The sequence below is a fragment of the Pseudomonas brassicacearum genome, from assembly GCF_003732265.1.
Taxonomy (GTDB): Bacteria; Pseudomonadota; Gammaproteobacteria; order Pseudomonadales; family Pseudomonadaceae; genus Aquipseudomonas; species Aquipseudomonas brassicacearum_D.
Genome location: NZ_MOBK01000003.1, coordinates 1 through 57,671 on the forward strand (window position 1 = coordinate 1; position 57,671 = coordinate 57,671).

The following is a 57,671-nucleotide window of genomic DNA, read 5'->3' on the forward strand; positions in this document are numbered from 1 at the left end:
TCAAAGTGAATACAGCCCAAATTCTATGTTTGGGGGTTCCCCCCAAACATAGAATCTCCCACAAGGTTTGTGTTTCAGTCGATAAACAGGTCGGGCATCAGCTTGTCGTTGGTGCCGGGCTCGAAGCGATAGTGATCGAATTCGGTCACGCCATGCTCCCGCAGAATCTCCTCATCAATCAGCAATCGCCCGGTGATGCTGCGACCGCTGCTGTCCAGAATGACGTGGGCGGCATCGGCCATGATGTCGGGTGTGCGCGCATGCTTGAACGATTCCCGTGAGCCAAGCTGAAACTCAATGGCGGCGGTGGCGATCATGGTTTGAGGCCACAGCGAATTGACGCTGATGCCGTAATTCTTGAATTCCTCGCTCATGCCAATCGTCAGCATGCTCATGCCGTATTTGGTCACGGTGTAGGGGCTGTATTGGGCAAACCATTGGGTCGCCAGATTGAGCGGCGGCGACAGGTTGAGAATGTGCCCGCCGGTTTTTTTCAGATAGGGCAGGGCAGCCTGGCTGCACAGCAACACGGCGCGGGTGTTGATCTGGTGCATCAGGTCGAAGCGCTTGAGTTCGATGTGTTGCACCCCGGTCAGCTTGATGGCGCCGGCGTTGTTGATCAGCGCATCGATGGCGCCGAAATGTTCGTTGGCCTGGGCCAACGCATTACGTACCGCGTCTTCGTCACGCACATCCACCTGCAAGGCCAGCGCCTTGCCGCCTGCCGCCTCAACTTCCTGCGCCACGCTGAAAATCGTACCCGGCAACTTCGGGTGCGGCTCGGCGCTTTTGGCCGCAATCACAATGTTGGCCCCCTCACGCGCTGCGCGCAGCGCGATCTCACGGCCGATCCCGCGGCTGGCGCCAGTGATGAACAGGGTTTTGCCTTTCAAGGACATGCGTGCGCTCCTGATTATTGTTATGAGAGCGGACTAAACCGCTCGCACACAATGTAGACCAGGTAGGCGGGAAGGAACTGCTTGCGAGGAGCTTTTGTGGCGAGGGGGCTTGCCCCCGTTCGGCGGCGGAGCCGTCGTAAACCAGCCAATGCGGTCTGCCTGATAGACCGCATTCTCAGTATTTGGGGCCGCTTCGCCGCCCAACGGGGCGATGCGGCGTTCCGACAAGCCCCCTCGCCACAGGGGATCGGATTGCTGCTTAGCGGGACATGACTTCGCGGATGTCGGCGGCGAGTTCGCGTACGCGTTCTTCTTCGGTGTCCCACGAGCACATGAAGCGTGCGCCGCCGTTGCCGATGAAGGTGTAGAAGCGCCAGCCCTTGGCGGTCAGTGCGGCGATGGCTGGTTCCGAGAGTTGCAGGAACACGCCGTTGGCCTGCACCGGGAACATCAGTTCCACGCCCGGAATGTCGCTCACCAGTTCGGCCAGCAACTGCGCGCAGCGGTTGGCGTGGCGGGCGTATTTGAGCCAAGCATCGTTTTCCAGAATCCCGACCCATGGCGCCGACAGAAAGCGCATCTTCGAGGCCAGTTGACCGGCCTGTTTGCAGCGGTAGTCGAAGTCTTCAGCCAGCTTGTGGTTGAAGAACAGAATCGCCTCGCCGACCGCCATGCCGTTTTTCGTACCGCCGAAGCACAACACGTCTACACCGGCCTTCCAGGTCAGGTCTGCCGGGGAGCAACCGAGGAACGCGCACGCATTGGAGAACCGCGCGCCGTCCATGTGCAGGTTCAGGCCCAGCTCTTTGCAGGTGGCGCTGATGGCGCGGATTTCTTCCGGGGTGTAGACGCTGCCGACTTCGGTGGCCTGGGTCAGGGTTACGACGCGCGGTTTCGGGTAGTGGATGTCCTGGCGCTTGAGGGCGACTTCGCGGATCGATTCCGGGGTCAGCTTGCCGTTTTCAGTGCGGGCGATCAGCAGTTTGGAACCGTTGGAGAAGAATTCAGGTGCGCCGCATTCGTCGGTTTCGACGTGGGCGGTTTCCGAGCAGATCACGCTGTGGTAACTCTGGCACAGCGACGACAGGGCCAGCGAGTTGGCGGCGGTGCCGTTGAAGGCAAAGAACACTTCGCAGTCGGTTTCGAACAATTTGCGGAAATCGTCGGACGCGCGAGCGGTCCATTCATCGTCGCCATAAGCGCGCTGGTGGCCGTGGTTGGCCTGTTCCATGGCGGCCCAGGCTTCAGGGCAGATACCGGAATAGTTGTCGCTGGCGAATTGTTGGCTCTTGTCGGTCATGGCCCTGCTTTCCGTGGTCGAGACGCCTATGGTGAAGCGACTCGTGGTCAATGATGGTGCGCACTTTACCGAAGATCATCCGGGGAGCACACGCGATGCGTCTGACAGAAAAATACAAAGACGACGGGCAATTATGCACATGACTCAACGGGATGGGGCACTGGATCTGCTCAAGTGGCTGGCGCTGCTGAGCATGGTGCTCGATCACCTGCGATATGTCGGTTATTCCGTCGATCTGCTGTATGTGCCAGGACGGCTGGCGTTTCCGTGGTTCTGTCTGGCGATGGCAGTGAATGTTTCCCGTACATGGGAAGTGACACATCAGTGGCGGTATCTGGGTTGGTTGCTGCTGTTCAGTGCCATCAGCGAGATCCCTTACAGGCTGTACATTCCTGATCCCGACACGTTGAACGTGTTGCCTACGTTGGCGCTTGGGCTGTTGGTGGCGCGGGGCTGGCAGCACCCGACGCTGCAATCGCGACTGCTGGCGGTCGCCGCTCTGACGCTGGCAGCCGTGTTCCCGGAGCGACTGATGTTTGGTTTTTTCGGGGTGTTGTTGCCGCTGGCGATGTTGCTGGTGATCCGGCGTCCCTGGTATTTCGCGCTGCTGCCGGGGCTGGTGTGCCTGGCGGCCAATGAATGGCGGGTGCTGATTCAAGCCGCGAAGCTGGGCAACAGTGCTGCTGTTCCGGGCATTGCCGCTTGTCTGATTGCGCCATTGCTGGGAATGCTGCTTTTGCGACATGCCCAAGGCATTCATCCACCAGCGATGCGGCGCTGGGCGTATGCCCTGTATCCGCTGCATTTTTTCCTGCTGTTACTTGTCCGCCAGATCGCAACCTAACCCCTGTGGGAGCGGGCTTGCTCGCGAAGAGGGTGTGTCAGGCGACATCAATGTTGCCTGATACACCCTCTTCGCGAGCAAGCCCGCTCCCACAGGGATCCCGAGTGGCTCGGGGGTCGTGTCCGGTCAGGCATTTCGGCTCATGTCGTAAACGCACCTTTGCGTGGCGTCCGTAGGCATTTGGCCTGTCTGCGCCGGTCATACCATCGCATCCAAAGGGCACTGTCGAAACACCGGTGCCTTACCGAGACGAATGGCGCATAGATGCCGCTGGGAGAGACGCGATGTTCAGCAAGCAAGACCAGATCCAGGGTTACGACGATGCACTGCTGGCGGCGATGAATGCCGAAGAGCAACGTCAGGAAGATCACATCGAGCTGATCGCGTCAGAGAACTACACCAGCAAACGCGTCATGGAAGCGCAAGGCAGTGGCCTGACCAACAAATACGCCGAAGGCTATCCGGGCAAGCGCTACTACGGTGGCTGCGAGCACGTCGACAAGGTCGAAGCCCTGGCCATCGAGCGCGCCAAGCAACTGTTCGGTGCCGACTACGCCAACGTCCAGCCGCACTCCGGCTCTTCGGCCAATAGCGCTGTGTACCTGGCCCTGATCCAGCCGGGCGACACCATCCTCGGCATGAGCCTGGCCCACGGTGGTCACCTGACCCACGGCGCCAAAGTGTCGTCCTCGGGCAAGCTGTACAACGCCGTGCAGTACGGCATCGACACCAAAACCGGGTTGATCGATTACGACGAAGTCGAGCGTCTGGCCGTCGAGTGCAAGCCGAAGATGATCGTTGCAGGCTTCTCGGCTTACTCCAAGACCCTCGACTTCCCACGCTTCCGTCAGATCGCCGACAAAGTCGGTGCCCTGCTGTTCGTCGACATGGCGCACGTCGCCGGTCTGGTCGCTGCCGGTCTGTACCCGAACCCGCTGCCGTACGCTGACGTGGTGACCACCACCACGCACAAGACCCTGCGCGGTCCACGTGGCGGCCTGATCCTGGCCAAGTCCAACGAAGAAATCGAGAAGAAGCTCAACGCGGCCGTTTTCCCGGGTGCCCAGGGCGGCCCGCTGATGCACGTGATCGCGGGTAAAGCGGTGTGCTTCAAGGAAGCGCTGGAGCCGGGCTTCAAGGCTTATCAACAACAAGTGATCGACAACGCCCAGGCCATGGCCGGCGTGTTTATCAAACGCGGCTACGATGTAGTGTCCGGCGGTACCGATAACCATCTGTTCCTGGTCAGCCTGATCCGTCAGGGCCTGACCGGCAAAGACGCGGATGCAGCCCTCGGTCGCGCCCACATCACCGTGAACAAGAACGCTGTCCCGAACGATCCACAGTCGCCGTTCGTGACCTCCGGCCTGCGCATCGGCACCCCGGCGGTGACCACGCGCGGCTTCAAGGTGACCCAGTGCGTCACGCTGGCCGGCTGGATCTGCGACATCCTCGACAACCTCGGCGATGCCGATGTCGAAGCCAATGTCGCGCAGCAAGTATCGGCCCTGTGCGCGGACTTCCCGGTTTATCGCTGAGCGCGGTTTTGGAGTAAATGACTATGCAACGCTACTCGGGCTTCGGCCTCTTCAAACACTCCCTCAGCCATCACGAAAACTGGCAGAAAATGTGGCGCACGCCGACCCCTAAAAAGGTCTATGACGTGGTCATCGTCGGCGGTGGCGGGCATGGTCTGGCGACCGCCTACTACCTCGCCAAGGAACACGGCATCACCAACGTGGCCGTGGTCGAAAAGGGCTGGCTGGGCGGCGGTAACACCGCGCGCAACACCACCATCGTTCGCTCCAACTACCTGTGGGACGAATCGGCGCACCTGTACGAACACGCGATGAAACTGTGGGAAGGCCTGTCCCAGGACCTGAACTACAACGTGATGTTCTCCCAGCGTGGCGTTTACAACCTGTGCCACACCCTGCAGGACATTCGTGATTCCGAGCGTCGGGTCAGCGCCAACCGCCTCAACGGCGTGGACGGCGAACTGCTCGATGCCAAACAAGTGGCCGACGAGATTCCGTACCTCGACTGCTCGAAAAACACCCGCTACCCGGTGATGGGCGCAACCGTTCAGCGTCGCGGCGGCGTGGCTCGTCACGATGCCGTGGCCTGGGGCTTTGCCCGTGCCGCTGACGCCTTGGGCGTGGACCTGATCCAGCAGACCGAAGTGATCGGTTTCCGCAAGGAAAACGGCGTGTGCATCGGCGTCGAAACCAACAAGGGCTTCATCGGCGCCAAGCGCGTCGGTGTCGTGACCGCCGGTAACTCCGGGCACATGGCCAAGCTCGCCGGTTTCCGCCTGCCGATCGAATCCCATCCGCTGCAAGCGCTGGTGTCCGAGCCGATCAAGCCGATTATCGACAGCGTGATCATGTCCAACGCCGTACACGGTTACATCAGCCAGTCCGACAAGGGCGACCTGGTGATCGGCGCCGGTATCGACGGCTACAACGGCTACGGCCAGCGTGGTTCGTACCCGGTGATCGAGCACACCATCCAGGCCATCGTCGAGATGTTCCCGGTGCTGTCCCGCGTACGCATGAACCGGCAGTGGGGCGGCATCGTCGACACCACGCCGGATGCATGCCCGATCATCTCGAAAACCCCGGTACCAAACATGTTCTTCAACTGCGGTTGGGGCACCGGCGGCTTCAAGGCGACACCTGGCTCGGGCAACGTGTTTGCCGCGAGTCTGGCCAAGGGTGAAATGCACCCATTGGCTGCACCTTTCTCCATCGACCGTTTCCACAACGGTGCGTTGATCGATGAACACGGCGCTGCTGCGGTTGCCCACTAACAGGAGAAATCCCCATGTTGCATATCTTCTGTCCTCACTGCGGCGAACTGCGCTCCGAAGAGGAATTCCACGCATCCGGCCAGGCGCACATCCCGCGTCCACTGGACCCGACTACCTGCACCGACGAGGAGTGGGGCGACTACATGTTCTTCCGCGATAACCCTCGCGGTCTGCACCACGAGTTGTGGGACCACGTTGCCGGTTGCCGTCAGTACTTCAACGTCACCCGCGACACCGTGACCTACGAGATTCTCGAGACCTACAAGATCGGCACCAAGCCGCAGTTCACCGACAAGACTGAAAGTCCGAAAGCGGCCGCGCAGGCTCTGGGAGCTAAGGTATGAGCCAGATCAATCGCCTGTCCAACGGTGGACGGATCGACCGCAACAAAGTGCTGAACTTCACCTTCAACGGCCAGAGCTACAAAGGCTTTGAAGGCGACTCGCTGGCCGCAGCACTGCTGGCCAACGGTGTCGACATCATCGGTCGCAGCTTCAAGTATTCCCGTCCGCGCGGCATCTTCGCTGCGGGCGCTGAAGAGCCGAACGCCGTGCTGCAGATCGGCGCGACCGAAGCCACGCAGATCCCGAACGTACGCGCCACGCAACAAGCGCTGTACCAAGGCCTGGTCGCCACCAGCACCAACGGCTGGCCAAGCGTGAACAACGACATGATGGGGATTCTCGGCAAGGTCGGCGGCAAGCTGATGCCACCGGGCTTCTACTACAAAACCTTCATGTACCCGCAATCGTTCTGGATGACCTACGAGAAGTACATTCGCAAGGCCGCAGGTTTAGGCCGCTCGCCGACCGAGAACGATCCGGACACCTACGACTACATGAACCAGCACTGCGACGTGCTGATCGTCGGCGGTGGCCCTGCTGGCCTGGCCGCTGCACTCGCCGCCGCGCGCAGCGGTGCCCGTGTGATCCTCGCCGATGAACAGGAAGAGTTCGGCGGCAGCCTGCTCGACTCCCGCGAAAGCCTCGACGGCAAGCCTGCTGCCGAATGGATCGCCAGCGTCATCGCCGAATTGAAAGACACCCCGGACGTGCTGCTGTTGCCGCGCGCCACGGTCAACGGTTACCACGACCATAACTTCCTTACCATTCACGAGCGCCTGACCGATCACCTCGGCGACCGTGCTCCGATTGGCCAGGTGCGTCAGCGCATCCACCGCGTTCGCGCCAAACGTGTCGTGCTGGCGACCGGCGCTCACGAGCGTCCACTGGTCTACGGCAACAACGACGTGCCGGGCAACATGCTCGCCGGTGCAGTCTCGACTTACGTGCGCCGCTACGGCGTGGCACCGGGCAAAAAACTGGTGCTGTCGACCAACAACGATCACGCCTACCGCGTTGCTCTGGATTGGCTCGACGCCAGCCTGCAAGTGGTGGCCATCGCCGACGCCCGCAGTAATCCGCGTGGTGCACTGGTTGAAGAAGCTCGCGCCAAAGGCATCCGAATCCTCACTGGCAGCGCCGTGATCGAGGCCCGTGGCAGCAAGCACGTGACCGCCGCTCGCGTTGCCGCGATCGATGTCAAAGCACACGCCGTGACCAGTCCTGGCGAGTGGCTCGAATGCGACCTGGTGGCCAGTTCCGGCGGCTACAGCCCGGTGGTTCACCTGGCGTCGCACCTGGGCGGCAAGCCGATCTGGCGTGAAGACATCCTCGGTTTCGTACCGGGCGAAGCACCGCAAAAACGCGTGTGCGTCGGTGGCATCAACGGCGTCTACGGCCTCGGCGATTCCCTGGCCGACGGTTTTGAAGGGGGCGCTCGCGCCGCTGCCGAAGCCGGGTTCCAAATGGTCGAAGGCGTACTGCCTAAAGCCTTGAGCCGTCTGGAAGAGCCAACCCTGGCGCTGTTCCAGGTGCCGCACGAAAAAGCTACCGCCCGGGCGCCGAAGCAATTCGTCGACCTGCAAAACGACGTTACCGCCGCCGCCATCGAACTGGCGACCCGCGAAGGCTTCGAGTCGGTCGAGCACGTCAAGCGCTACACCGCGCTGGGTTTCGGTACCGACCAGGGCAAGCTCGGCAACGTCAACGGCCTGGCCATTGCCGCCCGTTCGCTGAACGTGACCATCCCGCAGATGGGCACCACCATGTTCCGCCCGAACTACACGCCGGTGACCTTCGGCGCCGTGGCCGGTCGTCACTGTGGGCACATCTTCGAACCGGTCCGTCACACCGCATTGCATCACTGGCACGTGAAGAACGGCGCCGAGTTTGAAGATGTCGGTCAGTGGAAACGTCCATGGTACTTCCCGAAAAGCGGTGAAGACATTCATGCCGCGGTGAAACGCGAATGCAAAGCCGTGCGCGACAGCGTCGGCCTGCTGGACGCGTCGACCCTGGGCAAGATCGATATCCAGGGCCCGGACACCCGCGAGTTCCTCAACCGCATCTACACCAACGCCTGGACCAAGCTCGATGTGGGCAAGGCGCGTTACGGCCTGATGTGCAAAGAAGACGGCATGGTGTTCGACGACGGCGTGACGGCATGCCTGGCCGACAACCATTTCGTGATGACCACCACCACCGGCGGCGCTGCACGCGTGCTGCAATGGCTGGAAATCTACCACCAGACCGAATGGCCGGAGCTGAAGGTGTACTTCACCTCCGTGACGGATCACTGGGCAACCATGACCCTGTCCGGGCCGAACAGCCGCAAGCTGCTCAGCGAAGTGACCGACGCCGATCTGAGCAACGAAGCCTTCCCGTTCATGACCTGGAAAGAAGCGCTGGTCGGCGGTGTGCCAGCGCGGATTTTCCGGATTTCGTTTACCGGTGAGCTGTCGTACGAAGTCAACGTGCAGGCCGACTACGCCATGGGCGTGCTCGAGAAAATCGCCGAGGCCGGCAAGAAGTACAACCTGACTCCGTATGGCACAGAAACGATGCACATTCTGCGGGCCGAGAAGGGTTTCATCATCGTCGGTCAGGACACTGACGGCTCGATGACTCCGGATGACTTGAACATGGGCTGGTGTGTGGGGCGCACCAAACCGTTCTCGTGGATCGGTCAGCGTGGCATGAACCGCGAAGACTGCGTGCGTGATCAACGCAAACAACTGGTGGGCCTGAAGCCGATCGACCCGACCAAATGGCTGCCGGAAGGTGCGCAACTGGTGTTCAACACCAAGCAGGCGATCCCGATGACCATGGTCGGCCACGTGACCTCCAGCTACCTGCACAACTCCCTGGGCTACTCGTTTGCGATGGGCGTGGTGAAAGGCGGGTTGAAGCGCATCGGTGAGCGAGTGTTCGCACCGCTGGCGGATGGCAGCGTGATCGAGGCGGAAATTGTTTCTTCGGTGTTCTTCGATCCGAAAGGTGATCGCCAGAACATTTAATGACCTCGGGTCCTGTGGGCGGGCGGCTATTCGCGAGCAGGCTCGCTCCCACAGGGGAACGCGGTTGAATGTGGGAGCTAGCCTGCTGGCGATGACGGCAGTGCAGCCACCACAGGAACCAACAGAATTCAGGAAAGGTGCTTTATGACCGCAGCCAATGTTTACCAACAACGCCCAACCACCGGGGCCAAGGCCGAGTCGTCGCTGCATCACGCCGACCTCGCCAGCCTGGCGGGCAAGGGCCGCAAAAATGCCGGCGTAATCGTGCGTGAGAAGAAACTCCTCGGCCACCTGACCATTCGTGGCGATGGCCACGATGCTGCGTTTGCCGCCGGCGTTCACAAGGCACTCGGCATCGAATTGCCGGGTGCGCTGACCGTCGTCATCAAAGGCGAAACCAGCCTGCAATGGATGGGGCCGGATGAGTGGCTGCTGATCGTGCCGACCGGTGAAGAATTCGCTGCCGAGCAAAAATTGCGTGAAGCGCTGGGTGACCTGCACATCGCAATCACCAACGTCAGCGGCGGCCAGCAGATCCTCGAACTGAGCGGCCCGAACGTGCGCCAGGTGCTGATGAAATCCACCAGCTACGACGTGCACCCCAACAGCTTCCCGGTGGGCAAGGCGGTGGGCACGGTGTTCGCCAAGTCGCAACTGGTGATCCGCCATACCGCCGAAGACACCTGGGAACTGCTGATCCGCCGTAGCTTCTCGGATTACTGGTGGTTGTGGTTGCAGGATGCGGCGGCTGAATACGGCCTGAGCGTTCAGGCGTAATTGTGGCGAGGGAGCTTTTGTGGCGAGGGGGCTTGTCGGAACGCCGCACCGCCCCGTTGGGTCGCGCAGCGGCCCTAATTCCTGATTGCTCGGTCTGACTGACACACCGCGTTTGCTGGATTTACGACTGCTTCGCAGCCGAACGGGGGCAAGCCCCCTCGCCACAGAGTTCTCTGTGACCACGGAATTTGTTACAGGAGTCACCGCACTATGAGCCGCGCCCCAGACACATGGATTCTGACCGCCGACTGCCCAAGCGTCCTCGGCACCGTGGACGCGGTGACCCGCTTTCTGTTCGAGCAGGGCTGCTACGTCACCGAGCACCATTCCTTCGATGACCGGCTCTCCGGCCGCTTCTTCATTCGTGTGGAATTCCGTCAGCCTGACGGTTTCGACGAGCAGGTTTTCCGCGCCGGTCTCGAAGAGCGCGGTGCCCATTTCGGCATGGTCTTCGAACTGACCGCGCCGAACTACCGGCCAAAAGTGGTGATCATGGTCTCCAAGGCCGATCACTGCCTCAACGACTTGCTTTACCGCCAGCGCATCGGCCAATTGTCGATGGACGTGGCCGCCGTGGTCTCCAACCACCCGGACCTCAAGCCGCTGGCCGACTGGCACCAGATTCCCTACTACCACTTCCCGCTGGACCCCAACGACAAGCCGTCGCAGGAGCGTCAGGTGTGGCAGGTGATCGAAGAGTCCGGCGCCGAACTGGTGATTCTTGCGCGCTACATGCAAGTCCTGTCGCCGGAGCTGTGCCGCAAACTCGACGGCAAGGCGATCAACATTCATCACTCCCTGCTGCCCGGTTTCAAGGGCGCCAAGCCGTATCACCAGGCCTACAACAAGGGCGTGAAACTGGTCGGCGCCACGGCGCATTACATCAACAACGACCTGGACGAGGGACCGATCATTGCCCAGGGCGTGGAGGCAGTGGACCACAGTCATTACCCGGAAGACCTGATCGCCAAGGGGCGGGATATTGAAGGGCTGACCCTGGCCCGGGCGGTTGGTTATCACATTGAAAGGCGAGTGTTTTTGAACGCGAACAGAACCGTCGTTCTTTAGATCGCTTTCGCGAGCAAGCCCGCTCCCACATTTGATCGTGGGCGTAAACAGAATTTGTGAACGGCACAAATCCAATGTGGGAGCGGGCTTGCTCGCGAAGAGGCCCTGACAGACAACACAAGACACACAGGCAATAACCCGAGCAATCAACGCGCCGCCGCTCCATGGCGACGCGACCGCTACATAAAAACAACAGCGAGGTGAAAGCATGTCTGGCAATCGTGGTGTGGTGTATCTCGGCAATGGCAAAGTCGAAATACAGAAAATCGACTATCCGAAAATGCAGGACCCGCGCGGCAGGAAGATCAACCACGCTGTCATCCTGCGTGTGGTTTCCACCAACATCTGTGGTTCCGACCAGCACATGGTGCGCGGCCGTACCACTGCTCAGACCGGTCTGGTGCTCGGCCACGAGATCACCGGCGAAGTCATCGAGAAGGGCAGCGACGTCGAAAACCTGCAAATCGGCGATCTGGTGTCCGTACCGTTCAACGTTGCTTGCGGGCGCTGCCGTTCCTGCAAAGAGATGCACACCGGTGTCTGCCTCAGCGTCAACCCGGCGCGTCCCGGCGGTGCTTACGGTTACGTCGACATGGGCGACTGGACCGGCGGCCAGGCCGAATACGCGATGGTGCCGTACGCTGACTTCAACCTGCTGAAACTGCCGGATCGCGATCGTGCGATGGAAAAAATCCGCGACCTGACCTGCCTCTCCGACATCCTGCCCACCGGTTACCACGGCGCAGTGACGGCTGGCGTTGGCCCAGGCAGCACCGTGTACATCGCGGGTGCCGGTCCGGTCGGTCTGGCGGCAGCCGCTTCTGCTCGCCTGCTGGGCGCGGCGGTGGTGATCATCGGTGACGTAAACACCGTTCGCCTGGCACACGCCAAGGCGCAAGGCTTCGAAATCGCCGACCTGTCCCTGGACACGCCGCTGCACGAACAAATCGCTGCACTGCTGGGCGAACCGGAAGTGGATTGCGCCGTCGACGCCGTAGGCTTCGAAGCGCGCGGTCACGGCCATGACGGCGTGAAACACGAGGCTCCGGCCACCGTGCTCAACTCGCTGATGGGCGTGGTTCGTGTCGCCGGTAAAATCGGTATCCCTGGCCTTTACGTGACTGAAGACCCGGGCGCGGTGGATGCCGCCGCGAAAATGGGCAGCCTGAGCATCCGCTTTGGTCTGGGCTGGGCCAAATCCCACAGCTTCCACACCGGCCAGACGCCAGTGATGAAGTACAACCGCCAGTTGATGCAGGCGATCATGTGGGACCGCATTCACATTGCCGACATCGTGGGTGTGGAAGTCATCAGCCTGGATGACGCGCCACGTGGTTACGGCGAGTTTGATGCGGGCGTGCCGAAGAAGTTTGTGATCGATCCGCACAAACTGTTCAGCGCGGCGTAAGCCTTCACGCAAAACAAAACGGCGACCTTCGGGTCGCCATTTTTTTTTGGACCTCACACACAACCCTGTGGCGAGGGGGCTTGCCCCCGTTGGGCAGCGAAGCGGCCCCAAATTTTGCCAACGCGATCTGACAGATACACCGCATTTGCAGATCTTGCGACTGCTTCGCAGCCGAACGGGACGGTGCGGCGATCCGACAAGCCCCCTCGCCACAAAAGCTCATCAGTGCTTTCAGAGGGCGGCGAGCGCGCCTTGATACAGGACCGGCCCGGTGGGTTGTCCGGTTGGCGAGCCACCTTTTGGCTCAAGACTCACCGCCAGCGCAATCGGTTTGCCGATCAACGCTTTCTGCGCATCGCTCAACTCCACGCGGCCCTTGCCGTCAGCCGGAATCACACCGAGGGAAATCGGTTTGCCACCCGCCGGAATCGCCCACAGCTCCAGACTGCGCCCTGGATCGACCGCTGCAAGCGTCAGCGGCTCGACCTTCAGATAATTCTCATGCGCTTCAACCTTGAGCGCAGGTTGTGCGTCGGCCGTCAGCAACGTGGCGCTGTATCGCGCACTATCGCGGTTATAAATCACACCCAGCGTCACGGCGATTACCAGCGAACACATCGCCGCGGTAATCCGCAACCAGTTCCAGAACGGACGCTTCTCAGGTACATGCAGCACTTGCGGTTCGATGCGTGCGGTAATCCCGTGCCATACGCGCTCCGGCACCGGTTGCTCTGGCGAGGCTTCGGTCAGGCTGGCGAGGCTTTCCTGCCACTGCGCCAGTTCTGCACGCAACGCGGCGTCTTCCCGCAACAACTGCTCAAAACGTCGACGCACGGCAGCGGGCATCAAACCGATGGCGTAGTCGGCGGCGAGGGCGCGGCGCAGGGACTGGGTTTGGTAGTTCATGATTCAAGGCACCTGCGCAGGCGTTCCATGCCCCTGCGGATCCAGGATTTCACCGAGCCCAGTGGCGCGGCCAGATGCTCGGCCAGTTCAGAGCAGGACAAGCCCTGAAAATACGCGACAGTGATCGATTGACGCTGCATGCCTTCAAGGCTTTCCAGGCAGCGGTTCAAGGCGTTGGCCTCGCGGGCGCTGGTCAATTGTTCGTGAGCCGAGGGGCTTTCATCTACCAGTGCCTGTTCTTCGAGATCAGTCAGTGGCCGGTCGCGGTGTTTACGTAACTGGTCGATGGCCTGGTTTCGCGTGATGTTGATCATCCATGTCAGCGGTGCCGACAGGTGAGCCTCATACCGCGAGGCGTTGTTCCAGATGCGCACAAAGCTTTCCTGCAGCACTTCTTCGGCCAGGTCCGGGCGCCCCATGAAGCGCAGGGCCACGCCATGCAGGCGTGGGCCGACGCTGCGGTAAAGCGTCTCGAAAGCGCGGCGGTCGCCCAGTGAGCATTGGGCCAACAGCTGCCTGAGCTGATCGGTGTCGGCAATGGAAATAGCGGTTCTCCAGACAGGCGGGGGAGCGAAGGAGGGCTGCGTGCGGTGCGGGTTGCAGGCAGAGGTTAGTTCACGGCGCGCAGCAGTTCCACTCACGGTCGGATACCTCGGAAGAGTCCGCCGGCCCCGATGCGCAGGGCCAGCGGCACGGCTCAACTTTTCGGCATCAGCACTTTGTCGATGACCTGAATCACGCCGTTGGACTGGTACACGTCGTAAGTGGTGATGTCGGCGACGTCACCTTTTTCATCCTTGATGGTGATGTTGTGCGGGCCATTCATCATCGCCCACAGCTTGCCGCCGGCGACGGTGGTGAGCTCGGTCTTGCCACCACCGGCCTTGATCTTCTCGGCCAGGGTCATCATGTCGAGTTTGCCGGCGACTACGTGGTAGGTCAGGAGTTTACTCAGCGCCGCCTTGTTCTCGGGTTTGAGCAACGTATCGACCGTCCCGGCGGGCAGGGCGGTGAAGGCCGAGTTGACGGGAGCGAATACGGTGAACGGACCTTTGCCTTTGAGGGTGTCGACCAGGCCGGCGGCTTTTACGGCGGCGACGAGGGTGGTGTGGTCGGAGGAGTTCACCGCGTTCTCGACGATATTTTTGCTGGGCAACATGCTTTGCCCGCCGACCATGACCGTGTCGTGGCTCATGTCCGCCGCCTGGACGGTGTTCAGGATGAAACCGCCGCCAAGGGCCAGGGTCAGCAGGCTGGCAATCAACGGTGTTTTGATCGAAGTGCGTTTCATGGTGATGTCCTTGTGGGGGAGAATCGGCCAGGAATGTCTGTCCGTGCTTGATATACGCGGCACGCAGCAGACTGGATGCAGCACGGTAGAATTCTCTTTGACTGTCCACCAAGGCCCCGCCAGGACTGGGAACAATCCTCGGGGATACCAGTCCAACGGACAGTTTTTCGCCGCCCATTGAGGTGCGGTGTTCATGGCACAAGAGGATGTCTGGATGAAGATTTCACGCGGTTTTGCACTGGCTTCGCTGATGAGTCTGGCGGCCAGCCCGGTCTTTGCCCAGTTCAGCCTGAACGATGCGGCCAATGCCATCTCCGGCATGAAGGGCGAAAACGCCGCCGAAGCGGCCGCGCCAACCCCGCAGACGGCCGATCTGCTGGGTGCGCTGACGCAATTGAACGTGACACCAGAACAAGCCGTTGGCGGCGCCGGGGCGATGCTCGGGTTGGCCAAGAATCAATTGAGTTCGACCGATTACTCAGAGTTGGCCAAAAGCGTACCGGGAATCGACATCTTGTCGGGCGGTGGTGAGCTGGGTGCCCTCGCAGGCTTGCTCGGTTCGTCCGGCAAGGCCGCCGGTCTGGATAACGCCTTGGGTAACGTGAAGAACACTAATGACTTGAACGACGCTTTCAGCGCATTGGGGATGGACGGCGGAATGATTGGCCAGTTCGCCCCGGTACTCTTGCAATATTTCGGTCAGCAAGGCGTTGGCGGTTCGTTGCTGAACAGCCTTGGCAGCATCTGGGGCGCCGGCAGTTGATTCAACGGCGTTCGGCGCGCAATGCGTCGATGCGCTGGTCCTTTTCGATCCAGAGCTGGTTGACCCAGTTCTGGATCGTTTCGCGAAACACCGGATCGTTTTCGTAATCGCCTTGCCACAGCGCCGGGTCTAGTTCGCGGGTCTTGATGTCGATGATGACCCTCGGCACGTTACCGCTGATCAAATCCCAGAACCCCGGAATCGCCTGCTGCGGATACACCACCGTCACATCGAGCACGGCGTCCAGCTGTTCGCCCATCGCCGCCAGCACAAACGCCACGCCGCCGGCCTTGGGCCGAAGCAGGTGAGTGAAGGGTGATTGCTGCTGGGTGCTTTTCGCGGCGGTGTAGCGTGTGCCTTCCAGGTAGTTGACCACCGTCACCGGCTGGCGCTTGAACAACTCGCACGCCGCTTTGGTGATCTCCAGATCCTTGCCGGCCAGCTCCGGATGTTTGGCCAGGTAGGCCTTGGTGTAGCGCTTCATGAACGGATAATCCAGCGCCCACCATGCCAGACCGAGGAACGGCACCCAGATCAGCTCTTTCTTGAGGAAGAACTTGAAGAACGGTGTGCGCCGGTTCAGGGTCTGGATCAATGCCGGGATATCGACCCAGGATTGATGGTTGCTGATCACCAGATAGGACGTGTCGACCCGCAGGCCTTCGCCGCCGCGGATGTCCCAGCGGGTCGGGATGCATAGACGGAAGATCAGCTTGTCGATCTCGGCCCAGGTCTCGGCGATCCACATCACTGCCCATGAGGCGTAGTCGCGATAGCGACCGGGCAGGACCAGTTTGAGCAGGGCAAACACCATCAGCGGCCCGATCAGGACCAGGGTGTTGAGCAACAGCAGGAGGGTGACGAAACAGCCGGTGAGCAGGCGGCGCATAAGTAACTCTTGGGATCATTTGGGCGCGTCATGATAAGCAGCTTCGGGCGGGAGGCCAAATCGGGGGTGACGAATGTTTCACCTTTGGGGCGTTAACCTAGCCGCCTGCTGATATCTACTGTGGCGAGGGGGCTTGCCCCCGTTGGGCGGCGAAGCGGCCCCAAAAGGATGTGTCGCGATCTATCAGGTAGATTGAATGAACCGGTTTACGACTGCTTTGCCGTCGGACGGGGGCAAGCCCCCTCGCCACAGGTATCTATGACAGTCCAACTATCTTTGTTGTTTGCGGTCTAGAGTTCGGCCACTGCGCCCCAATTCCCAAAGGATGCCCATTACGTGAAATCGATCCTCGCACTGCTTTCCCTGGTGGCCCTGCCAGTCCTGGCCGCCGAGCCGACCCTGTACGGGCGTTACGAATACATCGCGCTGCCGGAAATCGGCGGCGAAGTGCTCAAGGCCAAGATGGACACCGGCGCCCTGACCGCGTCGCTGTCGGCCAAGGACATCGAAACCTTCACCCGCGACGGCGAAGACTGGGTACGTTTCCGCCTTGCCACCAAGGACGCCAGCAACAAGGTCTACGAACACAAGGTCGCGCGGATCAGCAAGATCAAGACCCGCTCCGAAGAAGAGGACGATGACAAGGAAGCGGTCGAGCCCACCAAGCGTCCGGTGGTCGATCTGGAACTGTGCCTGGGCAACGTCAAGCGCACCGTCGAGGTCAACCTGACCGACCGCAGCAGCTTCAACTACCCTTTGTTGATCGGCGCCAAGGCCTTGCGTGAATTCGGCGCGGCGGTGAACCCGGCACGCCGTTTTACTGCCGACAAACCCGACTGCTGAATTCAAGTGGTCTCATTGACGTGACGTGAGCCTTGGGGCACCGTTCGCCCACTTCATAACCGGGCCAGGACGCCATGCCTCATATCTTGATTGTCGAAGACGAAGCGGCGATTGCCGACACCCTGGTTTTCGCGTTGCAGGGTGAAGGCTTCACCACGACCTGGCTGAGCCTGGGCGCGGCAGCGCTGGATCATCAGCGCGCCACGCCGGCCGATTTGATCATTCTCGACATTGGCTTGCCGGACATCAGCGGCTTCGAGACCTGTAAGCAATTGCGCCGTTTCAGCGAAGTGCCGGTGATCTTCCTCAGTGCCCGCGATGCCGAAATCGATCGTGTGGTGGGACTGGAAATCGGTGCCGACGATTACGTGGTCAAGCCGTTCAGTCCGCGGGAAGTGGCCGCTCGGGTCCGGGCCATTCTCAAACGCATGGCACCAAGGACCGTGGCTGAATCCGCATCGGCGTTGTTTCGGATCGACAACGAACGAGTGCAAATCAGCTATCGCGGTCAATCGCTGAGCCTGACCCGTCACGAATTCCGCCTGCTGCAATGCCTGCTGGAACAACCCGAGCGGGTGTTCAGCCGCGAGCAATTGCTTGATGCGCTGGGCATCGCCGCCGATGCCGGTTACGAGCGCAGCATCGACAGCCACATCAAGAGTGTGCGCGCCAAATTGCGTCTGGTGCGGGCGGATGCCGAGCCGATCCAGACCCATCGCGGCCTCGGCTACAGCTACAGCCCGGGGCACAGCTGATGCCGCTGGGGATCCGGATTTTCTTGGTCTATGTGTTGTTCATCGGTCTGACCGGTTACTTCGTGCTCAACACCGTGATGGAAGAAATCCGCCCCGGTGTGCGCCAGTCCACCGAAGAAACCCTGGTCGACACGGCCAACCTGATGGCCGAAATCCTGCGCGACGACTTCAAGGCCGGCACCCTCAACCAGAATCGCTGGCCCGAGTTGCTCAAGGCTTACGGCGAGCGGCAACCGAAGGCGAGCATCTGGGGCTTGCCGAAGAATCAGGTCAATCACCGCATCTACGTCACCGACGCCAAAGGCATCGTGGTGCTGGACTCCAGCGGCGCGGCGGTGGGGCAGGATTACTCGCGCTGGAACGACGTCTACCTGACCCTGCGCGGCGAATACGGTGCGCGCTCCACGCGCAGCGATCCAAACGATGCCAACTCTTCGGTGATGCACGTCGGCGCGCCGATCCGCGACAACGGCCAGATCATCGGCGTGGTCACCGTGGCCAAGCCCAACAGCTCGTTGCAGCCTTACGTCGATCGCACCGAACGACGATTGCTGGCCTATGGCGCCGGGCTGATCGGCCTCGGTCTGTTGTTCGGTGCGCTGTTGTCGTGGTGGTTGAGCGCGGCGCTGCGACGGTTGACCGCTTATGCGCAAGCGGTGAGTGACGGGCGACGGGTCGAGGTGCCGCATTACCGTGGCGGCGAACTGGAGCAACTGGCGACAGCGGTGGAGCAGATGCGCACGCAGCTCGAAGGCAAGGCTTACGTCGAGCGTTATGTGCACACGCTGACCCATGAGTTGAAGAGCCCGTTGGCGGCGATTCGCGGGGCGGCGGAGTTGCTGCAGGGCGAGATGCCGTTGGCGCAGCAGCAGCGGTTCGTCAGCAATATCGACAGCGAAAGCGTGCGCATGCAGCAGTTGATCGAGCGGCTGCTGAACCTGGCGCAGGTGGAACAACGCCAAGGTCTGGAGGAGCGGGTGGCGGTGCCGTTGGCCGGGTTGGTGGATGAATTGTTGAAGGCTCAGGCTGCGCGGATCGAGGGCAAGCAATTGCGCGTTGAGCAACGGATTTCAGCGGACCTGACGCTAACCGGTGAGCCGTTTCTGTTGCGTCAGGCACTGGGGAATTTGTTGGAGAATGCGCTGGATTTCACCCCGGTTCAGGGTGTGCTGCGTTTCAGCGCCGAGCGTATTGGGGAGCAGATTGAGTTCAGGCTGTTTAACCAGGCGGAGGCGATTCCTGACTATGCGTTGCCGCGTCTCAGCGAGCGGTTTTACTCGCTCCCGCGTCCCGATAGCGGGCGGAAAAGTACCGGGTTGGGGCTTAATTTTGTCGAAGAAGTGGTCGAGTTGCATGGCGGGACATTCAGCATTGGCAATTTTGAGGGCGGTGTTGAAGTGAGATTGCGCCTGGCTTAGGGCCTAGTCGCGGCATTCGCGAGCAAGCCCGCTCCCACATTTGATCAGCGCCGCCTGCAAATTTTGAATTCACTGGAGATCTAATGTGGGAGCGGGCTTGCTCGCGAAGGTGCCGGTCCAGTCTCCACACAATCTCCATAATCCCCCCATAAATCCCCCACACAGCGCTTCCAGACTCTCCCCATCCAAACAGGGAGAGTCCCATGAACCGCAGCCTGACCTTGAAACTCGGGGCAATAGCCCTTTTGATTCTGCTATTGCTCATTCCATTGCTGATGATCAACGGCATCATCCAGGACCGCCAGCAACTGCGTGACGGTGTACTCGAAGACATCGCCCGCAGTTCCAGTTACAGCCAGCAACTGAGCGGCCCGCTGATGGTGGTGCCGTATCGAAAAGTGGTGCGCACCTGGAAGCTCAACGAGAAAACCAACCAGCGCTACCAGGACATCGGTGAAGAGCGCGGTCGTTTGTACTTCCTGCCAGAGCGTTTCGAGCTCGATGGCCAGATCCAGACCGAACTGCGCTCACGAGGCATTTACGAGGCGCGCCTGTTCCACGCTGAAAACCACATCAGCGGGCATTTCTCGGTGCCTGCGCAATGGGGCATCAAGGAAGATTTCGCGGATTACCAGTTCGACCAGCCGTTTCTGGCGGTGGGCATCAGTGACATTCGCGGCATCGAAAATGCGTTGAAACTGGACCTGAACGGCCAGACGCTGGACTTCGTTCCGGGCAGTCAGGTGGGTTGGCTGGGGGAGGGCGTACACGTGACACTGCCGGCGCTGGACACCAAACAAGTCACGGAACTGGCCTTCGGTTTTGACCTGCGTTTGCAGGGCACCGGGCAGTTGCAGATTCTGCCGGTGGGCAAGACCAGCAAAGTCTCGCTGAGCGCGAACTGGCCGCATCCGAGCTTCATCGGCAACTACCTGCCGGCCCAGCGTGAAGTCACCGATCAAGGTTTTACGGCCAACTGGCAGACCTCGTTCTTCTCCACCAACCTGCAGGAAGCGCTGAGCAGTTGTGTATCCGGCGGTGGTTGCGAGGCGTACAACGGACGCAGCTTTGGCGTGAGCTTTATCGATCCGGTGGATCAGTATCTGAAGAGTGATCGGGCGATCAAATATGCGTTGCTGTTCATCGTCCTGACCTTCGCAGGGTTCTTCCTGTTCGAAGTGCTGAAAAGCCTGGCGGTGCACCCGGTGCAATACGCGTTGGTCGGCGTGGCCTTGGCGTTCTTTTATCTGTTGCTGCTGTCGCTGTCCGAACACATCGGCTTTGCCCTGGCGTATCTGTTGTCGTCGGCGGGCTGTGTGCTGTTGATCGGTTTCTATGTCTGCCATGTGCTGCGCAGCGTGCGGCATGGCTTGAGTTTTTCGGCGGGGTTGGCGGCGTTGTACGGCTTGCTCTATGGCTTGCTGAGTGCCGAGGATTACGCGCTGTTGATGGGCTCGTTGTTGCTGTTCGGTTTGCTTGGGGTGTTCATGGTGTTGACCCGTAAGCTGGACTGGTATGGGATCGGGCAGAAGAGTGCGAAGCCGATGGTGTTTGATCTGGGGGCGGTGGAATGAGCCGGTCGTTGGGGTTGCGGGAGGATCAGCGGGAAGGGGAGGTATTGGCGACGCTGGTTTTTGAGCTGTTTCCATTAGATCGGGTGTGGTCCATTCGCGAGCAGGCTCGCTCCCACAGGGGATCTTCGGTGGACTCAAATGCTGTGTACACCAACGATCAAACTGTGGGAGCGAGCCTGCTCGCGAAGGGGCCGGTACAGCCGACGCCAATCTAAACCTTAGGCATCGTCGCCAACATCGAAGGCCGCTGACTCACCTCGAAATACCATGCCGCCAACTGCGGATTCGCCTCGCGCCATTCCAGATCCGGATGGCGCAAGTCGATGTAGCCCAGGGCACAGGCAACGCTGATCGCTGCGACATCGAAATGGCTGGTCAGCTCGGCAATCGCGTCTTTTTCCAGCAACGCCAAGCCGCGACGAATCTTGTCGCGCTGCGCATCCAGGTACTCGTCCCAATGCTTCTGCGGGTCGCGCAGGACCAACTCGTAACGAACCAACACCGACGCGTCCATGATCCCGTCGGCCACGGAGGCCAGGGTCAGGCGCCGCCAGCGAGCCGAGCCTTCGCGCGGAATCAGCGGGTTGCCGACGTGCTGGTGATCGAGGTAATCGAGGATCACCCGGCTGTCATGGATGACGGTGCCGTCGGCCAGGCGCAGGGCGGGGATTTTGCCCAGCGGGTTGTCTTCGTTGAGTGACAGGTCCGGGTTCACCGGTGTGAGTACACAGTCCTGCAGCGCCACGCGGCCGGTCTGACCGGTCTCGTGCAGCAGCACCATGACTTTACGAACGAAGGGCGATAACGAGTTGTGGTACAGGGTCATGCTGGGGGCGGACATGGCGACGTCTCGGTCGGTGGCAGTGTCGGGCAGCATAGCGCGTTGACCCGATAGCTCAAGCTCGCTCCTACACAGTTCAGTGGCGTTGCAGCAGGCCACGCAGGGCGAAGAACGCGGGCACGCCCAGGCCGAGCCAGCTCAGGGCGTCCCACACGCCGTCACCCAGCAGTGCGGCGAACAATCCGGCAGCGCTGAGCAAGGCGATAAACACGGGCGTGCCGAAGACCTTCCAGAAGTTCGATTGCCTGCGCTTCATGCTTGAGCCTCGGCAGGTTCGAGCACGGGTTTTGCCGCTTTGCGCCGCACCACCCACAGGTAAATCCCGCTGCCGAGCACGATGATGGTCAGCACATCGAGGGTCGCCCACAGGATCTTCATCGGCATACCGCCGTAATCGCCAAAGTGCAGGGGCTGCGACATGCCCATGGCGTCCATGTACCACGGCCGTTCAGCCACGGCGGTGACTTGCAGGGTGCTGGCGTCGATCAGCACCGGTGTCAGCAAGTGCGACGTCAGGTGGGTGCTGCCTTTCATGAACACCGCGTAATGGTGTTCGCTGGAAAAACGCGTGCCGGGAAAGGCGATGAAGTCAGGCGTCATGTCTGGCGCCACTTCTTCGGCGATGTCGAGCAAACGGCTCGCCGGTGCGAGGTGCGTCAGCGGCGGCGCGTCGCGGTACGGCGCGACCATCGCGGTCAGGCTGTCATTGCGCCAGGCAGCAATCAGCAGGTCGGCGCAGGCGCTGATCACGCCGGTCACACCGACAACCAGCGCCCAGGTCAGCGTGATCACGCCGATCAGGTTGTGCAGATCCAGCCAGCGCAGGCGGGCGGATTTGTCCTGGCGCACGGTGGCGAATTTCAAGCGACGCATGAAGGGCAAGTACAGCACGGTCCCGGAAATGATCGCAGCCACAAACATCAGCCCCATGAACGCCAGCAGCAACTTGCCCGGCAGACCGGCAAACATGTCCACGTGCAGGCGCAGCATGATCATCATGAAGCCGCCATTGGCCGAGGGCATTTCCACGGCTTCGCCAGTGCGGGCGTCGAGCATGAAAGTGTGGGAGGAGTTCGGCTCGGTGGCGGCGGTGGCCGCCATGATCGTAACGGCGCCGTTGGGCTCGTCGTCTTCAAAACCGAAATATTGCATGACCTCACCGGGGCGGTGCTTTTCAGCCGCCCGCACCAACTGCTGCAAATCCAGCCTCGGCGTGTCCGCCGGCATCGACTTCAACTCGGCGGCATCGCCCAGCAGATGGTCGATCTCGTGGTGGAAGATCAACGGCAATCCGGTCAGTGCCAGCATCAGCAGGAAGACCGTGCAGATCAGGCTGGTCCAAGTGTGGACGAAGGACCAGCGGCGAATTGTTTTACTTTTCATTTCCAGGCCTTCAGAAATACCAAAGCCGCCCTGAAGAGGACGGCCTGGTGTTGGGGCATGTCAGGTCAGACGATTACCACTTGTAGGTTGCACTGGCGACGACGCTGCGCTGGTCGCCGTAGTAGCAGTAGAAACTGTCGCACGTGGAGATGTAGTCCTTGTTGAACAAGTTAGTGGCGTTCAGGGCCAGGGACGCACCTTTCAGGGTGTTGTCCAGGCGGCCGAGGTCGTAATGAACGGCGGCGTCGAACAGGGTGTAGGCATCGGCCTTGCCCAGTTCGGTGTTGGCCTGGTCGCCGTAGGTGTTGCCGGTGTAGCGAACGCCGGCGCCTACGCCGAAACCGTCCAGCACGCCGTTGTGCCAGGTGTAGTCCGTCCACAGCGAGGCCTGTTGGTTAGGCATCAGTTGCAGGCGATTGCCCTTGAAGTCGCCATCCTGCACTTCGGATTTGGCCAGGGTGTACGCGGCGATGAGCTTGAGGTTTTCGGTCACGTCGGAAACCGCTTCCAGTTCCAGGCCTTTGACTTTGACTTCACCGGTCTGGCTGGTGATCGGCGTGGCGCCGACGGTGGTGGTGACCGAGACGTTTTTCTGGGTCAGGTCGTAGATCGCAGCGGTCAGCAGGGTGTCGCTGCCGGGCGGCTGGTACTTGATGCCCAGTTCCCACTGCTTGCCTTCGGTGGGTTTGAACGATTCGGTGGACGAAGCCGCCGCACCGGTGGTCGGCTGGAAGGATTCGGCGTACGACAGGTACGGCACGAAGCCCGAGTCGAACACGTAGCTGATCGCTGCGTTGCCGCTGAAATTCTTGTCGCGCTCGGTGTTGGTGGCATCGCCCTTGTTGAAGAACTTGGTGCCGGTGTGCACCCAGTCTTCACGGCCGCCGAGGGTCAGGCGCCATTGGTCGAGGGCTATTTGATCCTGCACATACAGGCCGGTCTGGTAGGTCTTCTGGTCGTAATCGTAGAACGCGGTGGAACGCGCCGGACGCTCGATCGGCAAGCCATGGATCGGGTTGTTGACGTTGATCGGCGGCGCGCTGCCGAAGATCGAGGTGTAGTTGGTGTTGCTGCGCTGGTGGTCCAGACCCAGCAGCACGGTGTGATTCACTTCACCGGTCGCGAAGTCGGCCTGGAAGTTGTTGTCCACGGCGAACTGGCTGATGTCTTCGTCAACGCTGGTGGTGGTGCGGTCAACGTTGCCCGCATCATCCACCTGGAAGAACGGATACGAACCGACGGTGATAGCCTGGAACGACAGGTCCGACTTGGTGTAACGCAGGTTCTGCCGGAATTGCCAGACGTCGTTCAGGCGATGTTCAAACGCATAGCCCAGCGCGTAGTAGGTGCGATCGTAGTATTCCCAGTCCGGGTCACCGAGGTTCTTGTGGTGGGAAATATCGCCGAACGGCATGTCGATTTTGGTGCCTTGCACCGGCAGGAACTGGCTGGTGATGCCGGTATCGTCACGGGTGAACTGGGTGAGCAAGGTGAACCGGGTGTCTTCGTCGATGTTCCAGGTCAGGCTCGGCGCGATGTTGTAGCGCTTGTTCTCGACGTGGTCGATCTGCGTGTCGCTGTCGCGCACCACGCCGCTCAAGCCGTAGAGAAACTCGCCTTCGTCATCGATCTTGCCGGTGCTGGCGAAGTTGATCTGGCGCTGGTTGTCGCTGCCGTATTGCACCTCGATCTCGCTACTATCCACAGCACTTGGGCGGCGGCTGACCATGTCGAGCAGGCCGCCGGGCGGGGTCTGGCCGTATACCGAGGATGCCGGGCCGCGCAGCACGGCGAGGCGATCGAGGTTCCAGGTTTCCTGTTTCGGGTTGGCGTACACGCCTTTGGGCAGTGGCAGGCCGTCGAGGAACTGGGTCGGTTCGAAACCACGCACGCGCAACCAGTCGGCGCGGGTGTCGCTGCCGTAGCTGCTGGCGGTGGTGCCGGGCATGTAGCGTACGGCGTCATCGAGGTTCTGGACGTTGCGGTCGTCCATTTGCTCGCGGGTAACGACGGAAATAGAGCGCGGTGCTTCGACCAGCGCGGTGTCGGTCTTGGTGCCGGCGGCGGTGCGTTTGGCGAGGTAGCCATCGACCGGGCCCCAGGCGCTTTCGGTGTTTTCCACACCGATGACGGCAGTTTCCGGCAGGGCCAGTGTGCCCTCGGGAATGGCCACCAGGCTGTAGGTGCCAGCGCTGCTCTGTTCCAGTTGCAGACCGGTGCCGCGCAAGGCTTCACGCAGGGCGGCGGCCGCGTCGAACTGACCCTTCACCGGTGCCGAGGTCTTGCCTGCGGCCAGGGATGGATTCAGCGACAGCGCCAGACCGGCCTGGCTGGCAATCTGATTCAGGGTGCTGGCCAATGGCGCAGCCGGCAGGTTGTAGGCGTGAACGCTGGAGGCCTGTTCAGCGGCGATCAGCTGAGTGCTGGCCAGAGGGGCGCAAAGGGCAATGGCGATTGCCAGCAGACTGGGGCGCAACAAGGTGTTCAGCGAACGGGACATACGGCGGCTCCTGAATGGAAACATTTCTCAATTGCTTAGGTGCCGGACGAGAATTGAAAAGTGATAGGGCTGGATGAAAATAATTTCGATTCAGTAATTGGATGCTGATTTGAAGACAGTATTGTGGCGAGGGGGCTTGTCGGATCGCCGCACCGTCCCGTTCGGCTGCGGAGCAGTCGTAGACTCAGCGAATGCGGTTTGCCAAGAAAGCTCGGGGCCGCTTCGCGACCCAACGGGGGCAAGCCCCCTCGCCACAGGGTTTTGTATTGGACTCAAGGTTTGGCATCAGCCTTCGCCACTGTCACCCACCACGGCGCGTGCTGTTCGATCTGCACCGGCAGGGTCGGCAGCAGGGCACTCAAGGCTTTGTCGGTGTCATGCAGCGGGAAGCTGCCGGTGATCCGCAGGTTGGCAATCTCGGGTGCAACACCCAAGTGCCCGCGCCGATACCGGCCGAGTTCATGCACCAGGTCTTCCAGGCGGGCGTTATCGACCACCAGCATGCCGCGCGTCCACGCATCGGCGCCGGCATTCACGGCAACAATCGGCCCCAGGCCGTTGCTGCGCATCAGCACTTGCTGGCCTTCTTGCAGAATCTGTTCTTCAGGACTCGCCTGCGGATGCGCGGCGACGGCGGACTTCAACACGCTCAGGCGCGTGCCTTCTTCCTCGCGCTTGACCAGGAACAACGTGCCGAGTGCGCGCATGCTGCCTTCGCGGGTTTCGACGATAAACGGGCGGGCATCGCCGTGACCGGTCTCGACGAGGATTTCGCCTTCCTGAACGATGATCCGCCGCTGCTTCTCATCAAAACGGATGTCCACGGCGCTGTGGGTGTTGAGGTTGAGCCGCGTGCCGTCCGCCAGGCGCAGGGTGCGCTGCTCACCGGTGGCAGTGCGCTGGTCGGCCAGCCAGTAGTCGACCGGCAGATAACGCTCACCGGCAAACAACGCCAGCCCGATCACCGCGATAACACTGGCCGCGCCGCTGCCCAGTTTGCGCACACGACGGCGAATACTTTCACGCGATTGCAGCAACGCGGTACGAGCCGGGCCGTTGGCGACGCTGAAACGCTGGTCGAGCATGCCCAACTGGCGCCAGGCGCGGGCATGTTCCTCGTGGGCTGCGTGCCACTGGCTGAACGCTTCGCGCTCCACCGGGCTGCCAGAGTCGAGGGACAATTGCCAGGCAATCGCCGCATCCAGCACCTTGGCCGACACCGGTTTGGAACTGACCGGGCTCATACCGGTTCACCGTACAAGGCGATGTAGCACTGACGAATCCCCTGGGCCAGGTATTGCCGGACACGCGGCACCGAGACGCCCAGTCGTTCGGCGATTTCGGCATGGGTGAGGCCGTCGAGGCGGTTATAGAGAAACGCGGCGCGAGCCTTGCTCGACAGCTGACCCAGCAAACGGTCGATGGCTTTGAGGTCTTCGAGGATCAACTGCTGCTCCTCGACCGACGGTTGTTCGCCTTCGGGGATCAGCATCAGTTCGGTGAGGTAGGCCTGTTCCAGCGCGGCGCGGCGGAAGTAGTCGAACAGCAGGCCCTTGGCAATCGCCACCAGAAACGCCCGCGGCTCGCGAGGTTCTTTCAGCTCATCGCGGCCCAGCAACCGCACAAAGGTGTCCTGGCTCAGGTCTTCGGCACGTTGCGGGCACGCCACGTTGCGTCGCAGCCAGGCCAATAGCCAACCGCGGTGGTCGCGATATAACGCACCAACGAGCTCACTGTGGGGGCTTTGGATTGACGACACGCAGCATCACCGATTGGGAAGTGTTAACTAACGAGAATTGTTCGCGATTGTGGCAGAGGCGGGGAAGGTAAGCAATTGGCGCTGGTCGGGTGGAGTGTGGCGGTATGCAATCAGTTGGACCGCGTTATCGTTCATCGCGGGCAAGCCACGCTCCCACAGGGGTACTTGGTCACCTTGTGGGAGCGTGGCTTGCCCGCGATGGGGCCAGAACAGTCACTGCATAGTTAGAAGGACGGCGCATGCTGCCGCCTTTTCCACTGACTCAACCGCTGCTGCAAATTCAACGGACTATGAATCTGCTGCTGCCGCGCCCGGCTAAACAGGATCAGCGCCAACTCAGCCGTCGCCAACGCATCGGCACTGGCGTTATGTCGCTCGAACACCTCCAGTTTGAACCAGTCGATCCACTCATCCAGCCCGGCCTCGCGAATATGCGCCTGAGGGCACAGCAGCGGGGCGATGTCTGCCACGTCCAGAAACGGATTCGTCAACTTGTAGCCCAAGTGGTCTTTCAATGCGCGGCCCAGCATGTGCTGATCGAACGGTGCATGAAACGCCAACACCGGGCTGTCGCCGAGGAACTCCATGAAGTCGAGCAAGGCTTGCGCCGGGTCGCTGCCGGCCGCAATGGCGCTGGGGCCGAGGCCATGAATCAGCACGCTGGGTGCGAGCTTCAGGTCGGCGCATTGCAACGTGCGTTCGAACTGCTGGCTGAAGTCGATGGCGCCGTCCTCGATCACCACGGCACCAATGGACAACACCCGATCCTTGTTCAGGTTGAGCCCGGTGGTTTCCAGGTCGAGCACCACCCAGCGCTGTTCACGCAGGCTGCATTCACCCAGCTCGGCCACCGCCGGCAAGCGCTTGAGTCGTTGCTGCAACTCTTCCGTCAGCAGCGGGGTGGCCGGACGCAGCCATGAAAACAGGCTCATAGCTGATACCGCAGGGTCAGGCTGCTTTGCAGGCGTTGCGCCTGGCGCAGGGATTCACGCAGGATCCGTCGGTCCAGATGATTGAGGCTGTCCGGATCGACCCGGTTGGAGTAGGGCAAGTTCTCCCGCGTTTGCAGTTGATGCTGCTGCATGCGGGTTTGCTGAATGAAGTGGTACGCCTCTTCATAGGCGGCACCGTCCAGCGGCTGAATGATTTCCTTGGCCACGAGTTGGCGAAAACGCTCCAAGGTATTGTTGGTCTCGATCCCGTGGGCCAATGCCAGCAATCGTGCGCCATCGACGAACGGCGTCAGTCCCTGCACCTTGAGGTCCAGCGTGGCTTTTTCACCGTTCTTGCGCGCCAGCACGAACTCACGGAAACGCCCCACGGGCGGACGATTGCGCAAGGCGTTCTCGGCCAACATGCGCTGGAACAGCCGGTTATCCCCAACCTGATCGAGGATCCCGCGACGCAGTTGCTCGCACCCTTGCTCGTCACCCCAGACCACACGCAGGTCGAAATAAATGCTCGAACCCAGCAGGTTCTCCGGCGTTGCTTCGCGGATAAACGCCGCAAACCGTCGCGCCCATTCGGCCCGCGACAAGCACAACTCCGGGTTGCCGGCCATGATGTTGCCCTTGCACAACGTGAAGCCGCAGAGCGCCAGGCTCTGGTTGATCTGCTGGGCAATCGGCAACAACTTGCCGCGAATCTCGGCAGCATGCGCGGTGTCTCGGGCCTCGAACAGAATGCCGTTGTCCTGGTCGGTGTGGAGCGTTTGCTCACGACGGCCTTCGCTGCCGAAGCACAACCAACTGAATGGCACACCTGGGTCGCCTTTATCGGCGAGGGTCAGTTCGATCACCCGGCACACGGTGTGGTCGTTGAGCAGCGTAATAATGTGGGTGATCTGTGTCGACGAGGCGCCGTGAGCCAGCATGCGCTCGACCAGTTGGCCGATCTCGCCACGCATCAGCACCAGGTTTTCGATGCGCTGGGCGCTGCGAATCGTCCGCGCCAGGTGCACCAGATCCACCCGTTGCAGGGAAAACAGGTCGCGTTCCGAGACTACGCCGCACAGGCGCTGATCTTTCACCAGGCAGACGTGAGCGATGTGCCGCTCGGTCATGGCGATGGCCGCGTCGAAAGCGCTGTGGTCCGGCGACAGGAAAAACGGCGCCTGGGTCATGTGCCGGTCGATGGCTTCGTTGAAATCGTTGGTGCCAGCCGCCACTACATGGCGCAGGTCGCGCAGGGTGAAGATCCCCAGCGGGGCTTTGTGTTCATCGACCACGACGATGCTGCCGACCTGTTGCTCGTGCATCAGCGTCACCGCTTCACGCAGCGGCGTCGCCGGGCTGCAGGTCACCGGGTGGCGCATGGCCAATTCGCCCAGGCGCGTGTTCAGCGAGTACTGCGTACCGAGGGTTTCCACGGCTTTTTGCTGCACTTGCTGGTTGACCTGATCCAGCAGGCTGCTGACGCCGCGCAGGGCAAAGTCGCGAAAGGTGCTGGAAAGCGCGAACAGCTTGATGAACGCCAGTTTGTTCAGCTGAAGGCAAAAGGTGTCTTCGGCGGCGAGGTGTTCGGTGCGGGTCGCACGTTCACCCAGCAGCGCGGCGAGGGGGAAGCACTCGCCGGTGGTGATTTCGAACGTGGTTTCGGTGCCACCCTTGGCCGTGTGCGGGCGCTCGCCAACGACACGCCCCTGTTTGACGATGTAGAAATGCTCAACCGGGCCATCGGCGGGCTTGATGATGCTGTCGCCGGGGGCATAAAAACGCAGCTGACATTGTTCAACCAGGTACGCCAGGTGAGCGTGTTCCATCTGATTGAAGGGCGGGAAACGCTGAAGGAATTGCAACGTGCCCTGGATGTTCTGCAACACCGCGGTTTTCCCTGCCTGTGTGAAGGCGTCCGCTTTACTCATAACTATTACCGCAGTCTTTTTTGAATCGTTGTTGTCGGATGACTCTGCCATCGTCCGCCCCTGCGTGCAGAGTGCCCATTGGACGTAAGTCTAGGTAGGCCTTGCAGGTGTCGGAAGTTAGGAAATGTCTGACGCAAACGTGGGAAAAACCTCCTACATTGGCTATAGAAAAACTTTCCGACGAAGTGCACATTGATGGTCTGCTAGCGGTGTCTGACGATTGAGCTAGGGGATTGAATTGAAACTGTAGAGAACGCCATGCCCGACCAAGATATTTTGAGTGATGCCGAGCGCGAGGCGCTGAGTGCCGTCATGCTCGAACCCGATTTGCCGCCGCAGCGAGTGCTGATCGTCGACGACGATAAAGATGCACGCGAGTTGTTGTCGCAGATTCTTGGACTGGACGGTATTCGCTGCATCACCGCTGCCAGTGGTGAAACCGCACTCAAGTTGCTGGTTGCGGAAGAGGAAGTGAAAAAGCCTTCAATCGGTCTGGTGATCACCGACTTGCGCATGGCCAATGTCGATGGTCTTGACCTTATCCGTCAGGTGCGTGAGTCGGTTCGAGCGGCCTTGCCCATCATCATTGTTTCCGGCGACGCTGACGTGAAAGACGCCATCGCGGCGATGCATTTGAGTGTGGTGGATTTCCTGCTCAAGCCTATCGACACCGAGTTGTTGTTGGGGCTGGTCAAGCGTGAACTGGGAATCGAGCCTTAATTAATCCTCTCTGAATCACACACTCCCACAGGGAATCGCATTCCAAATAAAAAGGCCCTGATCTTTCGATCAGGGCCTTTTTTTGTCCGGCGTCAGCGACTAGTTACAGGCCATTGGCAGCCTTGAACTCGCGACGACGACGGTGCAGAACCGGCTCGGTGTAGCCGTTCGGCTGTTTGGTGCCTTCGACCACCAGTTCGACCGCCGCCTGGAAGGCGATGTTGCTGTCGAAATTCGGGGCCAGCGGACGGTACAGCGCGTCATTGGCGTTCTGACGGTCAACCACTGGCGCCATGCGCTTGAGGCTTTCCATCACTTGCGCTTCGGTAACGATGCCGTGGCGCAGCCAGTTGGCGATGTGCTGGCTGGAAATACGCAGCGTTGCACGGTCTTCCATCAGGCCGACGTCGTTGATGTCTGGCACTTTCGAGCAACCCACGCCCTGGTCGATCCAGCGCACCACATAACCGAGAATGCCCTGGCTGTTGTTGTCCAGTTCGTTCTTGATCTGTTCTACGGTCCATTGCGGGTTCACCGCCAACGGAATGGTCAGGATGTCGTCCACCGAAGCACGCGCACGTTTGGCCAGTTCGGCCTGACGGGCGAACACGTCGACCTTGTGGTAGTGCAACGCGTGCAGCGCTGCTGCGGTCGGCGATGGAACCCAGGCCGTGTTCGCGCCGGCCAGCGGGTGGGCGATTTTCTGTTCGAGCATCGCCGCCATCAGGTCGGGCATCGCCCACATGCCTTTACCGATCTGCGCGCGACCTTGCAGGCCAGTGCTCAAACCGATATCGACGTTCCAGTTCTCGTAGGCACCGATCCACTTCTCGGCCTTCATGTCGGCCTTGCGCACCATCGGGCCGGCCTCCATGGAGGTGTGGATTTCATCGCCCGTACGGTCGAGGAAACCGGTGTTGATGAACACTACGCGTTCGCTGGCCGCTTTGATGCAGGCTTTGAGGTTGACCGTGGTGCGACGCTCCTCGTCCATGATCCCGACTTTCAGCGTGTTGCGCGGCAGACCGAGTACGTCTTCGATGCGACCGAACAGCTCGTTGGTGAACGCGGCTTCTTCCGGGCCGTGCATTTTCGGCTTCACGATGTAGACCGAACCGGTGCGGCTGTTCTTGCGCGAGCTGTTGCCATTGAGGCTGTGGATCGCTGCAAGGCTGGTCACCAGACCGTCGAGAATGCCTTCCGGCACTTCGTTGCCGTCTTTGTCGACGATGGCGTCGATGGTCATCAGGTGACCGACGTTACGCACGAACAGCAGCGAACGGCCGTGCAGGCTCAGTTCCTTGCCATCGACACCGGTGTAGGTGCGGTCGGCGTTCATGGTGCGGGTAAACGTCTGACCGCCCTTGGAGACTTCTTCCGACAGGTCGCCCTTCATCAGGCCAAGCCAGTTGCGGTAGATCACCACTTTGTCATCGGCATCGACGGCGGCGACGGAGTCTTCGCAGTCCATGATGGTGGTCAGTGCGGCTTCCATCAGGATGTCTTTGACGCCGGCAGCGTCGGTCTGGCCGACCGGGGTGTTGGCATCGATCTGGATTTCAAAGTGCAGGCCGTTGTGCTTCAGCAGGATCGCGGTCGGCGCACTGGCGTCGCCGTGGAAGCCGATCAGCTGTGCGTCGTTGCGCAGGCCGGTGTTGCTGCCGCCTTTAAGAGCGACCACCAGTTTGCCGTCAACGATTTTGTAGCCGGTGGAATCGACGTGGGAGCCGGCAGCCAATGGCGCGGCTTCGTCGAGGAAGGCGCGGGCGAAGGCAATCACCTTGTCGCCGCGAACCTTGTTGTAGCCTTTGCCTTTTTCCGCGCCGTCAGCTTCGCTGATGGCGTCGGTGCCGTAGAGCGCGTCGTACAGCGAACCCCAACGGGCGTTCGAGGCGTTGAGCGCGAAACGGGCATTCATGACCGGGACCACGAGCTGTGGGCCGGCCATGCGGGCGATTTCGTCATCGACGTTTTGCGTCGTTGCCTGGAAATCGGCCGCTTCTGGCAGCAGATAACCGATGTCTTGCAAGAAGGCTTTATAGGCCACGGCGTCGTGCGCCTGACCGGCACGGGATTGGTGCCAGCCATCGATACGAGCCTGGAAATCATCGCGTTTGGCGAGTAGGGCTTTGTTCTTCGGGGCCAGGTCATGAATGACCTTGTCGGCACCGGCCCAGAACTTATCGGCGGTGAGGCCGGTACCGGGAATGGCTTCGTTGTTCACGAAGTCGAACAGGACTTTGGCGACCTGCAGGCCACCGACTTGAACGTGTTCAGTCATTGCTTGCCTCACTCTGCTCAGCTATTTCGCTTTTCAGCTCTTCAATTTTGACAATGAAGCCTCAGGCCATTTAAACCACAAACCCGTCCGCCAGTACATGCCCTTTCGGGCGGCTGGGTTCGGTCCGATCAACGGCTTGGAGGCCTTGCTGACAGGGCTTTTCAGGGTTGCGAGTGTGCCGGTGGCAGACATCGATCCAACGTTATGTAGTGCGCGCTGCGGCATACTACATGATGAATTGCGCTTGTGAAAATTAGACTAATTACGTCGTTCTGCGACCCCATGACGCATTGCAGTCATGTCGGGGAACGGGATGTTCTCAAAAAACTATTGGATTGTTCCAGTTAAATATAAAAAGTTGTACACATAATCTTTGGCGCACTGCTATGGGGCTTTGCATTTGTTGGCTGAACGCTGACCTTTTGTGGCGAGGGGGCTTGACCCCGTTCGGCTGCGCAGCAGTCGCCAGAACAGTGAGCAGGGATTTTTTGACTAAAGGAAGGGGGCCGCTTCGCAGCCCAACGGGGGCAAGCCCCCTCGCCACAATGTTCCCCTTGCCTATACTTCTGTTTCTATAACAAAAGAGGGCTGCGCCATGGACCACCTCGTACTCACAGTGTTTGCTCCGGACAAGGCTGGGCAGGTCGAGCGCATCGCCCAGTGCATTGCCGAGCACGGCGGCAATTGGCTGGAAAGCCGAATGTCGCGCATGGCCGGGCAATTCGCCGGGATTCTTCGGGTGGGGGTGCCGGCCGAGGCCTACGATGAATTGGTCGATGCCCTACAGGCGTTGTCCGCCCAAGGCATTCGCGTACTGATTGCCGAAAGCGGCATCGAACAATCCTGCACCTGGAAGCCTATCGCGATGGAGTTGGTCGGCAACGATCGTCCGGGGATCGTGCGCGACATTACCCGTCTGCTCAGCGAGCAAGGGGTGAACCTGGAAAGGTTGGTGACCGAAGTGCGGCCGGCGCCTATGAGCAGCGAGCCGCTGTTCCATGCCGAGGCGATTCTCGCCGTGCCACTGACCTTGTCGCTGGACGTCTTGCAGTCGCGCCTGGAAACCCTGGCGGACGATTTGATGGTCGAACTGGTGCTGCGCAGCGAGCCTTGACAGGCTTATCCAAGATAAACGTGCACCTGCCTGTGGATAACCTGTAGAGACAGCCCGCCAGCCCACGCCGGCCGGGCTTCTTCAGGATCTGATCAAAAAACCATCAGTTTCAACGAGTTGCGCACAAACGGCGGGGATCACGCTGTGGATAACCTTGGGAAGGATCGATGCAGGCCACGGAGGACGTGGCCTGTAGAGGTTTGTGTGTTTTTTGATCAGCTACGGCGACGCAGACTTATCCACGCATCGACGCTGTAAACCGCCAGGCCTGCCCAAATAAAGATGAACGCGACCAGTGTGCTGGACGACAGGTGTTCGTCAAACAGCAGAACGGCTTGCAACAGCACCAGCGTCGGCGCCAGGTACTGGAGGAATCCCAAGGTCGTGTAGGGAATATGCCGTGCGGCGGCGTTAAAACAGATCAGCGGTATCAGCGTAACCGGGCCGGCGGCCACCAGCCACCAGGCTTGGGAGGTGGTCCAGAACTCCGGTTGCGCACTGGCTGCCGTCGGGTTGAACAGCAGCCACGCGACCGCAATCGGCACCAGCATCCAGGTTTCCACCACCAGCCCCGGCAGCGCTTTGACCGGTGCCTGTTTGCGGATCAATCCATAGAAACCAAACGTCAGCGCCAGCACCAGCGACACCCACGGCAGGCTGCCGACCTGCCACACCTGTTGCGCCACGCCGACCGCCGCCAGACCCACCGCCAGCCATTGCATGCGCCGTAGCCGTTCGCCGAGGATTAACATCCCCAGCAACACATTCACCAGCGGGTTGATGTAGTAACCGAGGCTGGCCTCAAGCATCCGCCCGTTGTTCACCGACCACACATAAGTCAGCCAGTTGGCCGCGATCAGCGTGCCGCTGAGGGCCAGGATCGCCAGGCGTTTCGGGTTGTCGCGCAACTCGCGCCACCAGCCAGGATGTTTCCACACCATCAGCAACAAGGCGCCGAACAGCGCGGACCACAGCACGCGGTGGATGATGATCTCCACCGCAGGCACGCTGGCGATGGCTTTGAAATAGAGCGGGAACAGTCCCCAGATGATGTAGGCGCTCAGGCCCAGAATGTACCCGCGACGCGGGTTGGCAGCTTGCATGCAGAATCCTTGCTTAGGCAGCTAACAAAGAAGGGATTGTAAGGAGATTTTTCGGAATGGTCTCGGACCAATGTGGGAGCGGGCTTGCTCGCGAATTCGGTTTCATGTTCAACAAAGATGTTGACTGGAAGACCGCATTCGCGAGCAAGCCCGCTCCCACATTAAGTCTGCGTGAGTCAGAAGAGTTTGAGGGGTTCTTCGTTCAAGGCTGCGAGCTGCTCACGCAACGCCAACACCTGGTCACCCCAATACCGTTCGCTGCCGAACCACGGAAAGCTGTGCGGGAACGCCGGGTCATCCCAGCGACGGGCGAGCCAGGCGCTGTAGTGCATCAGGCGCAAGGCGCGCAGCGGTTCGATCAACGCCAGTTCGCGCGGATCAAAGTCGTGAAATTCGTTGTAGCCGTCCATCAATTCCGACAATTGGCCGAGGCATTCCTGGCGGTCACCGGCGAGCATCATCCAGATGTCCTGCACCGCCGGGCCCATGCGGCAGTCATCGAGGTCGACGATGTGGAACATTTCGTCGCGGCACATCATGTTGCCGGGGTGGCAGTCGCCATGCATGCGGATGTTCTGGTGCGGCGTGGCCTTGTAGACCTCTTCCACCCGCTTGAGCAGATCGCGGGCCACGGACTCGTAGGCGGGCAGCAAACTCTTGGGGACAAAGTTGCCTTCGAGCAGGGTGGTCAGCGAGTCGTGACCGAAGTTCTTCACGCCCAGCGCTTCACGGTGCTCGAACGGTTTGGTGGAACCCACGGCGTGCAGACGACCGAGCAACTGACCCAGGCGATAGAGTTGATCGAGATTGCCCGGCTCTGGCGCACGGCCACCACGGCGTGGGAACAGGGTGAAACGAAAGCCGTTGTGTTCGTGCAGGCTGGCGCCGTTGTGGATCATCGGCGCGACCACGGGCACGTCGCATTCGGCGAGCTCGAAGGTGAACTGGTGTTCTTCGAGAATCGCTTCGTTGGTCCAGCGCTGCGGGCGATAGAACTTGGCGATCAGCGGCTCGGAGTCTTCGATGCCGACTTGATAGACGCGGTTCTCGTAGCTGTTGAGCGCCAAAATGCGCGCGTCGCTGAGAAAGCCGATGCTTTCGACGGCATCGAGCACGAGGTCTGGGGTGAGGGTTGCAAACGGGTGGGCCATGCTGACTCCTGCGCGCAGCAGGCTGCCGCGTCCGGCCAAGCATGGTAGCGCAGACGGGGTGTCTTTAGGGGTTGGGCTTGAGGTAAGTGTTGTTCGCACCGACGCCTTCGCGGGCAAGCCCGCTCCCACATGGATTCTGGTTGTGCACACTATTTGTCGCACACAGGAGGTCACTGTGGGAGCGGGCTTGCCCGCGAAGAGGCCCTGTCAGGCGCCGACGATCCCGCCATCCTTGCGGGAAATCGCCATCACCGAAGACCGCGGCTTGCCATTCGGCAGATGCTCAGGGAATGTCGAACCCCCGTTCTCCCCCGGATGTTGAATCCCGACAAACAACGTCTTCTGATCCGGCGAGAAACTGATCCCGGTCACTTCGCAGCCAATCGGCCCGACCATGAACCGGCGGATCTCCCCGGTCACCGGGTCGGCACACAGCATCTGGTTGTTGCCCATGCCCGCAAAATCACCGGCATTGCTCGAATCGCCATCGGTTAGAATCCACAACCGCCCGGCCTTGTCGAAACCCAAGCCATCCGGGCTGTTGAACATGTTCTGCGGCGTGATGTTCGACGAACCGCCCTTTGGCGAGTCGGCGTGGACACCCGGGTTGCCGGCGACCACAAACAGGTCCCAGGCAAAGCTTTTCGAGGCGTGATCGTCACGGTCGGTGCGCCAGCGCAGGATCTGCCCGTAGACGTTCTTCTCGCGCGGGTTTGGCCCGCCCACCGGTTGGCCTTCTTCGCCGCGCTTGGCGTTGTTGGTCAGGGTGCAATAGACCTGGCCATCCTTGGGACTGACCACGATCCATTCCGGGCGGTCCATGCGTGTGGCTTTCACCACACTGGCTGCGAGGCGTGCGTGGATCAGCACTTCGGCCTGGTCGGCAAAACCGCTGCTGGCGTCGATGCCGTTTTTACCGTGGGTCAGCTCGACCCACTCACCTTTGCCTTTCGGGTGATCGGCATTGCCGTCGCCGGCGTCGAAACGCGCCACGTACAAGGTGCCGTGGTCGAGCAGGTCGCGGTTGGCCTTGGGGTTTTTGTGGTTGATCTTGTCGCGGCTGACGAACTTGTAGATGAACTCGCCGCGCTCGTCGTCGCCCATGTACACCACGGCGTGACCGTCATGGGTTTCGGCCAGTGCGGCGTTTTCATGCTTGAAGCGGCCCAGGGCCGTGCGCTTGACCGGGGTTGATTGCGGATCGAACGGGTCGATCTCCACCACCCAGCCGTGACGGTTGAGTTCGTTCGGGTTCTTCGCCAGGTCGAAACGCTCGTCGTGCTGGTGCCAGTTGATCTCTTTGCTGGTCGCCACCGCGCCGTAGCGTTTTTGCGCAGCGTCGAATTTCTGTTCTGCGTTGCTGCTGCCGAAGCAGTCGGTGAAGTTCTCTTCGCACGTCAGGTACGTGCCCCACGGCGTCTTGCCGTTGGCGCAGTTCTGGAAGGTGCCGAGGACGTTCTTGCCGAGCGGGTCGGTGCTGGTTTTCAGCAGTTCATGACCGGCGGCCGGACCGCTCAGGCTGATCGGCGCGTTGCCGTGAATACGCCGGTTGTAGCGCGAGCCCTGGACGAATTGCCATTGACCGTTCTTGCGCTGTACTTCGATCACCGACACGCCTTCGCAGGCCAGCGCCTTGCGCACTTCTTCGGCCGATTGCGGCATGCCGCCATGGGCGTAGAGGTAGCGATAGTTGGTGTATTCGTTGTTGATCGCCATCAGCGCCCGGTCTTTTTCACCGGGAAACTCGAACAGGCTCATGCCGTCGTTGTTGTCACCGAACTGGACTTCCTGATGCTCGGCCGTGCCGTTGCCGCTAGGGTCGAACGCTGGGCCGTTCTTTTGCAGCGGCTGGCCCCAGCTGATCAGCACCGAGGACTTGTAGCCGGCCGGCAAGGTAATGGCGTCGCTGGTGGCGGCGGGGATGCTGTCGAAACCCAACAGTTTGCTGGTGCCGGCGCTGACGCTCGCGGCCATGACACTGCGGCTCAGCAGGTTGCCCCCCAGGAACATGGCGGCACCGCAAAGGGCGCCGGCGCTGATGAAACCGCGACGGCTGAGGCCGACCATTTTTTCGAGGTCGGTGGACTGGTTTTCTTCTAATAGGCTCACATCAGGCTCCCTGCGGTTTTTGCAGACACCTTAGTGAGCGGACATGACGCTTTTGTTTCAGAGCGGAGTGCCCAACAGGACGTTGGAAGGCGAAAACTGCACCAGTACCGGTTTGTCGGTGGTCAGGCCGTGGGTCCGCAAGTGCATTGGCTCGGCCAAGGCGCACAGCGTCTGGCCATTGGGCAGGCTGATGCGCACTTCGCTGGGCCCGTCTTCGGCGTCGAGAATTTCTTCGATAATGCCGGTGAGGCAATTGTTGCCGAGTGTTGCGTGTTGCTCGATATCCAGCACGTCCAGCCAACCGGCCTTGATCAGGGCGACCACCTCGGTGCCGGTTTCCAGCTCCAGGCGCAGGGTGCTGTCGTGGGTGATCTGCGCATCAATGTTCAAGCCTTCGGCCAGTTCGAGGCGGATCCGGTCGTTGCGCCCCTGACCTTCAATCTCGACCACCTTGCCGTGCAGTTGATTGCGCGCGCTGGTCCTGAGCATCAGGCGGCCGAGCAGGTCGAGATCGCTGGCATCTTCAGCCGCCTCCAGCACCTGGGCCTGGAGGACTTGCAGCTTTTGATAAAGGCGCAACACGCGCAGGCCTTCGCTGGAGAGTTTGGCGCCGCCGCCGCCCTTGCCGCCGACGCTGCGTTCCACCAGCGGCTTCTGCGCCAGGTTGTTCAGCTCGTCGATGGCGTCCCACGCCGCCTTGTAACTCAGGCCCGCGCTTTTCGCTGCGCGGGTGATCGAGCCTTGTTCGGCGATGTGTTGCAGCAACGCGATGCGCTGCGGGCGACGGACAATGTGCTGGGACAACAACGTAGGCAAGGACATGGCAAGACGCTTTGGCTGTGACGATGGTGAGGACGTTGGCGGCTGGGAGCCCGGGAGTCAAGTCAGGCGCTATCCCTGTGGGAGCGAGCCTGCTCGCGATGACGTCGGTACAGTCGCCATTAATGTTGAATGTTATGGCCTCATCGCGAGCAGGCTCGCTCCCACAGGTTTTGTGTCCTTGGGTCAAACCGCATCGCCGGGTTTGGGTGTGCGGGCCAGACAATAGACGTCGACACGTGCGGCGCCGGCGTCCATTAACAGGCGAGCCAAGGCTTGCGCCGTGGCGCCGGTGGTCAACACATCGTCCACCAACGCCAAGTGACGACCCTTGATGCACGCATCGGGCGTCAGGGCAAACGCGTTGTGCAGGTTTTTTTTGCGGGCCTCGGCATTCAAATCCTGCTGCGCGCTGGTGTCTTGAATCCTCAGCAGCAGCGTTTCGTCGCAAGAAATGTTCAGGGTCTGACTGAGCCAGCGGGCGAGCATCGCGGCTTGATTGAAACCCCGTTGGCGCAGTCGTTTAGCGGCCAGCGGCACCGGAACCAGCGCGTCTGGCCGATTCAGATCTTCATCGAAGCGATGTTGCAGGTATTGGCCGAGAAGATCGGCGAGCAGGCGGCCAAACGGCCACTTTGCCGAGTGCTTGAAGCGCGTGATCAGCGTGTCCAGCGGAAAGCTGTACGACCATGGCGCGGCGACTCGCTCGAAGGCGGGCGGTCGTTTCAGGCACTGGCCGCAGGTCAAGCCTGAGCCGGGCAAGGGCACGGCGCAGGTCTGGCAGTGATCGCCAAGCCAGGGCAACTCCGTTTCACAGGCCATGCAGATCGCAGTGTGTTCCTCGGCCGGTTCAGCACAGAGCAAACAGTGTTGTATGTTTTTTAACCAGATGTAAACCGGTCCGTCGTAACATGGTTGACAGCGCATGAGTCTTCCTTAAATATGCCGAACATCCGTGTCGCGTCTGTGGGTATTCCATCCCATCAGTCACTTGCCAAGCATAAAACAAAGGAAACGCCCATGAGCGCCAGCACCTCTGCAACCCTGCGTCATGACTGGTCTTTGGCCGAAGTCAAAGCACTCTTCGTTCAGCCATTCAACGACCTGTTGTTCCAGGCACAGACGGTGCACCGCGCACATTTCGACGCCAACCGCGTCCAGGTTTCCACGCTGCTTTCGATCAAGACCGGCGCCTGCCCGGAAGATTGCAAATACTGCCCACAGTCCGGTCACTACAACACCGGCCTGGAAAAAGAAAAACTGATGGAAGTGCAGAAGGTCCTCGAAGAGGCCGCTCGCGCCAAGGCCATCGGTTCGACCCGTTTCTGCATGGGCGCGGCGTGGAAACACCCGTCGGCCAAAGACATGCCATACGTGCTGGAAATGGTCAAAGGCGTGAAAGCCATGGGCCTGGAAACCTGCATGACCCTCGGTCGCCTGGATCAGGACCAGACTGTTGCGCTGGCCGACGCCGGCCTCGACTACTACAACCACAACCTCGATACGTCGCCTGAGTTCTACGGCAGCATCATCACCACTCGCACCTACAGCGAGCGCCTGCAAACCCTGGCCTACGTGCGTGAATCGGGGATGAAGATCTGCTCCGGCGGCATTCTGGGCATGGGCGAGTCCCTCGATGACCGCGCCAACCTGCTGATCCAGCTGGCCAACCTGCCGGAGCACCCGGAGTCGGTGCCGATCAACATGCTGGTCAAAGTCGCCGGCACACCGCTGGAAAATGCCGAAGACATCGATCCGTTCGATTTCATCCGCATGCTCGCCGTTGCCCGCATCCTGATGCCGCAATCCCACGTGCGCCTGTCCGCCGGCCGTGAAGCCATGAACGAGCAGATGCAGGCCCTGGCGTTCTTCGCCGGCGCGAACTCGATTTTCTACGGCGAAAAACTGCTGACCACCGCCAACCCGCAGGCCGACAAGGACATGCAACTGTTCTCGCGCCTGGGGATCCTGCCGGAAGCGCGCGAAGAGCACGCGGACGAGGTGCATCAGGCGGCTATTGAGCAGGCGCTGGTAGAGCAGAAGAGCAGCGAGCAGTTCTATAACGCTGCTGTTTAACGCTCCCTGATTTATCTGAAGGAATGCAAACCCCTGTAGGAGTGAGCCTGCTCGCGATAGCGATGTAACAGCCAGCATCAATGTTGAATGTTATGAACCCATCGCGAGCAGGCTCGCTCCCACAAGGTACTGCGATAGCTTCTGAATTCTGACCGCCCGAGGCCTGCATGTCTTTCGATCTCGCCGCACGCCTTGCTGCCCGTCGTGCCGAAAACCTTTACCGCCAGCGTCCGCTGCTAGACAGCCCTCAAGGGCCGGAAGTGGTGGTCGATGGCCAGCCGTTGCTCGCGTTCTGCAACAACGATTACCTGGGCCTGGCCAATCACCCGCAAGTGATCGAAGCCTGGTGCGCCGGTGCGGCTCGCTGGGGCGTGGGTGGCGGGGCGTCGCACTTGGTCATCGGTCACAGCACGCCGCATCATGAACTGGAAGAAGCCCTGGCTGATCTGACCGGACGCCAGCGTGCGTTGCTGTTCACCACCGGTTACATGGCCAATCTCGGCGCGGTCACCGCGCTGGTCGGGCAGGGCGATACGGTGCTTGAAGACCGGCTCAATCATGCTTCGTTGCTGGATGCCGGTTTGCTGTCCGGCGCACGCTTCAACCGCTACCTGCACAACGACGCGGTCAGCCTGGCGAAACGCCTGGAGAAAGCCACCGGTAATACGCTGGTGGTGACCGACGGCGTGTTTAGCATGGACGGCGACATTGCCGACCTGCCGGCGCTGGCCCGAGAAACCAAGGCCAAAGGCGCGTGGTTGATGGTCGATGACGCTCACGGGTTTGGTCCGCTGGGTGCCAATGGCGGCGGGATCGTCGAGCATTTCGGTCTGAGCCAGGAAGACGTGCCGGTGTTGGTTGGTACGCTGGGCAAGGCGTTCGGTACCGCCGGGGCTTTTGTCGCGGGCAGCGAGGAGCTGATCGAAAGCCTGATCCAGTTCGCCCGTCCCTACATCTACACCACCAGCCAGCCACCGGCGCTGGCCTGCGCGACGCTGAAAAGCCTCGAACTGCTGCGCACCGAACATTGGCGACGTGAGCATCTGAAGACGTTGATCCGCCAGTTCCGCCAAGGTGCCGAGCAAATCGGCCTGGAGCTGATGGACAGCTTCACGCCGATTCAGCCGATCATGATTGGCGATGCCGGGCGTGCGGTTCGACTGTCGCAGATGTTGCGTGAGCGCGGCTTGATGGTGACCGCGATCCGTCCGCCGACCGTACCGGCCGGCAGCGCCCGCTTGCGAGTGACCCTGACCGCCGCGCATAGCGAGGCCCAGGTGCAACTATTGTTAAATGGACTGGCCGACTGTTTTGCCCAACTGAAACCGGAGCCAAGCCATGCGTGATCGACTGATTCTGTTGCCCGGCTGGGGCCTCGGGATTTCGCCGCTGGAACCGTTGGCGGCGGCCTTGCAGGGGCTGGATGAGCACCTGCGTGTCGAGATCGAGCCGCTGCCGGAACTGGAGTCGAGCGATCTTGATGAATGGCTCGATGAGCTCGATTCGACAGTGCCGCAGGATGCCTGGCTCGGCGGCTGGTCCTTGGGCGGCATGCTGGCAGCCGAATTGGCGGCACGTCGCGGTGATCGTTGCTGCGGCTTGCTGACCCTGGCGAGCAATCCTTCGTTTGTCGCCCATGAGCAATGGCCGAGCGCGATGCCCGGCGAGACGTTCGATGCGTTCCTGGCGGGCTGTAAGGCTGATCCGCGCATGACGTTGAAACGCTTTTCGTTGCTGTGCGCACAAGGCGCCGAAGACTCGCGCGGCCTGTCGCGATTGTTGCTGGGTGGCGCGCCAAACGCTTCCGCATCGGTATTGATGAGTGGTCTGGAAGTCCTCGCACAACTGGATACTCGCCAGGCTTTGCAGGCGTTTCGCGGTCCGCAACTGCATTTGTTCGCCGGCCTCGACGGCCTGGTCCCGGCCGAAGCGGCGGGGGACTTGCTGGCACTGCTGCCGGATGTCGAAATCGGTCTGATTGAACAGGCCGGCCACGCGTTTCTTCTGGAAGACCCCCACGGTGTGGCGGGGGCGATTCAGGCCTTTTTGCATGAGTCCGGTGATGACTGATTTATCCCTTCACAACCTGTCCGGCGGTTTGCCCGACAAGCGCCAGGTGGCAGCGTCCTTTTCTCGCGCAGCAGCGAGCTACGACAGCGTGGCTGAATTGCAGCGTGATGTTGGCAGCCAGCTGTTGAGTCGCTTGCCCGCGGATTTTGTCCCGGGTATCTGGCTCGACCTGGGCTGCGGCACCGGGTATTTCAGTCGGGCGCTGGGTGAGCGTTTTCCGGCCGGTCATGGCGTAGCACTCGACATCGCCGAAGGCATGCTCAATCACGCCCGGCCATTGGGCGGCGCCACCCATTTCATCGCAGGTGATGCGGAGCGCTTGCCGCTGCAAGACTCGACCTGCGATCTGATCTTCTCCAGCCTGGCCGTGCAGTGGTGCGCGGACTTCGGCTCGGTGCTGAGCGAAGCGCAGCGAGTGCTGAAACCGGGCGGGATTTTCGCGTTTGCTAGTCTTTGTGTAGGGACGTTGTTTGAGCTGCGTGACAGTTGGCGTCAGGTCGATGGCATGGTGCACGTGAATCGCTTCCGCGAGTTGGGTGTTTATCAGCAACTGTGTGCGGCCAGCGGCTTGAAAACCGTCAGCCTGCAAACCCGTCCTCATGTGTTGCATTACCCGGATGTGCGCAGCCTGACCCATGAACTCAAGGCGTTGGGTGCGCACAACTTGAACCCTGGGCGGCCGGGTGGCTTGACTGGCCGGGCGCGGATCCTCGGTTTGATCGATGCGTATGAGCAGTTTCGTCAGGCCGAAGGTTTGCCGGCGACTTATCAAGTGGTCTATGCCGTATTGGAGAAACCTTTATGAGCAAAGCCTATTTCATCACCGGTACCGACACTGATGTCGGCAAAACCACCGTGGCCGCCGGCTTGTTGCATGCCGCGCGGTCGGCGGGCTTGAGCACGGCGGCCGGCAAGCCGGTTGCCTCGGGCTGCGACGTGACGCCCAAGGGGTTGCGTAATTCCGATGCGCTGGCGCTGTTGGTCGAGTGCTCGCTGCCGTTGACGTATGCACAGGTCAATCCGGTGGCGTTCGAGCCAGCCATCGCTCCGCACTTGGCCGCGCGCGAAGCGGGCGTGGCGCTGACGGTGCAATCGTTGCTGGTGCCTATGCGCGAGATTCTCGACATGCAGGCCGATTTCACCCTGATTGAAGGAGCGGGCGGCTGGCGTGTGCCGCTGGCGGATCAGGACAATCTGTCTGACCTGGCGATGGCGCTGGATTTACCAGTCATTCTGGTGGTCGGCGTTCGTTTGGGTTGCATCAATCATGCGTTGTTGACGGCCGAGGCGATTGCCCAGGATGGATTGCAGTTGGCGGGTTGGGTGGCGAATATCATTGATCCCAAAACCTCGCGGCTGGAGGAGAACCTTGCGACGCTCGCCGAGCGTATCCCCGCGCCGTGCCTTGGGCGGGTGCCGAAACTCAAGTCGGTCACCGCTGAATCCGTGGCGGAGCATTTGCAGCTGGATTTACTGGACTAGGTTTTAGCTATCACAAGGCACTGTGCCATTAGTGTTTTTGTCGGGCGTTTTGCCACCATGTCTGATTCAATGCCCGCTACTGATCCCCTTGCCGAACGAGTTCTCCCATGCAAATTTCAGGTAACACTGCTTTTTATGCGGGTCTGAGCACCATTCAGACAGGGCAGAACCGTGTCGATCAAGCGGCCGGACAGATCGCCAGCAATACCATCGAACGGTCGGTGACCAGCCAGTCTTCCGAAGTTCAGGTTGATCGACTGCGTTCGGTTGATCGCAGTCAGCGATCGGACCTGACCAGCAATGTCATCGAGATGGTCCAAGGCAAATTTCAGGTGGAAGCGGGCGCTAAAGTCGCCAAGGCTTCAGACGAAATGCTCGGTACGTTGATCGATACATTTGCTTGATCCCTTCGCTGAATCCGCTTCTTGAACGCCGCGACTTTTCGCGGCGTTTTGCTGCGTAAGTCCTTCTCCCTCAACTAATCTTTTCTACACGGCACCTGTGCTTGAGCATCGGTGGTGCGCTGCTGCGTGTCCGGCAGATCGATGGGTCGATGACAAACGGCCAAAGATCGACGCTTGACAAGATTTAGGCGTAAACGTATGTTTCAAACAACTGTTTGACCGCCACAACAAATCCACGCGGTCGTTCATTCCCGGTTACATCAGCAGAGGTTTATCGCTATGCCTGACTACAAGGCCCCCTTGCGTGATATTCGCTTCGTTCGTGACGAACTGCTCGGCTACGAAGCGCACTATCAGAGCCTTCCGGCTTGTGCGGACGCAACTCCGGACATGGTTGACGCCATTCTCGAGGAAGGCGCCAAGTTTTGTGAGCAGGTACTGGCTCCGCTGAACCGCGTGGGTGACACCGAAGGCTGCACCTGGAGCGAGTCCGGCGTTAAAACCCCGACGGGTTTCAAAGAAGCCTACAAACAATTCGTCGAAGGCGGCTGGCCTAGCCTGGCGCACGACGTAGAGCACGGTGGCCAAGGCCTGCCGGAGTCTCTGGGTCTGGCTGTCAGCGAAATGGTTGGCGAGGCCAACTGGTCGTGGGGCATGTACCCAGGCCTGTCCCACGGCGCGATGAACACCATTTCCGAACACGGCACGCCTGAGCAACAAGACGCGTACCTGACCAAACTGGTTTCCGGTGAGTGGACCGGCACCATGTGCCTGACCGAACCGCACTGCGGCACCGACCTGGGCATGCTGCGCACCAAGGCTGAACCTCAGGCCGACGGTTCCTACAAAGTCTCCGGCACCAAGATCTTCATCTCGGCCGGTGAACACGACATGGCCGATAACATCGTCCACATCGTACTGGCCCGCCTCCCGGACGCACCGGCTGGCACCAAAGGCATTTCGCTGTTCATCGTGCCGAAGTTCATGCCGAACGCGGACGGTTCGATCGGCGCACGCAACGCGGTGAGCTGTGGTTCCCTGGAACACAAGATGGGTATCCACGGTAACGCCACTTGCGTGATGAACTTCGACGCGGCCACCGGTTTTCTGATCGGCCCGGCGAACAAAGGCCTGAACTGCATGTTCACCTTTATGAACACCGCACGCCTGGGTACTGCGCTGCAAGGTTTGGCTCACGCCGAGATCGGCTTCCAGGGCGGCCTGAAATATGCGCGTGATCGCCTGCAAATGCGTTCGCTGACTGGCCCGAAAGCGCCGGAAAAAGCCGCTGACCCGATCATCGTTCACCCAGACGTACGTCGCATGCTGTTGACCATGAAGGCATTCGCCGAAGGCAACCGTGCAATGGTTTACTTCACTGCCAAGCAAGTCGACATCGTCAAGTACGGCGTGGATGAAGAAGAGAAGAAGAAAGCCGACGCACTGCTGGCCTTCATGACGCCAATCGCCAAAGCCTTCATGACCGAAGTCGGTTTCGAATCCGCCAACCACGGCGTACAAATCTACGGTGGCCACGGCTTCATCGCCGAGTGGGGCATGGAGCAGAACGTTCGCGACAGCCGCATTTCCATGCTGTACGAAGGCACCACCGGTATCCAGGCACTCGACCTGCTGGGTCGTAAAGTGTTGATGACGCAAGGCGAGGCCCTGAAAGGCTTCACCAAGATCGTCCACAAGTTCTGCCAGACCAACGAAGGCAACGAAGCGGTTCAAGAATTCGTCGCACCGCTGGCTGCACTGAACAAGGAATGGGGCGAGCTGACCATGAAGGTCGGTATGGCTGCCATGAAGGATCGCGAAGAAGTCGGTGCGGCCTCCGTGGACTACCTGATGTACTCCGGGTACGCCTGCCTGGCCTACTTCTGGGCTGACATGGCGCGCCTGGCTGCCGAGAAACTGGCTGCCGGCACTTCCGAAGAGGCGTTCTACACCGCCAAGCTGCAGACTGCGCGCTTCTACTTCCAGCGCATCCTGCCGCGTACCCGCACTCACGTTGCAACCATGCTGTCGGGCGCCAACAACCTGATGGACATGAAAGAAGAGAACTTCGACCTGGGCTACTAAGCCTTAACGAAGTGCTTCAAAAAACCGCTGCTCCTTCGGGAGTGGCGGTTTTTTTTGCTTTATACAAACAGTAATTATTCGCTGATTGTTAAACTAACGACTCTGTTTAGAGTTAACTAATTAAGCGAGATTGTTTTCATTGTTAAGCAAGTAAAATAAATTGTTTTGCAATTACAGGGCCAAAATCAAAGACCTTGCGTTATGGCTGAAAGTCGCGCTACGTATGGGGGCTAGGCCCCGGTAATGGGGGATTTGCACCAAAGTTGAGGCTTGAATGAAAGTTCAAAATTAATTTGTATTTCTTCTGTTGAAATCTTTTGTAACAGCTACAGTTCAAGTAAGCGCCTGCCACGGTGCCTCCCATAGCGTTTCAACTTCGGCAACGACAAAGTCTAACTTTGCCAGTTGAGTGACGCCTCATGCGCGGCAACTCCATCACTGAATAGGGGTGTCATCATGGTGAACTTGAGCCTTTTTGTTCGAACTGTCCGTCTGCCCTGCGTGATCGTCTGCGGGCTGCTCGTTATCTGTCTGCCCGCCAAACATGCATTCGCGGCAACGGCGGCAGAGGTTGATCTGCCCGTGCCGGAAGTCCCTTCCCTGCAGACGCTGCACGGCCTGATCCCGCCTGACCCTTCCGGCACCGAAGGAGGGCGCAAGGTCGACCTGATGACCGACTATGTGCTCAATCGCTCGGCGGCGATTCTGTTGGGCAAGGCACTGTTCTGGGACATGGAGATCGGCAGCGATAACGCGACGGCGTGTGCGTCCTGCCACTTTCATGCAGGTGTCGACCACCGGATCACCAACCAGATCAACCCGGGCCAGGCCAGCACCCATGCCAACGTTTCGTCGATCTTCAACAAACCGTTTGTAGCTTCCGATATTCCAGGCGACGTCCCTTCCTACGCGACCCTGTCCGCCGGCAAGGGCGGCCCCAACTACACGCTGAAGAAAACCGACTTCCCGACCCACGTGTTGGCCGATCCGCTGGATCGCAACTCGCCGATTGTCTACTCGACCGACGATGTGGTCGGCTCGCAAGGGGTGTTCGACGCCAACTTCGTCAAACCGAATCAACCGCGCTTCGACAAATGCACGCAGCAACCGGACGGCGTGTTCCAGGTCGGCGGTATCAATGTGCGGCGCAGTACCGGACGTAATGCCCCGACTGTGATCAACGCCGCGTTCAACGTGCGCAATTTCTGGGACGGTCGGGCGAATAATGTGTTCAACGGCTTTTCGCCGTTCGGCAATCGCGACCCTGATGCCGGGATTTTCGTCACCAGTGATCGCAGCGGGGTGGCCACCAAGGTTCGGCTGGCCCTCAATGATGCCTCTGCCGCCTCGCAGGCCGTGGGCCCGCCCGGCAGCCCTGTGGAAATGTCCTGCGGCGGGCGCACCTTCGCCGACATTGGCCGACGCATGCTCGACTCGCTGATGCTCAAGCAGCAGCGGATTTCATCCTCCGACTCTGTGCTGGGCCCGGTTTCCGGCGCCCGCCGTCCGACCTACCGAGAGTTGATCAAGGCCGCTTTCCAGCCTCGGCTGTGGAACGCCACGCAACAGGTTTCGCTCGGCGGCGCGCCGTACACCCAGATGGAGGCCAACTTCCCGTTGTTCTTCGGACTGGCAATTCAGATGTACGAATCCACCCTGATCTCCGACCAGGCTCCCGTGGATGCTTACTTGCAAGGCAATCAGCAGGCGATGAACGCGCAGCAGGTCGAGGGGATGAACCTGTTCCTGGGCAAGGGCAAGTGCGTCAATTGTCACGGCGGTGCAGAACTGACCAACGCCGCCAGCCGCTTGCTGTTCCATCCCCGTGAGCGGATCGAACGGATGCTGATGGCGGACAACCTCACCGCGCTCTACGACAACGGCTTCTACAACACCGGTGTGCGCCCGACGTCGGAAGACCTGGGGCTCGGCGGATCTGACGCCTGGGGTAACCCGCTGGCGTTCACTCGCGAATACAACACCCAGCTGCAGGGCATCAATGTGCCCGATCCACTGGACGTGGATGTGTGCACCTTTGAAGCGCTGCTGAGCGCGGGATTACCCTGCGATTCGACGCTCAAACCCAATGTCGGCTTCCACGATGCGGTGGATGGCGCCTTCAAAACCCCGACGCTGCGCAACATCGCGCTGACCGGGCCGTACTTCCACAACGGCAGCCGCTCCACACTCAAGCAGGTCGTCGAGTTCTACAACCGCGGTGGTGACCGGCGCGGCTCGGAAGCGAACAACACCAGCGGCTTCGATCATCCGAGTGTGAATCAGCACAACACCTCCAACCTTGATCCGGACATGACCGCCCTGAACCTGACGCCTGATGAAGTGGATGCACTGGTCAAGTTCATGGAAGTCGGGCTGACCGATCCGCGCGTGGCGTGGGAACAAGCGCCTTTCGATCATCCATCGCTGGTCATTCCACAAGGCCACATCGGTGATGAAAATGCCGTGACGTTGAAGCCCGTCAGTCCAAAAATCACTACCCGACAAGCGGCAGACGCGCTGATGACACTCAAGCCGGTCGGTGCGGAAGGGCGCCCGGTTACGGAAGGGCCACTGTTGCCGTTCTACAACGATCTCTGATGGACTCATGTGACTGGCCGCGCTGTTTGCGGCCAGTCACGCACCCGCTAAAAAAACCTGACATTTCGCTCAGTAAGTCGACGTTTCTGCCGTTACAGTAGGTGGGCACAATGCCATCTATTGTCATGACGGTCGGAGCTTTACCCTTGCCGCGTTCTTCCGCTGTACGTTTCAGCCATTTCCTACCGTCGTTACTGCTTTTACTCGCGGGGCTTGCGGCTGCCTACATCAAGGATCTGAACGTTTTCTTCACCTCGCTGTTCAACGTCCTGCCGACGTTGGTGCTGTTGCTCGGCGGTGCGTATTGCGCGGTTTACCGACGTCAGCGCGAGCTGTTTCTGATGGTCACGGTGTACATCGCCTACTTTTTGCTCGACACCCAGACCGATTATTACCGCGACAACGGCAAAGTCCGCGAAGACGCCGCCGTGGTTTTCCATCTGTGTTGCCTGTTGCTGCCGCTGTTGTTCGGGGTGTTCGCGGCCTGGCAGGAACGCACGCACCTGTTTCAAGACATGGTGGCGCGCTTCGCGGTGTTGCTGGCCGTCGGCAGTGTCGCGTTGGGACTGGAGCAAAGTTACCCACAGGCCTTGCTGATGTGGCTGTCGGAAATCCGCTGGCCGGCGCTGCATGGCGCCTGGATGAGCCTGATCCAGCTGGCTTATCCGGTGTTCATCGCTTCGTTCCTGCTGCTGAGCTGGCAATACTGGCGCAACCCGCGACCGCTGCACGCCGCGCAACTGGTGGGTTTGCTCGGGTTGTTCTGGGCGTTGCCGAAAACTTTCATTCTGCCGTTTACCCTCAACATCATGTGCAGTCAGGTGATGCTGATGATTGCCGCGGCGGTCGCCCATGAGGCCTACCAAATGGCTTTCCGCGACGAACTCACCGGCCTGCCGGGCCGTCGCGCCTTGAACGAGCGGATGCAGCGCTTGGGGCGTAATTACGTGCTGGCCATGAGCGACGTGGATCACTTCAAGAAATTCAACGACACCCACGGTCACGATGTCGGCGACCAGGTGCTGCGACTGGTTGCCAGCAAACTGTCGAAAATCGGCGGTGGTGGTAGGGCGTATCGCTACGGCGGTGAAGAATTTGCGCTGGTGTTCGCAGGCAAGACGCTCGAAGAGTGCATGCCGCACCTGGAGGTCATCCGCGAATCCATCGCCACCTACAACATTCAGCTGCGCAATCAGGACAACCGGCCTCAGGATGACCAGCAAGGTCGTCAGCGCCGCTCGGGCCCCGGTGCTTCCAGTGTGTCTGTCACGGTCAGCATCGGTGTCGCCGAACGCGTGGAGCAACGCACTCCCGAGAAGGTGCTCAAGTCGGCGGACGAAGCGCTCTACAGCGCCAAGGGCGCCGGGCGAAACTGCGTGGTGGCGTTCGGTCAGACCCGTCGTGGCGCCGTGCGAATGGACGCCGCTGCGGGTTGAGTGATGATGGCGCATTCAGCGTCTGGACTGTGATTGTGGGGCGTGGTGGCCGGCAGTAGGTTTGAAGCATCTGCTGACGGAGAAATGACCATGCCTGCGTACAAAGCTCCCCTGCGCGATATGCGCTTTCTGATCGACCACGTCTTCGACTTCCACAGCAACTACGCTGCGCTGGGCGCCACCGAGGCCAGCCCGGACATGATCAACGCCATCCTCGAAGAAGGCGCGAAGTTCTGTGAGAACGTTCTGGCCCCGTTGAATCGCAGCGGTGACGAAGAGGGATGCCATTTCGACAATGGCGTGGTGACGACGCCTACAGGCTTCAAGCAAGCTTTCGCACAGTACGTCGAGGGCGGCTGGCACGGTCTGGCGGCGGACCCCGCGTATGGCGGCCAGGGCCTGCCGAGTTCGCTGGGGCTGGTGATCAGCGAAATGGTCGGTTCCAGCAACACCTCGTGGGGCATGTACCCGGGCCTGACCCACGGCGCGATGTCGGCGATCCACGCCCACGGCACCGCAGAACAGAAAAACACTTACCTGAGCAAACTCACCGCGGGCCAATGGACCGGCACCATGTGCCTGACTGAAGCCCATTGCGGCACCGACCTGGGCATCATCAAGACCCGCGCCGTGCCGTCAGCCGATGGCAGCTACGCGATCTCCGGCAGCAAGATTTTCATCTCGGCCGGCGAGCACGATATGAGCGACAACATCATTCATCTGGTGTTGGCGAAACTGCCGGACGCGCCGGCCGGTACCCGAGGCATCTCGCTGTTTATCGTTCCAAAATTCCTGCCCGATGCCGAGGGTGAGGCGGGCGAGCGCAATGGCGTTTCCTGCGGTTCGATCGAACACAAAATGGGCATCAAGGCGTCGGCGACCTGCGTCCTGAACTTCGATGGCGCCAAGGGTTTCCTGATCGGGGAGCCGAACAAAGGCCTGAACTGCATGTTCACCATGATGAACCACGCGCGCCTCGGCACCGGGATGCAGGGCTTGTGTCTGGGCGAAGCGAGCTTTCAGGGCGCGATCAAATACGCCAACGACCGCCTGCAAATGCGCTCCCTGACCGGCCCGAAAACACCAGAGAAAACTGCTGACCCGATCATCGTCCATCCTGACGTGCGTCGGATGTTGCTTACCATGAAAGCCTTCAACGAAGGCAACCGCGCACTGACTTACTTCACCGCGCAGTTGCTGGACGTGGCGCATCTGAGCGCGGATGAAAGCGCCCGCCAGGACGCCGAAGACCTGCTGGCCTTCCTGACGCCGATCTGCAAAGCCTTCATGACCGATACCGGGCTGGAAGTGACCAACCACGGTATGCAGGTGTTTGGCGGGCACGGGTTTATTCGTGAATGGGGCATGGAGCAGTTGGTGCGCGACTGCCGGATTGCGCCCATCTACGAAGGCACCAACGGAATCCAGGCGCTGGACTTGCTCGGGCGCAAAGTGCTCGGCAGTCAGGGCAAGCTGCTGCGTGGCTTTACCAAAATCGTCCATAAGTTCTGTGCAGCGAACGCGGAACACCCACAACTTGGCAGCTACGTAGCGCAGCTCAACACGCTGAATCAGCAGTGGGGCGAATTGACCACCAAGGTCGGCATGGCCGCGATGAAGAATGCCGATGAAGTCGGCGCGGCCTCAGTGGACTACTTGATGTACAGCGGTTACATCATCCTCGGCTATCTGTGGCTGCGCATGGCGTTGGTGGCTCAGGCGCAACTCGATGCGGGCAGCGGCGATGCCGATTATTGCCAGGGCAAACTCGCAACCAACGAGTTTTACTTCAAGCGTTTGCTGCCGCGCACTGCCGCTCATCGGGCGGCCATCGAAGCGGGCAGTGATTGCTTGATGAAGCTTCCAGCGGAGTTGTTTGCGCTTTAGTCTTTTAAAATGAGCAACAAAGGAAGCTCGCGTCACTGCGGGCTTTTTTTATGACCAAATGGTCAGTGACTAAACATTACAAAACGGTCATGGGCTGACCCTATGTGTCGTAAAAGTTGTTGGGTTACACTCGGGCCCAACGAATGCATCACTCCTACGAATCACCTGTTTAGATCTTGCGAGGTTTGCCATGGCTGACTACAAAGCGCCGCTGCGCGATATGCGCTTCGTTCTCAATGAAGTTTTCGAAGTCTCCAAACTCTGGGCCGAGCTGCCCGCGTTGGCCGAGACCGTCGATGCGGAAACCGTCGAAGCCATTCTTGAAGAAGCCGGCAAGGTCACCAGCAAAAGCATCGCGCCCCTGAGCCGTGCCGCTGACGAAGAAGGTTGCCATTGGGCGGACGGTGCCGTCACCACGCCGGCAGGTTTCCCACAGGCTTATCAGACTTACGCTGAAGGCGGCTGGGTTGGCGTCGGCGGTGATCCGACCTACGGCGGCATGGGCATGCCCAAGGCTGTTTCGGCTCAGGTCGAAGAGATGGTCAACTCCGCCAGCCTGTCGTTCGGTCTGTACCCGATGCTGACCGCCGGTGCCTGCCTGTCGATCAATGCCCACGCCAGCGAAGAGCTGAAAGCCGCGTACCTGCCGAACATGTACGCCGGCGTCTGGGCCGGTTCCATGTGCCTGACCGAGCCACACGCCGGTACTGACCTTGGGATCATCCGCACCAAGGCTGAACCTCAGGCCGACGGTTCCTACAAAGTCAGCGGCACCAAGATCTTCATCACCGGTGGCGAGCACGACCTGACCGAAAACATCATTCACCTGGTGCTGGCGAAACTGCCGGACGCACCGGCCGGTCCGAAAGGTATTTCGCTGTTCCTGGTGCCGAAGTACATGGTCAATGCCGACGGCAGCCTGGGTGCACGCAACCCTTTGAGCTGCGGTTCGATCGAACACAAGATGGGCATCCAGGCGTCCGCGACCTGCGTGATGAACTTCGATGAAGCCATCGGTTACTTGGTCGGCGAGCCGAACAAGGGTCTGGCGGCGATGTTCACCATGATGAACTACGAGCGTCTGGGCGTCGGTATCCAGGGCCTGGCCACCGGTGAGCGTTCGTACCAGAACGCCGTTGAGTACGCTCGCGATCGTCTGCAAAGCCGTTCGCCGACCGGCGCGCAGAACAAGGACAAAGTCGCCGACCCGATCATCGTCCACCCGGACGTGCGTCGCATGCTGCTGACCATGAAAGCCTCGAACGAAGGCGGCCGTGCCTTCTCGACTTACGTGGCCATGCAACTGGACACCGCCAAATTCAGCGAAGACGCGACCACCCGCAAACGCGCTGAAGATCTGGTGGCGTTGCTGACCCCGGTGGCCAAGGCGTTCCTGACCGACCTCGGTCTGGAAACCACGGTCCACGGCCAGCAGGTGTTCGGCGGCCACGGTTACATCCGTGAGTGGGGCCAGGAGCAACTGGTGCGCGACGTGCGCATCACCCAGATCTACGAAGGCACCAACGGCATTCAGGCGCTGGACCTGGTCGGGCGCAAGATCGTCGGCACCGGCGGGGCGTTCTACAACCTGTTCGCTGACGAGATCCGTCACTTCACCGCGACCGCCAGCGCCGATCTGGCCGAGTTCACCAAGCCGCTGAACGACGCCGTGACCACCCTCGACGAACTGACCGCCTGGTTGCTGGATCGCGCGAAAAACAACCCGAATGAAATCGGCGCGGCGTCGGTCGAGTACCTGCAAACCTTCGGTTATGTGGCGTACGCCTACATGTGGGCGTTGATGGCCAAAGCCGCATCGGGCAAAGAAGCGCAGGACGATTTCTACGCCAGCAAGCTGGGCACGGCGCGCTTCTACTTCGCTCGTCTGCTGCCACGCATTCACTCGTTGAGCGCGTCGGTGAAGGCAGGCAGCGAATCGCTGTTCTTGCTGGATGCTGCGCAGTTCTGACAAACGTGACGTCATGTAAGCATTCTCTTACATGACGTGCTGCTGTTTTCCCATAGGCGTAGATTGGATCCACAGCTAATCTACTTCACATGGACGTCGCGCAGGAAGCGCAAAGCAACAACACGGACACGTAGGATTCTGCCAGGACGGCGGAGTGAAATGGATGTCAGGGAAACAGTCTGCAAAGCCCCGCTTCGGCGGGGTTTTCTTTTGCCCGCAGAAAAGTTTCTAGCTCAGCCCATCAAGGGTTTCCGAGCTGTTCAAACGGTCATCGGGTCCGTTAATCACTTCCTCCAGCAGCGTGCGTAACAAGGCCATCGAGGTCTGTTGCCGCTGTACATCCCGGCAGACCAATCCGACTTTCAGCGGTACCCGTGGCTCAGTCAGCGGTTTCCACAGCAGTTCGTTGTTGCCGAGCGCCTTTTGCGAGCGTCCGGGCAGCACCGTCGCCAGTCGGGTATGTGGCAGGCTGTCGAGAATCCCCGCCATGTTATTCAGTTCGGCCTGCACCTGTGGGCGCCTGCCGAGGCTGGCCAGTTGCGTCTGCCAGATCTGGCGTACCTGGAACTCTTCTCCCAGCAACAGCATCGGCAACTCGGCGGCCTGACTCATGGAGACTTTCTTGAATTCGCGCAACGGGTGATCGGCGGGGATCACCAGGGTCAGTTCATCTTCGTACAGCATCACGCCATGCAATCCTGGCTGACGCGGCGGCAGGTAGCTGATGCCGATGTCCAGCGAGCCGTTTAGCAGTCGTCGCTCGATTTCCAGCCCGGTCAGTTCGTAGATCTGCACCACCAGATGCGGTTGAGCCTTGCGTACCCGCTCAAGCATCTGCGGCACCAGGCTGGTGTGCACGGTTTGCAGGACGCCGATGGCCAATGTGCGCAGCGCCTGTCCCTTGAAATTGCCCAATGCCTCGCGCGCCCGCTGCATGCCGTCGAGCAATGGCACGGCATGGTTGTACAAGGTGTGAGCGGCCAGGGTGGGCAGCAGGCGTTTGCTGCTGCGCTCAAACAGGCTCACATCTAGGTTCTGTTCGAGATGGCGGATCTGCTGGGACAACGCCGGCTGGGAGATTGAAAGCCGCTCGGCAGCCCGGCCGACGTGGCCTTCTTCGTAGACCGCGACGAAATAACGCAGTTGCTTGAAATCCATAAGGAACGCTTATCGAAAATGCTGGGAAATCGAAATGGCTCGAGGCCGGGCAAGCGCCTATTCTAACCGCATTCACAAGGCTTACAGGGCCATAGAACGCGATGAATATCGTTTGCGCCGAAGGTGTTTACATAGGTAAGGCAAAAAACCTCAATCGAGGTTTTTTTGGATGAATCTGTTCAATTTGCGGCGCAATCCGCCGAGTCTTGATGACATTGTTGCGGACACTTTCCAGCCGTCCCACCGCGACAACCTTTCCAGCGAGTGCCTGATGCCCAGCGTCGAGCGGCCGAAACAAATTTTCGTGCGCGGCCAGGGCTCCTGGTTGTGGGACAGCGATGACCGCGCTTACCTGGACTTCACGCAAGGTGGCGGGGTCAACAGCCTGGGGCACAGTCCTTCGATATTGGTCCAGGCGATTTCGCAACAGGCTCAATCACTGATCAACCCCGGTTTTGCTGTGCACAATCACAGCATGCTCAACCTTGCCGGGCGCCTCTGCACCGCCACTGGCAGTGATCAGGCGTACCTGCTCAACAGTGGCCGCGAAGCGTGTGACGCGGCGATCAAACTGGCGTGCAAGTGGGGCCAACGCTATCGCGGTGGGGCTTCGCGGATCATCGTTGCCGGCAACGGCTACACAGACCGTAGTTTCGGAACGATGGCGGATTTGCATCAGGTTCCCTTCAATGATCTTGCGGCAATGCATGCAGCGGTCGACGCGCGGACCGTAGCAATCATGCTTGAACCGATCCAGAACGAAGCGGGAGTGATTCCGGCCGCCGAGCATTACCTCAAGGGTGTTGAACGCCTGTGTCGTGAGCTGGGGATTTTGCTGATTCTCGACGAAGGGCAAACCGGTATCGGGCGTTGTGGCACATTGCTCGCGGAACAGTCCTACGGCGTTCGGGCAGATATCGTCGTCCTCGGCGAAGGGCTGGGCGGTGGTGTGCCGCTC

The 57,671-nt window shown here is 60.4% G+C and carries 48 protein-coding genes (1 of these 48 running past the window's edge); 27 read left to right on the top strand and 21 right to left on the bottom strand.

Annotation, left to right across the window (positions count from 1 at the left end; genetic code table 11):
* Nucleotides 1-74: 74 nt before the first annotated feature.
* Both BK660_RS09050 and BK660_RS09055 read right to left on the bottom strand, forming a co-directional pair.
* The gene (locus tag BK660_RS09050) at nucleotides 75-899 is read right to left on the bottom strand and encodes an SDR family oxidoreductase (protein ID WP_123433029.1); all 825 of its coding nucleotides are present in this window, start codon (nucleotides 897-899) and stop codon (nucleotides 75-77) included.
* Nucleotides 900-1,158: 259 nt separating this feature from the next.
* Nucleotides 1,159-2,199, bottom strand: coding sequence for a threonine aldolase family protein (locus tag BK660_RS09055; protein WP_123433030.1), 1,041 nt, complete (start codon nucleotides 2,197-2,199; stop codon nucleotides 1,159-1,161).
* A gap of 133 nt (nucleotides 2,200-2,332) precedes the next feature.
* Between BK660_RS09055 and BK660_RS09060 the strand changes: the two genes are divergently transcribed.
* The 8 genes from BK660_RS09060 (at nucleotide 2,333) to fdhA (ending at nucleotide 12,466) form a co-directional block, all read left to right on the top strand.
* Nucleotides 2,333-3,043 (top strand): TraX family protein, encoded by a 711-nt coding sequence (locus tag BK660_RS09060; protein ID WP_123433031.1) that lies wholly within the window; start codon nucleotides 2,333-2,335, stop codon nucleotides 3,041-3,043.
* Nucleotides 3,044-3,327: 284 nt separating this feature from the next.
* Nucleotides 3,328-4,581 (top strand): serine hydroxymethyltransferase, encoded by a 1,254-nt coding sequence (gene glyA / locus BK660_RS09070; RefSeq protein WP_034147450.1) that lies wholly within the window; start codon nucleotides 3,328-3,330, stop codon nucleotides 4,579-4,581.
* 23 nt (nucleotides 4,582-4,604) lie between these two features.
* Nucleotides 4,605-5,855 (top strand): sarcosine oxidase subunit beta, encoded by a 1,251-nt coding sequence (locus tag BK660_RS09075; protein ID WP_007947735.1) that lies wholly within the window; start codon nucleotides 4,605-4,607, stop codon nucleotides 5,853-5,855.
* Nucleotides 5,856-5,869: 14 nt separating this feature from the next.
* Nucleotides 5,870-6,199 carry a sarcosine oxidase subunit delta gene (locus BK660_RS09080; RefSeq protein ID WP_007947734.1) on the top strand — a complete coding sequence of 110 codons (330 nt, stop codon included), beginning with the start codon at nucleotides 5,870-5,872 and terminating at the stop codon, nucleotides 6,197-6,199.
* Entirely contained in the window at nucleotides 6,196-9,213 is a 3,018-nt protein-coding gene (locus BK660_RS09085) for a sarcosine oxidase subunit alpha (protein ID WP_123433032.1), read from the top strand. The genes BK660_RS09080 and BK660_RS09085 overlap by 4 nt, the downstream gene beginning before the upstream one ends.
* Nucleotides 9,214-9,357: 144 nt before the next feature.
* Entirely contained in the window at nucleotides 9,358-9,990 is a 633-nt protein-coding gene (locus BK660_RS09090) for a sarcosine oxidase subunit gamma (protein WP_123433033.1), read from the top strand.
* A 210-nt stretch (nucleotides 9,991-10,200) separates the two neighbouring features.
* Nucleotides 10,201-11,058: a formyltetrahydrofolate deformylase gene (gene purU / locus BK660_RS09095; RefSeq protein ID WP_123433034.1), complete on the top strand. Its 858-nt coding sequence runs from the start codon at nucleotides 10,201-10,203 to the stop codon at nucleotides 11,056-11,058.
* 208 nt (nucleotides 11,059-11,266) lie between these two features.
* Nucleotides 11,267-12,466: a formaldehyde dehydrogenase, glutathione-independent gene (fdhA, locus tag BK660_RS09100; RefSeq protein ID WP_007947729.1), complete on the top strand. Its 1,200-nt coding sequence runs from the start codon at nucleotides 11,267-11,269 to the stop codon at nucleotides 12,464-12,466.
* Nucleotides 12,467-12,697: 231 nt separating this feature from the next.
* Here the strand turns inward: fdhA and BK660_RS09105 are convergent, their stop codons facing one another.
* Genes BK660_RS09105 through BK660_RS09115 form a run of 3 tightly spaced genes read right to left on the bottom strand, consistent with a single transcriptional unit; the run spans nucleotide 12,698 to nucleotide 14,663 of the window.
* The gene (locus tag BK660_RS09105; protein WP_123433035.1) at nucleotides 12,698-13,372 is read right to left on the bottom strand and encodes an anti-sigma factor; all 675 of its coding nucleotides are present in this window, start codon (nucleotides 13,370-13,372) and stop codon (nucleotides 12,698-12,700) included.
* Nucleotides 13,369-14,013: a sigma-70 family RNA polymerase sigma factor gene (locus BK660_RS09110; RefSeq protein WP_123433036.1), complete on the bottom strand. Its 645-nt coding sequence runs from the start codon at nucleotides 14,011-14,013 to the stop codon at nucleotides 13,369-13,371. The genes BK660_RS09105 and BK660_RS09110 overlap by 4 nt, the downstream gene beginning before the upstream one ends.
* Nucleotides 14,014-14,069: 56 nt before the next feature.
* Entirely contained in the window at nucleotides 14,070-14,663 is a 594-nt protein-coding gene (locus BK660_RS09115; protein ID WP_123433037.1) for a fasciclin domain-containing protein, read from the bottom strand.
* Nucleotides 14,664-14,877: 214 nt separating this feature from the next.
* Here BK660_RS09115 and BK660_RS09120 point away from each other — a divergent pair, with 214 nt between their 5' ends.
* On the top strand, nucleotides 14,878-15,426 hold the full coding sequence (locus BK660_RS09120) for a DUF2780 domain-containing protein (RefSeq protein ID WP_123433038.1): 549 nt from the start codon (nucleotides 14,878-14,880) through the stop codon (nucleotides 15,424-15,426).
* Nucleotide 15,427: 1 nt separating this feature from the next.
* Here BK660_RS09120 and BK660_RS09125 read toward each other — a convergent pair whose 3' ends face one another.
* Nucleotides 15,428-16,315, bottom strand: a complete 888-nt coding sequence (locus BK660_RS09125) for an acyltransferase (RefSeq protein ID WP_123433039.1) — start codon at nucleotides 16,313-16,315, stop codon at nucleotides 15,428-15,430.
* Nucleotides 16,316-16,651: 336 nt separating this feature from the next.
* Between BK660_RS09125 and rloA2 the strand changes: the two genes are divergently transcribed.
* The 4 genes from rloA2 (at nucleotide 16,652) to creD (ending at nucleotide 20,905) form a co-directional block, all read left to right on the top strand.
* Nucleotides 16,652-17,158 (top strand): retropepsin-like aspartic peptidase RloA2, encoded by a 507-nt coding sequence (gene rloA2 / locus BK660_RS09130; RefSeq protein ID WP_123433040.1) that lies wholly within the window; start codon nucleotides 16,652-16,654, stop codon nucleotides 17,156-17,158.
* Between the two features lie 74 nt (nucleotides 17,159-17,232).
* Nucleotides 17,233-17,913, top strand: a complete 681-nt coding sequence (gene creB, locus BK660_RS09135) for a two-component system response regulator CreB (RefSeq protein WP_123433041.1) — start codon at nucleotides 17,233-17,235, stop codon at nucleotides 17,911-17,913.
* Nucleotides 17,913-19,331: a two-component system sensor histidine kinase CreC gene (gene creC, locus BK660_RS09140; RefSeq protein ID WP_123433042.1), complete on the top strand. Its 1,419-nt coding sequence runs from the start codon at nucleotides 17,913-17,915 to the stop codon at nucleotides 19,329-19,331. The genes creB and creC overlap by 1 nt, the downstream gene beginning before the upstream one ends.
* Before the next feature lie 203 nt (nucleotides 19,332-19,534).
* Nucleotides 19,535-20,905, top strand: coding sequence for a cell envelope integrity protein CreD (gene creD / locus BK660_RS09150; RefSeq protein WP_123433043.1), 1,371 nt, complete (start codon nucleotides 19,535-19,537; stop codon nucleotides 20,903-20,905).
* Between the two features lie 211 nt (nucleotides 20,906-21,116).
* Here creD and BK660_RS09160 read toward each other — a convergent pair whose 3' ends face one another.
* The 8 genes from BK660_RS09160 to BK660_RS09195 all read right to left on the bottom strand — a co-directional run bounded on the left by BK660_RS09160 (nucleotide 21,117) and on the right by BK660_RS09195 (nucleotide 30,251).
* On the bottom strand, nucleotides 21,117-21,746 hold the full coding sequence (locus tag BK660_RS09160; protein WP_123433124.1) for a glutathione S-transferase family protein: 630 nt from the start codon (nucleotides 21,744-21,746) through the stop codon (nucleotides 21,117-21,119).
* A gap of 76 nt (nucleotides 21,747-21,822) precedes the next feature.
* A complete protein-coding gene (locus BK660_RS09165; protein WP_123433045.1) occupies nucleotides 21,823-22,002 on the bottom strand; it encodes a hypothetical protein in 180 nt (59 codons plus the stop codon).
* Nucleotides 21,999-23,129, bottom strand: a complete 1,131-nt coding sequence (locus tag BK660_RS09170) for a PepSY-associated TM helix domain-containing protein (protein WP_123433046.1) — start codon at nucleotides 23,127-23,129, stop codon at nucleotides 21,999-22,001. The genes BK660_RS09165 and BK660_RS09170 overlap by 4 nt, the downstream gene beginning before the upstream one ends.
* Nucleotides 23,130-23,202: 73 nt before the next feature.
* On the bottom strand, nucleotides 23,203-25,629 hold the full coding sequence (locus BK660_RS09175) for a TonB-dependent siderophore receptor (RefSeq protein ID WP_123433047.1): 2,427 nt from the start codon (nucleotides 25,627-25,629) through the stop codon (nucleotides 23,203-23,205).
* Nucleotides 25,630-25,901: 272 nt separating this feature from the next.
* The gene (locus tag BK660_RS09180) at nucleotides 25,902-26,873 is read right to left on the bottom strand and encodes a FecR domain-containing protein (RefSeq protein WP_123433048.1); all 972 of its coding nucleotides are present in this window, start codon (nucleotides 26,871-26,873) and stop codon (nucleotides 25,902-25,904) included.
* Complete coding sequence (locus BK660_RS09185) at nucleotides 26,870-27,388, bottom strand: RNA polymerase sigma factor (RefSeq protein WP_123433049.1); 519 nt, start codon at nucleotides 27,386-27,388, stop codon at nucleotides 26,870-26,872. Before BK660_RS09185 ends, BK660_RS09180 begins: the two co-directional genes overlap by 4 nt.
* A 224-nt stretch (nucleotides 27,389-27,612) precedes the next feature.
* On the bottom strand, nucleotides 27,613-28,320 hold the full coding sequence (locus BK660_RS09190) for a 3'-5' exonuclease (protein WP_123433050.1): 708 nt from the start codon (nucleotides 28,318-28,320) through the stop codon (nucleotides 27,613-27,615).
* Nucleotides 28,317-30,251: a putative nucleotidyltransferase substrate binding domain-containing protein gene (locus BK660_RS09195; RefSeq protein WP_123433051.1), complete on the bottom strand. Its 1,935-nt coding sequence runs from the start codon at nucleotides 30,249-30,251 to the stop codon at nucleotides 28,317-28,319. The genes BK660_RS09190 and BK660_RS09195 overlap by 4 nt, the downstream gene beginning before the upstream one ends.
* Before the next feature lie 258 nt (nucleotides 30,252-30,509).
* Here BK660_RS09195 and BK660_RS09200 point away from each other — a divergent pair, with 258 nt between their 5' ends.
* Nucleotides 30,510-30,971, top strand: a complete 462-nt coding sequence (locus BK660_RS09200; RefSeq protein ID WP_123433052.1) for a response regulator — start codon at nucleotides 30,510-30,512, stop codon at nucleotides 30,969-30,971.
* Nucleotides 30,972-31,074: 103 nt separating this feature from the next.
* Here BK660_RS09200 and BK660_RS09205 read toward each other — a convergent pair whose 3' ends face one another.
* On the bottom strand, nucleotides 31,075-33,252 hold the full coding sequence (locus tag BK660_RS09205; RefSeq protein ID WP_123433053.1) for a malate synthase G: 2,178 nt from the start codon (nucleotides 33,250-33,252) through the stop codon (nucleotides 31,075-31,077).
* Nucleotides 33,253-33,847: 595 nt separating this feature from the next.
* Between BK660_RS09205 and BK660_RS09210 the strand changes: the two genes are divergently transcribed.
* The gene (locus BK660_RS09210; RefSeq protein WP_027926687.1) at nucleotides 33,848-34,366 is read left to right on the top strand and encodes a glycine cleavage system transcriptional repressor; all 519 of its coding nucleotides are present in this window, start codon (nucleotides 33,848-33,850) and stop codon (nucleotides 34,364-34,366) included.
* A 215-nt stretch (nucleotides 34,367-34,581) separates the two neighbouring features.
* Here BK660_RS09210 and rarD read toward each other — a convergent pair whose 3' ends face one another.
* The 5 genes from rarD to BK660_RS09240 form a co-directional block, all read right to left on the bottom strand.
* Entirely contained in the window at nucleotides 34,582-35,469 is an 888-nt protein-coding gene (gene rarD / locus BK660_RS09215; protein WP_123433054.1) for an EamA family transporter RarD, read from the bottom strand.
* 176 nt (nucleotides 35,470-35,645) lie between these two features.
* Complete coding sequence (locus BK660_RS09225; RefSeq protein WP_123433055.1) at nucleotides 35,646-36,620, bottom strand: serine/threonine protein kinase; 975 nt, start codon at nucleotides 36,618-36,620, stop codon at nucleotides 35,646-35,648.
* 207 nt (nucleotides 36,621-36,827) lie between these two features.
* The gene (locus BK660_RS09230) at nucleotides 36,828-38,729 is read right to left on the bottom strand and encodes a PhoX family protein (protein WP_123433056.1); all 1,902 of its coding nucleotides are present in this window, start codon (nucleotides 38,727-38,729) and stop codon (nucleotides 36,828-36,830) included.
* Nucleotides 38,730-38,786: 57 nt separating this feature from the next.
* Entirely contained in the window at nucleotides 38,787-39,551 is a 765-nt protein-coding gene (locus tag BK660_RS09235) for a TOBE domain-containing protein (RefSeq protein WP_123433057.1), read from the bottom strand.
* Nucleotides 39,552-39,734: 183 nt separating this feature from the next.
* Complete coding sequence (locus BK660_RS09240; protein WP_123433058.1) at nucleotides 39,735-40,475, bottom strand: ComF family protein; 741 nt, start codon at nucleotides 40,473-40,475, stop codon at nucleotides 39,735-39,737.
* Between the two features lie 93 nt (nucleotides 40,476-40,568).
* Here BK660_RS09240 and bioB point away from each other — a divergent pair, with 93 nt between their 5' ends.
* From bioB to BK660_RS09295, 11 genes are all read left to right on the top strand, one after another.
* Nucleotides 40,569-41,624, top strand: coding sequence for a biotin synthase BioB (gene bioB / locus BK660_RS09245; protein WP_010467114.1), 1,056 nt, complete (start codon nucleotides 40,569-40,571; stop codon nucleotides 41,622-41,624).
* 167 nt (nucleotides 41,625-41,791) lie between these two features.
* Complete coding sequence (bioF, locus tag BK660_RS09250; protein WP_123433059.1) at nucleotides 41,792-42,970, top strand: 8-amino-7-oxononanoate synthase; 1,179 nt, start codon at nucleotides 41,792-41,794, stop codon at nucleotides 42,968-42,970.
* Nucleotides 42,963-43,694: an alpha/beta fold hydrolase gene (locus BK660_RS09255; protein ID WP_123433060.1), complete on the top strand. Its 732-nt coding sequence runs from the start codon at nucleotides 42,963-42,965 to the stop codon at nucleotides 43,692-43,694. The genes bioF and BK660_RS09255 overlap by 8 nt, the downstream gene beginning before the upstream one ends.
* A complete protein-coding gene (bioC, locus tag BK660_RS09260) occupies nucleotides 43,687-44,499 on the top strand; it encodes a malonyl-ACP O-methyltransferase BioC (protein WP_123433061.1) in 813 nt (270 codons plus the stop codon). The genes BK660_RS09255 and bioC overlap by 8 nt, the downstream gene beginning before the upstream one ends.
* Nucleotides 44,496-45,176, top strand: coding sequence for a dethiobiotin synthase (bioD, locus tag BK660_RS09265; protein WP_123433062.1), 681 nt, complete (start codon nucleotides 44,496-44,498; stop codon nucleotides 45,174-45,176). The genes bioC and bioD overlap by 4 nt, the downstream gene beginning before the upstream one ends.
* Before the next feature lie 107 nt (nucleotides 45,177-45,283).
* The gene (locus BK660_RS09270) at nucleotides 45,284-45,580 is read left to right on the top strand and encodes a pyrroloquinoline quinone biosynthesis protein PqqE (RefSeq protein ID WP_123433063.1); all 297 of its coding nucleotides are present in this window, start codon (nucleotides 45,284-45,286) and stop codon (nucleotides 45,578-45,580) included.
* A gap of 279 nt (nucleotides 45,581-45,859) precedes the next feature.
* Nucleotides 45,860-47,665 (top strand): phenylacyl-CoA dehydrogenase, encoded by a 1,806-nt coding sequence (locus BK660_RS09275; RefSeq protein WP_123433064.1) that lies wholly within the window; start codon nucleotides 45,860-45,862, stop codon nucleotides 47,663-47,665.
* A gap of 456 nt (nucleotides 47,666-48,121) precedes the next feature.
* Nucleotides 48,122-50,263, top strand: a complete 2,142-nt coding sequence (locus BK660_RS09280; protein ID WP_123433065.1) for a cytochrome-c peroxidase — start codon at nucleotides 48,122-48,124, stop codon at nucleotides 50,261-50,263.
* A gap of 146 nt (nucleotides 50,264-50,409) precedes the next feature.
* The gene (locus BK660_RS09285; protein ID WP_123433066.1) at nucleotides 50,410-51,699 is read left to right on the top strand and encodes a GGDEF domain-containing protein; all 1,290 of its coding nucleotides are present in this window, start codon (nucleotides 50,410-50,412) and stop codon (nucleotides 51,697-51,699) included.
* 90 nt (nucleotides 51,700-51,789) lie between these two features.
* Nucleotides 51,790-53,586 carry an acyl-CoA dehydrogenase C-terminal domain-containing protein gene (locus BK660_RS09290; protein WP_123433067.1) on the top strand — a complete coding sequence of 599 codons (1,797 nt, stop codon included), beginning with the start codon at nucleotides 51,790-51,792 and terminating at the stop codon, nucleotides 53,584-53,586.
* Nucleotides 53,587-53,776: 190 nt separating this feature from the next.
* Nucleotides 53,777-55,555, top strand: coding sequence for an acyl-CoA dehydrogenase C-terminal domain-containing protein (locus BK660_RS09295; RefSeq protein WP_123433068.1), 1,779 nt, complete (start codon nucleotides 53,777-53,779; stop codon nucleotides 55,553-55,555).
* Nucleotides 55,556-55,783: 228 nt separating this feature from the next.
* Here the strand turns inward: BK660_RS09295 and BK660_RS09300 are convergent, their stop codons facing one another.
* The gene (locus tag BK660_RS09300; RefSeq protein ID WP_123433069.1) at nucleotides 55,784-56,713 is read right to left on the bottom strand and encodes a LysR family transcriptional regulator; all 930 of its coding nucleotides are present in this window, start codon (nucleotides 56,711-56,713) and stop codon (nucleotides 55,784-55,786) included.
* 169 nt (nucleotides 56,714-56,882) lie between these two features.
* Between BK660_RS09300 and BK660_RS09305 the strand changes: the two genes are divergently transcribed.
* Nucleotides 56,883-57,671: the 5' portion of an aspartate aminotransferase family protein gene (locus BK660_RS09305; protein WP_123433070.1), read on the top strand. It continues 447 nt past the right edge of the window; the window shows 789 of its 1,236 coding nt (coding positions 1-789); the start codon lies at nucleotides 56,883-56,885; its stop codon lies off the right edge, out of view.

Bases quoted from the DNA above. Each gene is read 5' to 3' on its own strand.
- rarD (WP_123433054.1), bottom strand. From the start codon at position 35,469: ATGCAAGCTGCCAACCCGCGTCGCGGGTACATTCTGGGCCTGAGCGCC.
- BK660_RS09090 (WP_123433033.1), top strand. From the start codon at position 9,358: ATGACCGCAGCCAATGTTTACCAACAACGCCCAACCACCGGGGCCAAG.
- bioF (WP_123433059.1), top strand. From the start codon at position 41,792: ATGTCTTTCGATCTCGCCGCACGCCTTGCTGCCCGTCGTGCCGAAAAC.
- BK660_RS09060 (WP_123433031.1), top strand. From the start codon at position 2,333: ATGCACATGACTCAACGGGATGGGGCACTGGATCTGCTCAAGTGGCTG.
- BK660_RS09255 (WP_123433060.1), top strand. From the start codon at position 42,963: ATGCGTGATCGACTGATTCTGTTGCCCGGCTGGGGCCTCGGGATTTCG.
- BK660_RS09120 (WP_123433038.1), top strand. From the start codon at position 14,878: ATGAAGATTTCACGCGGTTTTGCACTGGCTTCGCTGATGAGTCTGGCG.
- BK660_RS09290 (WP_123433067.1), top strand. From the start codon at position 51,790: ATGCCTGCGTACAAAGCTCCCCTGCGCGATATGCGCTTTCTGATCGAC.
- bioB (WP_010467114.1), top strand. From the start codon at position 40,569: ATGAGCGCCAGCACCTCTGCAACCCTGCGTCATGACTGGTCTTTGGCC.
- BK660_RS09170 (WP_123433046.1), bottom strand. From the start codon at position 23,129: ATGAAAAGTAAAACAATTCGCCGCTGGTCCTTCGTCCACACTTGGACC.
- BK660_RS09115 (WP_123433037.1), bottom strand. From the start codon at position 14,663: ATGAAACGCACTTCGATCAAAACACCGTTGATTGCCAGCCTGCTGACC.
- BK660_RS09195 (WP_123433051.1), bottom strand. From the start codon at position 30,251: ATGAGTAAAGCGGACGCCTTCACACAGGCAGGGAAAACCGCGGTGTTG.
- BK660_RS09270 (WP_123433063.1), top strand. From the start codon at position 45,284: ATGCAAATTTCAGGTAACACTGCTTTTTATGCGGGTCTGAGCACCATT.
- BK660_RS09180 (WP_123433048.1), bottom strand. From the start codon at position 26,873: ATGAGCCCGGTCAGTTCCAAACCGGTGTCGGCCAAGGTGCTGGATGCG.
- bioD (WP_123433062.1), top strand. From the start codon at position 44,496: ATGAGCAAAGCCTATTTCATCACCGGTACCGACACTGATGTCGGCAAA.
- BK660_RS09280 (WP_123433065.1), top strand. From the start codon at position 48,122: ATGGTGAACTTGAGCCTTTTTGTTCGAACTGTCCGTCTGCCCTGCGTG.
- BK660_RS09075 (WP_007947735.1), top strand. From the start codon at position 4,605: ATGCAACGCTACTCGGGCTTCGGCCTCTTCAAACACTCCCTCAGCCAT.
- BK660_RS09205 (WP_123433053.1), bottom strand. From the start codon at position 33,252: ATGACTGAACACGTTCAAGTCGGTGGCCTGCAGGTCGCCAAAGTCCTG.
- BK660_RS09050 (WP_123433029.1), bottom strand. From the start codon at position 899: ATGTCCTTGAAAGGCAAAACCCTGTTCATCACTGGCGCCAGCCGCGGG.
- BK660_RS09240 (WP_123433058.1), bottom strand. From the start codon at position 40,475: ATGCGCTGTCAACCATGTTACGACGGACCGGTTTACATCTGGTTAAAA.
- BK660_RS09165 (WP_123433045.1), bottom strand. From the start codon at position 22,002: ATGAAGCGCAGGCAATCGAACTTCTGGAAGGTCTTCGGCACGCCCGTG.
- BK660_RS09055 (WP_123433030.1), bottom strand. From the start codon at position 2,199: ATGACCGACAAGAGCCAACAATTCGCCAGCGACAACTATTCCGGTATC.
- BK660_RS09275 (WP_123433064.1), top strand. From the start codon at position 45,860: ATGCCTGACTACAAGGCCCCCTTGCGTGATATTCGCTTCGTTCGTGAC.
- purU (WP_123433034.1), top strand. From the start codon at position 10,201: ATGAGCCGCGCCCCAGACACATGGATTCTGACCGCCGACTGCCCAAGC.
- BK660_RS09160 (WP_123433124.1), bottom strand. From the start codon at position 21,746: ATGTCCGCCCCCAGCATGACCCTGTACCACAACTCGTTATCGCCCTTC.
- BK660_RS09200 (WP_123433052.1), top strand. From the start codon at position 30,510: ATGCCCGACCAAGATATTTTGAGTGATGCCGAGCGCGAGGCGCTGAGT.
- BK660_RS09175 (WP_123433047.1), bottom strand. From the start codon at position 25,629: ATGTCCCGTTCGCTGAACACCTTGTTGCGCCCCAGTCTGCTGGCAATC.
- creC (WP_123433042.1), top strand. From the start codon at position 17,913: ATGCCGCTGGGGATCCGGATTTTCTTGGTCTATGTGTTGTTCATCGGT.
- creD (WP_123433043.1), top strand. From the start codon at position 19,535: ATGAACCGCAGCCTGACCTTGAAACTCGGGGCAATAGCCCTTTTGATT.
- bioC (WP_123433061.1), top strand. From the start codon at position 43,687: ATGACTGATTTATCCCTTCACAACCTGTCCGGCGGTTTGCCCGACAAG.
- BK660_RS09225 (WP_123433055.1), bottom strand. From the start codon at position 36,620: ATGGCCCACCCGTTTGCAACCCTCACCCCAGACCTCGTGCTCGATGCC.
- creB (WP_123433041.1), top strand. From the start codon at position 17,233: ATGCCTCATATCTTGATTGTCGAAGACGAAGCGGCGATTGCCGACACC.
- BK660_RS09210 (WP_027926687.1), top strand. From the start codon at position 33,848: ATGGACCACCTCGTACTCACAGTGTTTGCTCCGGACAAGGCTGGGCAG.
- BK660_RS09080 (WP_007947734.1), top strand. From the start codon at position 5,870: ATGTTGCATATCTTCTGTCCTCACTGCGGCGAACTGCGCTCCGAAGAG.
- glyA (WP_034147450.1), top strand. From the start codon at position 3,328: ATGTTCAGCAAGCAAGACCAGATCCAGGGTTACGACGATGCACTGCTG.
- BK660_RS09295 (WP_123433068.1), top strand. From the start codon at position 53,777: ATGGCTGACTACAAAGCGCCGCTGCGCGATATGCGCTTCGTTCTCAAT.
- BK660_RS09235 (WP_123433057.1), bottom strand. From the start codon at position 39,551: ATGTCCTTGCCTACGTTGTTGTCCCAGCACATTGTCCGTCGCCCGCAG.
- BK660_RS09300 (WP_123433069.1), bottom strand. From the start codon at position 56,713: ATGGATTTCAAGCAACTGCGTTATTTCGTCGCGGTCTACGAAGAAGGC.
- BK660_RS09105 (WP_123433035.1), bottom strand. From the start codon at position 13,372: ATGAACTACCAAACCCAGTCCCTGCGCCGCGCCCTCGCCGCCGACTAC.
- BK660_RS09125 (WP_123433039.1), bottom strand. From the start codon at position 16,315: ATGCGCCGCCTGCTCACCGGCTGTTTCGTCACCCTCCTGCTGTTGCTC.
- BK660_RS09190 (WP_123433050.1), bottom strand. From the start codon at position 28,320: ATGAGCCTGTTTTCATGGCTGCGTCCGGCCACCCCGCTGCTGACGGAA.
- BK660_RS09085 (WP_123433032.1), top strand. From the start codon at position 6,196: ATGAGCCAGATCAATCGCCTGTCCAACGGTGGACGGATCGACCGCAAC.
- fdhA (WP_007947729.1), top strand. From the start codon at position 11,267: ATGTCTGGCAATCGTGGTGTGGTGTATCTCGGCAATGGCAAAGTCGAA.